Consider the following 56,523-nt stretch of genomic DNA (forward strand, 5'->3'; position numbering starts at 1 on the left):
GGATCGGCGCCGGCCTTGGCGGCGAGCAGCAGGGCCTCGCCGACCGCCTCGATGGTGAGCGCGACGATGATCTGGTTGGCGACCTTGGTGGTCTGGCCGTCGCCATTGCCGCCGACCAGGGTGATGTTCTTGCCCATCAGTTCGAACAGCGGCCTGACGGTGTCGAAGGCCTTTTCCGGCCCGCCGACCATGATGGTGAGCGAGGCTGCCTTGGCGCCGACCTCGCCGCCCGACACGGGGGCGTCGAGATAGTCGCAGCCGAGTTCGTTGACGCGGCGGGCGAAATCCTTGGTGGCGACCGGGGAGATGGAGGACATGTCGACGACGATCTTGCCGGCGCTGAGCCCCTCGGCGACGCCGCCGGCGCTGAACAGGACCTTCTCCACGTCGGGGGTGTCGGGGACCATGATGAAGACGATCCCGGCCTGTTCCGCCACCTCCTTGCCGGAGCCGCAGACGACAGCGCCGCCGGCGGTCAGCGTGTCGGGCACCGGGCCGACGGTGTGGACGAACAGCGCATGGCCCGCCGCCTGAAGGTGGCCCGCCATCGGCGCCCCCATGATCCCCAATCCGATAAAGCCGATCTTGCTCATGATGTCTCCAATCCTATGTATTTGCGATTGAACGTGTTTTTCAGGTGACGATGCCCGGGTCAGGCCGCCTGGAGCAGGGCCTGCGTGTATCCCAGGCAGAAGGAGAAGAAGCGCTCGCGGTCCGGATCCACGTCGGAGAAGGGGACGTGGTCCGGACAGAGGACGCCCTTGTACCCGACCTCGCGGTAGGCACGGATGCAGGCCGCCATGTCGACCGACCCCTCGTCCGGCATCGCCTCGCGGAAGTCGAGGTAGCCGCCCCGGATGTTGCGGAAATGGACCATGAAGATGCGGTTCTGCGGTCCGAAGGTTCTGATCGCTTCGAGCACCGTCCCGGTCGGGTCCCGCGACATCTCGGCGATGGTGCCCTGGCAGAAGTTGAAGCCGAGCGACTTGCTTTCCGGTGCCAGGGCGACGAAGCGCTTGAGGCCGTCGAGCGAGCCCAGCACATGGTGCACGCCGTTCAGGCCGCCCGGCGGATAGGCCGGGTCATGCGGGTGGCAAGCGAGCCTGACGCCCGCCTTCTCGGCGGTGGGAAGCAACGCTTCGACCAGATATTCGATGGCCCGCCAGCCGTCCGCTTCGGAGATGCCGCCGGCCTGCGAGGCCATCACCTGACCGCAGGTTTCGGCCGCGCCGCCGGCACGCGCATCCTCGTCGTCCGGCAGCACGGTGCCCCAGTAGGAGAAGCGGGCGTCGTTCTCCGCCCTGTACTCGTCGGCCTTGAAGGTCGAGCAGCGCATGCCGCCGCGTCCCTCCACCTCGCCGGTGCGGGTGATGCCGACCATGGCGACGGTGTATTTCACCATGTCCACGCCGCCGTCCGCGGCGGCCTGGATGTTGCGGCGAAGCTCCTTCGCCTTGGCCGCCGCCTTTTCCGGCGCGCGCAGGCTGTCGAGCAGGATGGAGCCGACATCCAGCGCCATGCCTTCCAGACGCATGCCATGGCTTTCGATCCACTGGCGCTGCGCCGCAACCTTGCCGGCATCCCACAACCCGTCCTCGCCGATCACCGCAGTGTTGGGGCGGGTGTCGATGACGATGCCCTTGCAGCCGAGCTGGGTGGACAGGCGCAGGCGGCGGTCGGTCGGGTTGATCAGCTGTTCGCCGATATACATCGGGAAATCCTCTCGAATGCGTCTTCAGCGTGGGATGACGGAGCCGGTCACGTCCTGAGTTCCATGCGCTTGATCTCGCCGACCACGACCAGATAGCTGACCGCGGCGACCAAGGCGTTGGCGCCGACGAACAGCAGGGCGCCGTTGAACGAACCCGACGTCTGGATGATGTAGCCGATGATGATCGGCGTGCTGATCGACGAGATGTTGCCGCACATGTTGAAGACGCCGCCCGACAGGCCGGTGATCTCCTTGGGCGCGCAGTCCGACATGACGGCCCAGCCCAGCGCGCCGATGCCCTTGCCGAAGAAGGCCAGCGCCATGAAGCCGACCACGATCCACTGCACGTCGGTGTAGTTGCAGGCGATCATGCTCATCGACAGCAGCATGCCGAGCACGATCGGCGTCTTGCGCGCCGCGGTCAGCGAGAAGCCCTTGCGCAGCATGGCGTCCGACAGCACGCCGCCCAGGATACCGCCGGCAAAGCCGCAGATGGCGGGGATCGAGGCGACGAAGCCGGCGCTCAGCACCGACATGCCGCGGGCCTGCACCAGATAGACCGGGAACCAGGTGATGAAGAAATAGGTGATTGCGTTGATGCAGAACTGGCCGAGGAAGATGCCGACCATCATCCGGCTGGCGAACAGCTGGCGGATGTAATCCCACTTGGCGCCGCCAGCCGCATCGGTCTTCTTCTTCGCGGCGTCGTCCATGTTGACCAGACCGCCGCCCGCGGCGATGTAGTCGATCTCCGCCTGATTGATCTTCGGGTGGTCGATCGGGCTGTAGACGGTCTTCAGCCAGATGCCGGAGACGACCAGCCCCAGGGCGCCCATGAAGCCGAAGGCCCAGGGCCAGCCGAAGGAGTGGGTGAGCCAGCCCATCAGCGGGGCGAAGATCACCGTGGCGAAATACTGCGCCGAATTGAAGATCGCCGAGGCCGTGGCGCGCTCATGGCCGGGGAACCAGGCGGCGACCACGCGGCTGTTGCCGGGGAAGGACGGAGCCTCTGCAAGGCCGACGGCAAAGCGCAGCGCGAACAGAGCCGTCACCGCCGCGGCGCCGGTCAGGAAGCCGACGAAGCCCTGGAACAGGGTGAACACCGACCATGTGAAGATGCTCGCCGCATACACCCACTTGGAGCCGAAGCGGTCGAGCAGCCAGCCGCCCGGCAACTGGCCGATGACGTAGGACCAGCCGAAGGCGGAGAAGATGAAGCCCATCTGCGCGGCATTGATGCCGAGATCCTTCGACAGAACCGGGCCGGCGATGGCCAGAACGGCGCGGTCGGCGTAGTTGATTGCTGTCACGACGAACAGCATAACAACGATTGTCCAGCGGATACGCGTTTTTGTTGCCGCTGCCGCGCCTGCGACAGAGCTGTGATCCATTAATGTGTTGACACTCACGTGGCGCCTCCATTCCCGATGCTGCGCTGCCGCTTGTTATTTTCTAAGGCGCGCTTATCGGGACAAAGATTCTGATGTGAGCGCTCTCTTATGGTTGGAAGAGCGCTTGATGTCTCTTGTTACCGCTCACAATAGCGCTGTGACTCCTAAACTCAACATCGGGCCGACGCAAGAGCCTGCGGCGCTTTGCCACGATTTTTTCCGTTGGCCCAACCATCGAGGTAGCCGCCGGGGGATCGGCCGAGGCAGGTGCCGGCACGTCCGCCGGACGTCCTTGCGTCGAACCGTCGCAAGCCGTATCTAACTTCTACATCCTGGGGTTTACGCCGTGTCCGACACACCAGTTATTCGCCCGCGTCAGGGTGCAGCCAAGAAAGACGCCATGCCGGCGAAGACGGCCGGAAGCCGGGGCACTCGTCCGACCAGCGGCAAGGCGACGCTGGAAACCGTGGCGAAGCTGGCCGGCGTTTCCAGGATGACGGTCTCCCGCGTGATCAATCATCCCGAATCGGTGACCCCGGACCTGCGGGAGATCGTTCTCAAGGCCATTTCCGAAACCGGCTATGTTCCCAACCTGCTGGCCGGCGGGCTGGCATCGAGCCGGACCAAGCTGGTCGCCGCGGTCGTGCCGACGCTGACGCATGTGCTGTTCTCCGGAGCGATTCAGGCCTTTACCGACCGGCTGGCTTTGGACGGCTACCAGATGCTGCTGGGGCTGTCCGGCTATCCGACCGAGCGGGAGGGCGACCTGCTGCAGGCCATCCTCAGCCGCCGTCCGGACGCCCTGTATCTCACCGGCACCAGCCATTTGGCCCAGACGCGCCGGCAACTGCGCGCGGCCAACATTCCGATCGTCGAAACCTGGGATCTGTCGCACAAGGCAGTGGACATGGCCGTGGGCTTCTCCCATGAGGCGGTCGGCCGCGGAGTGGCGGAGTATTTTTATTCCAAGGGGTACCGGGAGTTCGCCGCGTTCAGCGCCGACGACGAGCGCGCCCTGCTGCGCAGCAGGGAGTACGTCGCGACCCTGGCAGCGCACGGGATCGGCGACGTCACCTGCATCACCACGCCGGCCCCCAGCACGATGGCGATGGGACGCGAGGCCTTGGGCCGACTGCTCGCCAACGGGAGTTGGCGGGGGGCCATACAATGCAGCTCCGATGCAATGGCGCATGGCGTGGTGCTCGAGGCGCAAGCCCGTGGCTTGTCGGTGCCGGGGGACATCGCCGTGATCGGCTTCGGTGATTTGGATTTCGCCGCCTACATGTCGCCTCCGTTGAGCACCGTGCGCATCGACCGCTTCGCAATCGGCCGCTTGGCCGCCGAGGCTCTGTTGACCCGCTTGGCGGGCGGTCGCGTCGCCCGGAAGGTGGTGGACGTCGGCTTTGAGATCGTCGAACGGGCGACCTCCTGACCCGGCGGACCTGCCGCGGGGGCCGGATCGATCGTCCGGCACGGGCCCCGGTGCCCGTCAGTCCCTGAACTTCCTGGCGATCGCCTCGGTGGTGCGGGCGAGCAGGCCGGTGTCGATGCCGACGGCGGTGTAGACGCAGCCGGCGGCCATGTAACGGCGTGCCAGCGTCTCGTCCGCGGTGAGGATGCCGGCCCGGCTGCCGGCGGCGACGATCCGGCCGATGGTCTTCTCGATCAGTTCGACGATCTCCGGGTTGCCCTGGTCGCCGAGATGGCCGAGATCGGACGACAGGTCGCCCGGACCGATGAACAGCCCGTCGATGCCCGGCACCGCGGCGATGGCCTCCAGATTGTCGAGGCCCTTGCGCGTCTCGATCTGCACCAGGATGCAGATCTCCTCGTGGGCGCGGCGGTGATAGTCCTTCACCCGGCCGAAGCGCGAGGCCCGGCTGGCCCCGGCGAAGCCGCGGATGCCGTCGGGGGGAAAGCGCGTGGCGGCGACCGCGGCCTCTGCCTCCTCGGCCGTCTCCATCATCGGGATCAGGAAGGACTGCACGCCGATGTCGAGATGGCGCTTGATGACGATCGGATCGTTGTCCGGAATGCGCACGACCGGATGCGTCGTGTTTTCCATCATCGCCTGCAGCTGCGCCAGGATGCCCGGCACGTCGTTGGGAGCGTGTTCGGCATCGAGCAGCAGCCAGTCGAAGCCGGAGCCTGCCAGGATCTCGGTGGCGGTCGGGCTCGCCATGCTGTTCCAGAAGCCGATCTGCTTTTGGCCGGCCTGGATGGCGCGCTTGAAGGAATTGGTGCGGAGGTCCACGGGACGGCGTGCCTTTCGATGGGGGTTGACGGGTTTGCCTGCCTATTCCGCCAGCGCTTCCGTGCGTTTGCGCAGGACGGCGGGGGACAGCATGGCGAGCAGAAGGATCGCGACGACCGCGAGCAGGACGGCGCTGATCGGGCGGGTGAGGAAGACCGACGGGTCGCCGTCGGACAGCTGCATGGCGCGGCGGAAATTCTCTTCCAACTGCGGGCCGAGCACGAGGCCGAGCAGCAGCGGCGCGGGCTCCACGCCGACCTTGATGAAGAAGTAGCCCACCACGGCGCAGCCCAGCATGAGCCAGACGTTGAAGACGCTGTTGGAAATGCCGTAGGTGCCGATGCAGCAGAACAGCACGATGGCCGGGAACAGCAGGCGGTAGGGGATCTTCAGCATCGAGACCCACAGCCCGACCAGCGGCAGGTTGATGATCAGCAGCATCAGGTTGCCGGTCCACATGCTGGCGATGACGCCCCAGACCAGGGCCGGCTGTTCGGTCATCACCTGCGGGCCGGGCTGGATGCCCTGCATCATCAAGGCACCGATCATCAGCGCCATCAGCGCGTTGGCGGGAATGCCGAGGGTCAGCAGCGGGATGAAACTGGTCTGCGCCCCGGCGTTGTTCGCCGCCTCCGGCCCGGCGACGCCTTCGATGGCGCCCTTGCCGAAACGTTGAGGATCGCGGGCGATCTTCTTCTCCAGCGCATAGGCGGTGAAAGGTGGCAGCGCCGCACCCCCGCCCGGCAGCACGCCCAGCGCCGAGCCGATGGCGGTGCCGCGCAGCATGGCGGGGAAGGCCGCCTTGAGGTCGGCGCGCGTCGGCACGAGGTCGCGCAGCTTCTGGCTGACAACCTGCCGGACCTCGTTGCGCTCCAGGTTCGCCATGATCTCAGCCAGCCCGAACATGCCCATCGCCACCGGGACGAAATCGAGTCCGTCGGACAGGGCTGGGATGCCGAAGGTCATGCGCGCGGCACCGGAATTCACGTCGATCCCGATGGTTCCCAGCAGCAGCCCGAGGAACACCATCGCCAGCGACTTCGACACCGAGCCATGCGCCAGAATGACGGCGGCAAGCAGGCCGAGAACCAGCAGGCTGAAATACTCCACCGCGGTGAATTTCAGGGCCAGCGCTGCCAGCGGCAGGCTGAGCAGCGCGATGACGACCGTCGCCACGGTGCCGGCGAAGAAGGACGACACGGCGGCGATTGCCAGCGCCGGACCCGCCCGTCCCTGCCGGGCCATCGCATGCCCGTCCAGGCAGGTGACGACCGAGGACGTCTCTCCCGGCACATTCACCAGGATGGCGGTGGTGGAGCCGCCATACTGCGCGCCGTAGAAGATGCCGGCGAGCATGATCAGCGCCGATTCCGGCGGCAGCCCGAAGGTGAAGGGCAGAAGCAGCGCCACCGTCGGGATGGGGCCGATGCCCGGCAGCACGCCGATGGCCGTGCCGATGACGACGCCGATCAGGCAATAGAGCAGGTTGTTGAATTGCAGGGCCGTGGACAGGCCGAGCAGGAGATTGTCGAACAACTCCATGGCGTGCCTACCCGAGCTAGATGGACCAGGGCCAGATGGGGACCGGCAGGGCGAGCGCCTTCACGAACAGAAGGACCGCCCCGGCGGTGACGGACAGGCCGAACAGGATGACTTCGAACAGGCGGCTTTCGCGGCTGGCGGCGGCGGCCAGCAGGACCGCCGAGAAGGAGGCCGCAACCAGACCGGCCCCCTCGATCAGGAGCGCGAAGGCGCCCACGGCGACGGCGATCCCCAGCATCGGCCGCATCTGCACCCGCTCGATGCCGGCATGTCCCCGCGCCAGCCCGCGGCCGGCGAAGAACAGGCCGAAGCCGAGCAGGATCAGCGCGATGGCGCGCGGCATGTAGCCGGGCCCCATATCAGCCGCGGAGCCGCCGGAGAGCCGAGACGTCGCGGCGAAGGCGCCTGCCGACACCGCGATCAGGAAAACGCCGAACAGAAGGTCGGGCCAGTCGAGCCGCCGCCCCTGCGGCCGGAGCTGGGACATGTCGAAATGGGGCATGGCGAATGTCCGGTGACGCTGGTCAGTTGGTCTTGATGTCGGCGGCGCGGACGATGCCGCCCCAGGACTCGATGTTGGCGGCGAGCCACGCCTTCACCTCGTCCGGCGTGCCGGGGCGCACCATGCCGCCCTGTTCCGCGACCTTCTCCTTGATCTCCGGCATCGCCAGGATCTTCTGAAGCTCGGCGTTCAGACGGGCGATCACCTCCGGTGGCGCCTTGCCGGTGGTCAGGATGGCCTGCCAAGTCCCGGCATCGGCCAGCGGGAGCTTGGCCTCCTTGAAGGTCTGCGCCTCCGGCAGGGTGGGCAGCCGGCCATCGCCGGTCACGGCGATCCCGACGAGCTGCTTGGAGGTCACGAAGGGCAGCGTCGCGGTGGCGCCGTTGATGATCACCGTGCTTTCGCCCGACACGACCGCGCGCGACGCCGCGGCGCCGCCCTTGTAGGGCACGGCCTTCCACTCGATGCCGAGATCGCGGGCCAGCGCCACCGACGTGATGTGGTTGAGCGCGCCGACGCCGGAATTGGCGACGGCCAGCTTCCCCGGATTGGCCTTGGCGTAGGCGACCAGTTCGGGAACGGTCTTGGCCGGCACGGACGGATGCACCGCCAGCACATAGGGGCCGAACATCACCATTCCGACCGGCGCCAGATCCTTCTGCACATCGTAGGACAGGTCCGGGAACAGGCTGGGGGCGACCGCCAGCGAGCCGATGTCCATCAGCAGAAGCGTGTGCCCGTCCGGCCGGGCCTTCGCCACGGCATCGGCGCCGATGTTGCCCGCGGCACCCGGCTTGTTCTCCACCACCACCGGCTGGCCGACCGCTTCGGACAGCTTGGGGCCGATGAGGCGGGCGAGAATGTCGGACGTGCCGCCGGGGGCGAAGGGGACGACGATGCGCACCGGGCGGTCGAACGATTGTGCCTGCACGAGGGTGGGAATGAGGGCGCCGCACAGCGCCAGGGCGGCGACGGCCGCCCCCAGTCGACGAAACTTCATCGGCATTTCCTCCACTTGGCGGTTTCGCGCGTGTCGTGCCTGTGATGGGCGGCACATTTTTGTTCGCAGCGTTAATGGTATGTTACACGGACTGTCGTTGCTTAATGAGTTGTTCTGCGCATCGATCGATGCCATTTTTGGATCGATGTTCGAGCTCAGCCATCTCCGATGCTTCGTCGCGGTCGCCGAGGAACTGCATTTCGGCCGCGCCGCCGCGCGCCTGAATCTCACGCAATCGCCGCTGAGCCGTCAGATACAGCTGCTGGAACATGCGCTGGATGTCCGGCTTCTCGACCGCACCAGCCGGTCCGTCACCCTGACGCGGGCGGGGCACAACTTCCTGCCGGAAGCGCGCCGGCTTCTTCGGCTGGCGGAGGGCGCCGCCCTGGCCGCCCGGCGGACGGCCATCGGCGAGGAGGGGACGGTGACGCTCGGCTTCACGGCGGCCTCCGGATATGAATTCCTGCCGCGGCTGATCCAGACGCTTCGGGAGACGGCGCCGGGCATCGACCTGGATCTGAAGGAGATGGTGTCGGCCGACCAGCTGGACTCGCTGACGGCCGGGCGGATCGACATCGGCCTGATCCGTCCGTCCTATAACCGCCGTGAATTCGATTCGCTGTGCGTGGTGCGCGAACCGCTGGTTCTGGCCGCACCGGAAGGCCATCCTCTGGCCACGCTTCCAGAGGTTTCGATCACCGACCTCGACCAGCAGCCGATGGTGGCCTATTCGCCGTACGAGGCGCGTTACTTCTACGACCTGCTCGCCACCCTCTTCACCAGCGCTGGGGTCCGCCCGCGCTATGCGCAGCACATCAGCCAGATCCACACGATCCTGGGGCTGGTGAAAGCGGGCATTGGGCTGGCGCTGGTGCCGCGCGCGGCGCTCAATCTGGGTTTCCAGGGGGTGGTGCTGCGGCCGCTTGCGGGCGGTGCGCATCCGATCGTGGAACTGCACGCGGTCTGGCGCCCGAGAAACGCCAATCCCGCGATGGCGACGGTGCAGACGGTCCTGCGCGAGATCGCCGGCGAACGCCGGACGCGCGGACAATCGCCCGTTTGCTCACCATCGGCCGCCGGATGAGGTCCCCAGTTCAAATTCCCGTCTAACCGTCCTGGCGTCCATAGCCGATCGGCGGCGGGGCCAAGTCCAGAATGCGCTGATACAGCCGCTCCGCCTCATCCTTCGGCTTGATGCCGAACAGCGGATTGTCGTTCTCGCGGAAGGCGGCGTCGATCTCTCGCCAATCCTCCTTCGTCAGGACCTGTTCGGCCAGGGGCAGAAGCTGTTCCTCCTCGGTCTGGAGATGGGTGTATTCCAGGGTGGCGTAGCGTTCGGCGGTGGCGAAGAAATCCTCCGCCGCGCCGTCGTCACCGGCCTCGAAGCAGACCAGCTGGCGCTTCAGCGTCTCGATCATCGGGTAGCCCAGCGCGTGTTCGCGCTCCAGCTTGCCGAGCAGGGCTTCGGCCTCCGGCGCGCGGCGGCGGACGGCGGCGAAGAGGAAGCGGTCCTCCTTCGGGTGGTGCCAGTGATCGGGATAGCTGACGATGTAGTCGAGGATGGCGCGCAGCAGGGGGAAGTCGGGGGATGCCCCGCCGCGGATGGCGCGGATCTGGTGGCGCAGGGCGTGCAGCACCGCGGCGATGGCGAAATGCTCGTCCTTGATGATGCGGATGGCGTCCATGCTGGGTCGGTCTCCCCCGATCTGGGTGGTGAGGATCAGGGCAGCGCGCGCGAGGCGTCGCCCAGCCGGTGGTAGGCGCGGTTGAAGTAGACGAGGCCGAGATGTTCGTCCGGGCCGGCCTCGCGCTGGCGGATGTCGACGACCTGACAATAGAAGACGCTGTGGGTGCCGACACTGTGGGTTTCGACGATACGGCAGTCGAAATTGACCAGCGCGCCGGCCAGCGCCGGGCTGCCGGTTTCCAGGCTGGTCCAGTCGGCATGGGCGAAGCGTTCGTCGGCCGACAGGCTGCGGTTGGAGAAGACCTCCGACAGCGACTGCTGCGCCCCGCACAGCGGGTTGACGCACAGCACGCCATTCTCCGTGAAAGCCCGATGCACGAAGGAGGACTGGTTCAGGCAGACCAGCAGGGTCGGCGGCTGGTCGGTCACGCTGCACACTGCCGTGGCGGTGAAGCCGGCCCGGCCGCCGGGACCGGCGGTGGTGATGATGTTCACGGCACCGGTCAGCATCGACATGCCGTTGCGGAAGCGGGAAACCTCAACCATGGCGGAAGTCCTTAAAGTCTCAGATGTCGAGGACGAGGGTGTCGGTGCGGGCGCGCGAACAGCAGAGCAGGATCTGGTCGTTGTCGGCCTTCTCCTCGTCGGTCAGGAAGACGTCGCGGTGGTCGGGCGTGCCTTCCAGCACGGTGCACAGGCAGGTGCCGCAGACGCCCTGTTCGCAGGACATCTGCACCTTGATGCCGATGCGGCCGAGCGCCTGGACGATGGTCTCGTCCTCCGCCACACGCACGGACTTGCCGCTGCGCTTCGCCACCACCTCGAAGGCGCCGCCGCCGGTGGCGACCTCCGCCTGGAAGTACTCTCGGTGGATGCGGTCGGCGGGCAGGCCGAGGCGCATCGCCTCGCCGATCACCCAGTCCATGAAGCCGGTCGGGCCGCAGACATAGAGGTGCGTGCCGGCGGGCGCGCTGCCGAGCAGGGCGGGCAGGTCGAGGTGCTGGCCGGCCGGGCCGTCGTCCAGATGCAGCGCGCTGCGGTCGCGGAACGCGGCCTCGGCCAACTCGCCCAGGAAGGCGCAGGCATCGCGGCTGCGGCCGCAGTAATGCAGCTCGAAACTGCCGCCCGCCGCCGCCAGGGCGTGGGCCATGGCGATCATCGGGGTAATGCCGATGCCGCCGCCGATCAGGATGGAATGGGAGGCATCGGCCACCAGCGGGAACAGGTTGCGCGGCAGGCCGACCGCGACCTCCGTCCCCTCCTGCAACCGGTCATGCGCCACGACCGAGCCGCCGCGGGAGGCGGGATCGCGCAGGATGCCCAGCCGGTAGCGGTTGCGGTCGGCCGGGTCGCCGCACAGCGAATATTGCCGGACCAGCCCCGGCGCCAGATGCAGGTCGACATGCGCACCGGCCTCGAAGGGCGGCAGCGCCCGGCCGGTCCTGTCGATGAGGTCGAGCAGCAGAACCCCATTCCCTTCGACCCTGCGGCGGGCCACCGTCAGCGTCAGCGTGTCTTGCGTCGTCATGACCGTCTTTCCTCAGCGCATGAAGATGCCGCCGTTGATGTCCCAGGCCGCACCGGTGGTGAAATCCGCATCCGGCGAGGCCAGTTCCACCGCCATCCGGGCGACGAAGGCGGGGTTGCCCAGCCGCTTCACCGGGATCATGCCGATCAGCGTTTCCAGCCGTTCCGGCGGGACCGACACGCGGACGGAGGGAAGCTCCATCGGGCCGGGGGCGATGGCGTTGACGGTGACGTTGGAGGCAGCCAGTTCGCGGGCGAAGATCTTGGTCAGCGTCAGGATGCCGGCCTTGGATGACGCGTAATGCGCGCCCGACGCCGTGCCGCCATTCTGCCCGGCGAGCGAGGCGATGTTGACGATGCGGCCATAGCCGGCCTTCGCCAGATGCGCACCGAACACCTGACAGCCGAGGAAGGTGCCGCGCAGGTTGACGGTCAGCACCGCGTCGAATTCCTCCGGCGTGATCTGCATGACCGGGGTCATCGGCGTCATCGCCGCGTTGTTGACCGCCACATGCAGCGCCCCCCAGCGGGCCAGCACGGCGTCGAGCGCCGTAGCGAAATCCGCCTTGCGGGTGACGTCGAGCACCAGCGGCAGCACCGCCTTGCCCAACGGATCCAGGCTTGCCGCCGCATCATTCACCGCGTCCTCGGCAACGTCGGTCAGGGCGACGCGGTAGCCGGCGGCGAGGAACTGTTCGGCGATGACCCGGCCCAATCCCTGGGCCGCGCCGGTGACGAGAGCGACCTGTGCCATCCCGTGGGCTCCTTGTCAGAGGATGTAGCCGATGCTGTGCAGCGCGTCGGTGGAGTTCACCAGCCGGACGATCTTGCTCTTCAGCCGGAAGCCGTCGCCGCTGCGGGCCAGCTCGTAGGTGACGTCGGCGGTGTAGTCGCGCAGCGTCTCCTTGCGGAACTCGCGCAGATGCTGGGCGGCGCGCACGGTGATCGCGGCGCCGTCGTCGGCCAGGATACGGAAGCGCGACAGAGAGCGAACGGTGCGGGACGCCGGCTGCGTCGAGACGGACTCGCCGCTGGTCAGGCGGGCGACGCGCTTGGCCCGCATGTCGGCGTCGTCATAGGCGTAGTTCAGCCGGTCGGCGAGGTCCGTTGCCTCCGGGTCGATCGGCACGATGTAGAGGCCGTCGGCGGTCCATTGCGCCAGCCAGTCCTGATAGTCGCGGTGGTCGAGCATGTCGGCCTCCTGCCAGAGGAAGGCGCTGACCTCGGTGAGGAGTTGGGTGTTCATGGGGGTGTCTCCGGGGGGTGTCGGGGGGTGGCGAAGTTTTGCCCCCACCCCGACCCTCCCCCGCTGGGCGGGGGAGGGAGTAGGTGCTGATGATGGAGAGTGGCGGCGGTTCCCTCCCCTGCGAAGCGGGGGAGGGTTAGGGTGGGGGCATCACCCCCGCCCCCCCTTCACGCCGTCATCAGCTTCTTCCACTGCTGATAGGCCGCGCGCATGCCGGTCTCGGCGCTAACGTCGCCGGCGCGGCCGTCCTCGGTGATGCGCTCGCCGGGCAGGCCGCGGTTCAGCAGGATCCACAGGTCGGTGCCGGCCTGGGCGCCCTTCTGCACGCGCTCCCAGGCTTCGGAGTCATCGGGCGTGCCGAAGCCCATCGGGCCCTGGAAGTGCTCGTGCAGGCGCAGGCGGGCGCGGTTGGCGGCGGCGGGACCGCCGTCCATGGTGATGACGGCATGGTGGATCTCCGTCTCGTTCACCGACACCGGGCGAAGCACGCGGAAGAAGGCCATCGAACAGGCGATGTTGGGGAACAGGTTTAGGTTGAAGCCCGACCCGCCGACGGCGCGGACGATGCGGCGCACCTTGGCCTCGTCATGCCCCTCCTTGCGCAGTTCCCCGGCCAGTTCCTCGAAGCGGGCGGGGATGGGGGCGTCGAGGTTATCCTCCAGATCCACCAGCTCGGGGATCATCACCATGACGCTGTGGCCGTTGCCGAGATCCTCGACGAAGCCGGGGCCGTTGACGAAGTCCAGCATGCGTTCGGTCTGCTCGTCGACCGAGGACAGGAACGATTTGTGGACGACCGGGAAGTGATAGCCGTCGGTGGTGTTCTCCAGTTGGATCTTCCAGTTGCCGGGGAAGCGGAAGCGGTGTTCGCCGGCCACCTTGATCGGATAGCCGCCGCCCTGCTTCATGAACAGGTCCATCCACTTCTTCGCAGGTCCGAGCCAGTCGGCCAAAGGCTCGATGTCCTCGCGGAAGGTCGCGAAGACCATGCCGGCATATTCCTCGACCCGCAGGCTCTTCAGCGGATATTCGCCCTTGTCGAGGCACTGGCCATAGCTTTCCGGATGCGGCACGCCGCGCAGACTGCCGTCCAGGCCGTAGCTCCAGCCGTGGTAGGGGCAGACGAAGCTGTTGGTCCGGCCCTTCTTCTCCTCGCAGACCGTGGCGGCGCGGTGGCGGCAGCGGTTCAGCAGGACATGGATCTTCTGCTTGCGGTCGCGCACCACCACCACCGGCTGGCGGCCGACATAGGTGGACTTGTAGTCGCCCGCCTCCTTGACCTCGCTGACATGGGCGACCCAGACCCAGCAGTTGGCGAAGATGCGGTCCATCTCCTGCTCGAAGATCGCCGGGTCGGTGTAGAGGGAGGTGTGGGCGCGGTCGGCGCGGACGAGGTCGGCAAGGTCGCGCGACGCTGCCGTAGGGGAGGCGGGCGGAGCTTTGAGGTCAATGGCCATCGCTATGGTCTTTCCGTCTTGGGGGCGGAGAGGAAGGGGGATCACTCCGGGACCGGAACCGGGTCGGGGCGGTTCCAGCCGTCGACCGGGCGGCTGAACAGGTTTTCGGTGCGGAAATGGCTCATGCGCCAGGCACTCTCCTCCAGGCGGAAATCCACCGTCAGCCGGGCTGCGTTCAGGTGCGATCCGCCGGCGGCGAAGGTGGAGGTCTGCAGCATGATCCAACTGCCCGCCGCCGTTTCCGGACCGGTGGTCCGGATCAGCTCGGAGGTCAGGAAATGGACGTTCAGCGCGAAGTGGGAGGGTTCGACCATGTATTTGGCGAACATCTCCCGCAGGGCCGCGCGGCCGGTGATCCGGCCGAAGGTCTTCGCGTATTTTTCGCCGATGCCCTCCCACACCGCGTCGCGCGTGAACAGGCCGGCAAGCTCGTCCAGCGGCGTCGCTGGGGTCAGCGCGTCGCACAGCGCCATGTAGCGGACCATGCACGCGCGGACGGCGGCCTCCGCCTCGAAGCGGGCGAGGCGTGAAGCCAGTTCACCGGGATCGGCAGGGAGGGCGGCGGTCATTGCGGGATCACCAGCTCGCGGCCGACGCGGGCCTCGACGCGGCAGTATTTCCACAGCTTGAAGGTTCCGTCGCCCACGGGTGTGACGCGGAACAGGTTGCAGGCGGCGGTCACCGTCTCGATGTCCGGCACGTCGGCCAGCACATAGGTGGTCCAGGGCCAGTTGGTGGAGGGGCCGACCATGATCTGGTCGTCGTCCAGGTTGCCCAGAACCGTCACGCCCGGCAGTTCGCCGATGCCGCGCATCATGGTGGAGAAGGCGCCCCAGACCTGCTTGGCCTCTTCCGCCGTCGCGTCGAAGAAGTTCTGGTTGACGCCGATGCAGAACAGGACGCGCAGGGGCTTCTTGTCGTTCATGGAAGGTCTCCGGGGTGGGGGTCAGAGATAGCCGGGCAGGGGGGACAGGCCGAACAGCATGGCGCCGGCGTTCTGGTAGGTGACGTCGCCGAGGAAGGCGTGCTGGGTGATCATCTGCACATCGCGGACCTGCCGCGCGATCGGGCAACGCTCGTAGACGCCGGCCATGCCGGTCAGCATCTGCGCCCGGCGCGTCACGTCGGCGGCGGTGCGGGTGGCATGGGTGGCTGACAGGCGCAGCATGCTGACCTGATCCGGCGCCGGATCGTCGCCGGCCAGCAGGCACTGCCAGACATCGTCGATGGCGCCGTAGAACCAAGAACGGGCGGCGCGCAGCTCGGCCTCCAGCTTCGCGGTTTCCAGTTGGGAGGCGACGCGCTCGCCCAGCTTCGGCGCGCCGGTGACTGACGCGCGGGAACCCATCGAACGCAGTTCGTCCAAGGCCGCGCGGGCGATGCCGAGGGAGACGACTGACAGCACCTGCGCCGCGAAGGCCAGCGTGGGATAGCGGTAGAGCGGCTCGTCGAGCGCCGACTTGCCGCCGCGCACGAAGGTCCATTCCTCCGGCACCACCACGTCGTCGACCACGAGGTCGTGGCTTCCGGTGCCGAGCAGTCCGACGACGTCCCAGTTGCGTTCGATCTTGACCGCACTGCGCGGCATCACCGCCATGCGCGGCAGGGCGCCGGTGCCGTCGCTGTTCTTCGGCGCGATGCCGACACCGACGACGTCGGCGCCCATGCAGCCGCTGGCCCAGCTCCAGCGGCCCTTCACCCTCAGGCCTCCATCGACGAAGACGGCCGGCTGCGGCGGGAAGATGCCGCCGGCGAAGACGAGGTCGGGGCCGCGGGCATAGAGGCTGCGCAGCGTGTCGAGCGGCAGCGCCGACAGATAGACCGCCCCGATGCCGAAGCTGGCGACCCAGCCGGCGGACCCGTCCGCCTCGGCGATGCGCTCCACCAGCCGGCAGAACTCGGCCGGGGAGCGTTCGTCGCCGCCGAAGCGCCGGGCGACCAGGGCACGGTAGACGCCGAGCGCCCGGTAGCGCTCGACGATGTCCTGGGAGATGAACTGCTGCTGTTCGAATTCGGCGCGTCGGCCGCGGATCTCGGTCAGAAGCTCCGCAAGCAGAGCGTCGTCGAAGCTCCGGCCGCCGTCCTGTGTCTGCGCGGGCAGAGTCACCAACATCGGGATCTCCATGGCGGGTGATGGAGGGAAGGCGCGCGTCCGAATTCGGAGAGCGGCTCCGTCCATGGCGTTGGGGAATGAAGTGTTGATCCTGAAGCGGCTTAGGCTGGACTGGGCAGTCGCTTGGCGATGTGGGCCGCGACGGCGCACAGCAGCTCATCCTCGCCCTTGGCGGCGACCAGCTGCAGGCTGGCCGGCGCGCCGCCGACGGGGGGAAGCGGGATTGCGATGGCCGGGTGGCCGGACAGGTTGAAGGGGCGGACCAGCGTGGTCATGCGGACCAGCCGGCTGGTGTCGCCGGCAGCCGCCACCAAGGGCGGCGGGCCGGCCATGGTCGGCAGCGCGATGACCGCAACCCGCGCCAGCAGTGCATCGACCTCCGCGGTGAAGGCGGCGCGCACAGCCTCGGCGCGTGCCACATCCTCGACCGTGGTGCGGGCGGCGTTGCGCAGGCGGATCGCCACGTCCTCGCCGACCAGACCGGTTTCCACCAGGGCGGCACAGGCGGCCCAGGTCTCGACATTGATGACCGAAAGCCCGGCCTCGAAGGCGGCGCGCATGCCGTTCAGGGCGACGGGTTCCACCGGCAGGCCGGCGGCTTCGACCGCGGCATGCACGGCGGCGGTGATGCCGTCGTCGGCGTCCGTTTCCAATAGGCCGATGATAACGCCATCAATGGCCGGCAGCGGTCCGAAGGTCGGGTCGATGGCCGCCATGCAGGCGATCAGCCGGTTCATGTCCGCGGCGAAGGGGCCGACGCAGTCCAGCGTGCTCCGGGCCGGCATCGCGCCCCGGCGGCTGACGCGTCCGAAGGTCGGCTTCAGCCCGAACACGCCGCAGCAGGCGGCGGGAATGCGCACGGAGCCGCCGGTGTCGGTGCCGATTGCTGCATCGGCCAAGCCCGCGGCGACCACGGCGGCCGACCCGCTGGATGAACCGCCGGGCACGAAATCGGGGAATTTCGGGTTGGGCGCGGTGCCGGCCCAGCGGTTGATGCCGGTGGTGCCGAAGGCCAGCTCGTGCATCGTGGTCTTACCGGTGATCCGCCAGCCAGCGGCAAGCAGGTTGTCCACGATTTCAGCGTGTTCCGCGGCTGGCGGGGCATCGTCCAGCGACCGGCTGCCGGCACGCGTCGGCGTGCCGGCGATGTCGATGCTGTCCTTGATGGCGACCAGGGGGGCGGTGTCGCGGTCGGTACCGCTCCCAACGAGGTCGAGCGTTTGAACGAAGATCGTGCTGGGCACAGTGGTGGGCAATGTCATGGGCAATGCCTTCCCCGGTCTGACCGGTTTCCCCACGGATTCGGACGACACCGGGCTTGTCTTTCGCCGCCGGGATCGGAGCCGTTCGGGGTGGATGGGATGCCCAAAGCCTAACGGCGAGAAACGTGAATAGTCAATTGACTTTGGAAAAATAATTTTTGGCAGCGAAGCACAAAATCCGAGCAGTGCTTTGGCGGCGACGCGGGCGGGCAAGCAGAACGGGATCGACGGAAGGCTTTCTTCATCACACTGATAAGAAAGGAGTTTTCCGAAACTTCGTACTTTCCGGATAAGGTCTCATTCCAAAGTACCTGATCGCCGCGCTTGGTGGGAGTTCGCCTGTAAAGCATGCATTCGGGTGCTAAAAAATGGGCAGTTTTTTGTGAAAATTCGATTGCGGATTCACGGAACTCTGGCTTAATGGTCGGCAAGAGCGACCGGCACCGGACGTGACCACCACAGGATTTCACCGGTGGTTCGTGGTGTCGCCGCCATCGAACTCCCAAAGAACAAAGCTGCCGGGCGATATTGGCCGGTGTGATGCGGAAGCGTCGTTGTTTCCTCATGCGCTTCCAGTTTTGGTCCCGGCGGGTTACCCGATAAATGTTCGCGTCTTCTATTGTTGCTGTATTGGGTGATTGACGCGGCGGCGGCGCCGCTTTCATTGGCGCGGTCTTTGCTTTGTTCCTTTCGACAGAACAAGAGGTTGGGCGGCAGGGGGCTCCTTCGGGGGCCGGCCGCACCGGCCCGACGGTTCCGGCGGCGGAAAGCCCATCGGACCGGGACAGACGGCAACACGAAATGGCGGCAACACGAAATGGAGGGTGTGGTGATTGCAAGGAAATTGGCGGTCTCGTTGCTGTTCGGGGCGTTCGCGGTGGGCACCGCCCTGCCGGCCGATGCGCAGGTGAAGGTCGGCGTGGTGACCTCCTCGACCGGCCCCATCGCGCTGGTCGGCATTCCGCAGAAGAACAGCGTGCCGCTGCTGCCGGCCAGCGTCGGCGGCCAGACGGTGCAGTACATCACGCTCGACGACGGCAGTGACCCGACGGCCACCGTCGCCGCCTTCAAGAAGCTCATCACCGAGGAGAAGGTCGACGCCATCATCGGCCCGTCCGGCTCGCCCAACGCCATGGGCGTGATCCAGTTCGCGGCTGAGGCCGGCGTGCCGATGCTGGCCCCGGTCGGCACCGCCGCCGTGGTCCTGCCGATGACCGAGCAGAAGAAATGGGTGTTCAAGACCACCCAGAACGACGACCTGATCGCCGAGGCGCTGCTGGCCCATATGGAAAAGGCCGGCATCAAGTCGGTCGGCTTCATCGGCACCGCCGATCCCTATGGCGACAACTGGCAGAAGGTGTTCGGCGAGGGTGCGGCCAAGCGCGGCATCAAGCTGCTGGCGAGCGAGCGCTTCCAGCGGCAGGACACCTCGCTGACGGCGCAGGGGCTGAAGATCCTGTCGGCCTCGCCCGACGCGGTGCTGATCGCCGCCCCCGGCAGTTCCTCGGTGCTGCCGCAGACGACGCTCTATGACCAGGGCTATCGCGGCAAGATCTATCAGACGCACGGCGCGGCGCTGCCCGACTTCCTGAAGCTGGGCGGCAAGAAGGTGGAGGGCACGATCCTGGCCGCCAGCCTGATGCTGGTGCTGGACCAGGTGTCGGACAGCCATCCGTCGAAGAAGATCGCCAGCGACTATGTCGCCGCCTACGAGAAGCAGAACGGCTCCAAGCCCGCCACCTTCGGCGCCAACGTCTATGACGCCGGCCTGCTGCTGGAGCGCGCCATCCCCGTCGCCCTGAAGGGCGGGGAGCCGGGATCGGCTGCCTTCCGCACCGCGCTTCGCGACGCGCTGGAACAGGTGAAGGAGCTGCCGGCGACGCAGGGCGTCTACAATCTGACCGCCGCCGACCACAGCGGCTTCGACGAGCGCGGCCGCGAACTGATCACCGTGACCGGCGGCAAGTGGACGCTGGTGAAGTGAGCCGTACGGCGCACCGCCCGTGAAATGACCTCGTGAAGTGATCCGGCGGCGGTCCCGGCCCAGAGCCCATGTCCGGGGCCGCCGCCGGAGCGAAGGGATACCGGTCATGAACCTCCAGATCGTCATGCTGCTGGGCCAGGACGGGATCACCAACGGCGCCATTTATGCACTGTTGGCGCTGTCGATCCTGCTGGTCTTCACGGTGACCCGCATCCTTCTGATTCCGCAGGGCGAATTCGTCGCCTTCGCCGCCCTGACCATGGCGGCGATGCAGGGCGGAACCCCGGTTCGGCTGGGCTGGCTGCTGCTGGCGCTGGCCGCCGCCGCCCTGGTCATGGACAGCCACGCCGCATGGCGGCGCGACGGCCGCATCGCGGTGCGACGCGGGCCGGCGCTGGGCCTCGCCTATGCCGCGGGACTGACCGCGCTGACGACGCTGGTGCCGCTGGCCGAGGCCGGCGTCGCCTTGCAGGCGCTGGTGACCATGGCGCTGATCGTGCCGCTGGGCCTTGCGCTCTACCGCGTCTTCTACCAGCCGATCGCCGCGGCGCACCCGCTTGTTCTGCTGATCGTGTCCATCGCCGTGCATGTCGTGCTGGTCGGCGTCGGCCTGCTGATGTTCGGGCCGGAAGGCGCGCGGACGGAGCCGTTTTCCGAGGGTGGCCTCAGGCTGGGCATGGTGATGCTGAACAGCCAGACCATCTGGGTGGTGGCGGTATCGCTGGGCCTGATCCTGGGCCTCTACCTGTTCTTCGAACGCAGCCTGTACGGCAAGGCGCTGCGCGCCGCAGCGGTCAACCGGTTGGGGGCCGAGCTGGTCGGCATCTCGCCGGAACTGGCGGGCAAGGCCAGCTTCGCGCTGGCGGCGCTGATCGGTAGCCTGTCCGGCATCCTGATCGCCCCGATCACCACGATCTATTACGACAGCGGCTTCATCATCAGCCTGAAAGGCTTCGTCGGCGCCATCATCGGCGGGTTGGCGAGCTACCCGGTCGCCGCGCTGGGCGCCTTGCTGATCGGGCAGGCCGAATCCTTCTCCACCTTCTGGGCCAGCAGCTACAAGGAGGTGATCGTCTTCACGCTGATCCTTCCGGTGCTGGTCTGGCGCTCCCTCTCCCACCATGGCGCGGAGGACGAGGAATGAAGCCCGGCGTGCTGTCGAAAACTCCTGCTGATAGGCCAACCGTTTCGATGCCCAGACTGTCGCCGTCCGGCTGGATCGTGCTGGCCCTGCTGCCGGTGCTGGCGGCCGCTCCGCTGGTTCTGCCCACATATCAGGTCACGCTGGCCAACAACATCGGCATCTTCGCGCTGGCGACGCTGGGTCTCGTCCTGCTGACCGGCGTCGCCGGGATGACCAGCTTCGGACAGGCCGCCTTCATCGGCGTCAGCGCCTATGCCACCGCCTATCTCGCCACCGTGTCCGCCGCCGACCTGCCGGCGCCGCTCGCCTGGATGGCCGGGTCGCCGCTGGCCGGGCTGGCGGTCGGGCTGGTGCTGACGCTCGCCATCGCGACGGTGCTGGGGGCGGTGACGCTGCGGCTGTCGGGGCATTACCTGCCGCTCGGCACCATCGCCTGGGGGCTGTCGCTGTTCTATTTGTTCGGCAATCTGGAATTCCTCGGCGGCCACACCGGCCTGTCGGGCATCCCGGCGCTGAGCCTGTTCGGCATCGCTTTCGACAATGCTGAGACGCTGTTCTACCTGATCTGGGCGATCCTGCTGCTGGCGGTGGTGGCGACGCTGAACCTGCTGGACTCCCGCGTCGGACGCGCCATCCGGGCGCTGCGCGGCGGGCAGCGCATGTCCGAATCCATGGGTGTCGACAGCTTCCGCGCCAAGATGACCGCTTTCCTGGTCGCGGCGCTCTATGCCGGGCTGGCCGGCTGGCTCTATGCCTACACCCAGCGCTTCGTCAGCCCGGCTCCCTTCAGCCTGCAGGCGGGCATCGACTTCCTGTTCATGGGGCTGATCGGCGGGGTCGGGCAGGTCTGGGGCGCGGTGATCGGGGCGGCCGGCGTCACCTTCGCCAAGCAATGGCTGCAGGATTTGCTGCCGCACCTGCTGGGCCGCACCGGCAACTTCGAAGCCATCGTCTTTGGCCTGCTGATCGTGCTGCTGATGCAGCGCCTGCCCGGCGGCATCGCCGGCTGGATCGCCAAGGCGTTCGAGCGGCGGCGCCGGCCAACGGGTATAGCGGACCGCGTTGAGCTGTCGACTGCCGAACCGCTGCCCCGCCGGCCGATGCCGCAAAAGGGCGAGGTGGTGCTGGAGGCCAAGGGCGTGACGCGCCGCTTCGGCGGGCTGGTCGCCAACCGCGACATCAGCTTCACCGTGCGGGCCGGCGAAATCCTTGCGGTGATCGGCCCGAACGGCGCCGGCAAGAGCACGCTGTTCAACCAGCTCTCCTGCGTCGACCACCCGACCTCCGGCGAGATTCTGTTCCGCGGCGAGCGCATCGACGGCCGCACCGCCCGCGCCATGGCCGGCGCCGGTCTCAGCCGCAGCTTCCAGCACGTCAAGCTGCTCCCCACCATGAGCGTGCTGGAGAATGTCGCTATCGGCGCCCATCTGCGCGGCTCCAAGGGCGTCGCTGCCGCCGCACTGCGGCTGGACCGGGCGGAGGAGGCGCGGCTGCTGGACGAGGCGCGCCGCCAGCTGGTCCGGGTCGGGCTTGGCCAACATCTCCATGTGGAGGCGGGCAGCCTGGCGCTCGGCCAGCAGCGCATCTTGGAGATCGCCCGCGCGCTGTGCGCCGATCCCTGCCTGCTGCTGCTGGACGAGCCGGCCGCCGGCCTGCGCTTCCTCGAAAAGCAGGCGCTGGCCGAACTGCTGGTCAAGTTGCGGTCCGAAGGGATGGCGATCCTGCTGGTCGAACATGACATGGACTTCGTCATGGGGCTGGTCGACCGCGTCTATGTGATGGAATTCGGCGAGCGCATCGCCGAGGGGCCGCCCGAGACGATCCAGACCAACACGGCCGTTCTCGAAGCCTATCTGGGAGGTGTCGAATGAGCGCGCCGCTGCTGGAGGTCACCGACCTCTGCGTCTCCTACGGCAAGATCGAGGCGCTGAGCAACGCCAGCCTGCGGGTGGGCGAGGGACAGATCGTCACCGTGATCGGCCCGAACGGCGCCGGCAAGACGACGCTGCTGTCCGCCATCATGGGCGTGCTGCCTTCGCGCGGCCGGGTCAGCTTCCTCGGCCACGACGGGCAGTCGCCGGCCATCCAGGACATGGTGGCGCGCGGCATGAGCCTTGTCCCGGAAAAACGCGCCTTGTTCGCCACCATGAGCGTGGAGGACAATCTGCGGCTCGGCGGCTTCCGTTTCCATTCGCGGTCGAAGCGTGAGCAGGACGCGGCGATGGAGGAACTCTACCTCCTGTTCCCCCGGCTGAAGGAGCGGCGCGGCCAGATGGCGGCGACGCTGTCGGGCGGCGAGCGGCAGATGCTGGCGCTGGCCCGCGCCCTGATGGGCGGGCCGAAGCTGCTGATGCTGGACGAGCCGTCGCTGGGGCTGGCGCCGCTGATCGTGCGCGAGGTCTTCCGCATCATTTCGGAGTTGCGGAGCAAGGGCGTGTCGATCCTGCTGATCGAGCAGAACGCCCGCGCCGCCCTGCGCGTTGCCGACTATGCCTATGTGCTTGAACTGGGGCGCATCGCCATGGAGGGGCCGGCATCGCAGTTGGCGCACGACCCCCGCGTGGTGGCGGCCTATCTCGGCATGGCCGGCAAGCATCAGGAGTTGCTTGCCTCATGACGGAGCCCGACTGGCGAACGCATCCGGAGGCCGGGCACGAACATGTGGGGCACTGGCATGTCGGGATCGCCGGGGCGGGGGCCATCGGCACCACGCTGGCGGTGCGCATCGCACGGGCCGGGCACCGGGTCGGCGTGCTGGCCCGCGGCGCGACGCTGGACGTCATCCGGCAGGACGGGCTGCACCTGACCGACCGCGAGGGCGAGCATCATGTGCGGGTCGAAGCCGGGCCGGCGGAGGAACTCGGGCAGCCGGACCTGCTGTTCCTCTGCGCCAAGGCGCAGGATTTGCTGCCGCTGGTGCGTGCCGCCCGGCCGATGATCGGGCCGGACACGCTGGTCGTCCCGGTGGTGAACGGCATCCCCTGGTGGTATTTCGAGGGAGAGGGCGGGCGTCATCAGGGCCGCGCCGTCCGCGCTGTCGATCCCGACGGGGCGCTGAAGGATCTGGTGCCGCTCGACCGCGTGATCGGCGCCATCGCCTACATCACGGCGGAGCGGATGGCCCCCGGCGTCGCCCGCAGCTTCAACCCGCTGAAGCTGATCCTGGGCGAAATCGACCACCGCCCCAGCGACCGGCTGGCCCGCACCGCCGCCATGCTGACCGCCTGCGGCATCCACACCCAGGCGAGCGGGCGGGTGCGCGATCCCCTGTGGACCAAGGTGATCGCCAACCTCAGCTCCAACCCGCTGTCGGTGGTGTCGGGGGCGACGCTGCAGGACATCTACGGCGACCCGTCGCTGTCGCAGATCGCCCGCCAGATGCTGTCCGAAGCGCTGCTGACCGCCGCCGCCTATGGCGCGCGGATCGAGTTGGACCCGGCGTCGCTGCTGGCGATGGGGGCCGGGATGGGGCCGGTGAAGACCTCCATGCTCCAGGATTTCGAAAAGGGGTTGCCGCTGGAGCTGTCGGCCATCTGCGAGGCCGTCATCGAACTGGCCGAACTGCAGGGGCTGTCCATGCCGCTGACCCGCAACATCGCCATCCTCGCCCGCTTCAAGAGCGACAGCGCGCTGCGCGCCGCCGCGGGCCTGTAACCTCCATCCGAAGAGGACCGTAAATCATGATGACCGCGACTGCAACGGCGCCGAAGCTCGGCCATAACAGCATCGTCAGGCCCGCCCATATCGGCGAGGAGGAGTGGGCGCTACGCTGCCAGCTGGCCGACTGCTACCACCTTGTCGACTTCATGGGCTGGACGGAGACGATCTTCAACCACATCTCCGCCCGGCTGCCGGGGCCGGCGCACCATTATCTGGTGAACCCCTTCGGGCTGAACTACACCGAGGTGACGCCGGCCAACCTGCTGAAGGTCGGGCTGGACGGCGAGAAGCTGGAGCCGTCGCCCTACGACGCCAATCCCGCCGGCTTCGCCCTGCACAGCGCCATCCACGAGGCGCGCGCCGACATCCATTGCGTGATCCATACCCACACCACCGAGGTGTCGGCCATCGTGCAGAAGAAGCAGGCCTTCTCGCACAACGATTTCTACGGTGCCCAGCTCTATGGCCGCGTCGGCTACCATGCCTTCGAGGGCATCACCCTGTTCGCCGACGAGAAGCCGCGCATGCTGGAGAGCCTTGGCGACAAGCACATCCTGGTGCTGCGCAACCACGGCATCGCGGTGGGCGAATCCAGCATCGCCAAGACCTTCTTCCTGCTGTGGACGGTGCAGCGCGCCGCCGAGATCCAGACGCTGGCCGACAGCATGCGTGGCGAGGATGTGGAGCTGTCGATGGAGGTCCGGCAGAAATGCAGCGACCTGACCGCCATGCTGATCCGCGACAGCGGATTCGCCGTGAAGTTCTTCGACGCCATGGTTCGCAAGATGCGGGCGGAACGCGGGCCGGGCTGGTGAGCGGTCGCGGCGCCGCAAGGCGTTTGGCAAGCCAACCGCTGATTGGTACAACAGGGCCCCGGCCTCGCCAAACGCTGGACAGACATTGGGCATCATGGCCATCACCAAGAAGCTTCGCCGCTACATCCCGTCGGATCCCGAATTCAAGGTCGAGGAATTCCCCTTCTACTGGCTTGCCCGCGTCCAGGGCATCTACACGCAGAAGATGGAAACGGCGCTGAAACGGATCGGCACCGACATCCCGACCTGGCGGGTGCTGTTCATCTTGAAGACGCACGGCACGTCGAGCATTTCGGAGATCTCGACCCACGCCATCGTCAAGCTGTCGACGATGACCCGCATCGTCTACCGCATGAAGGCGGAAGGGCTGGTGGACACCGGCACCAACGCCGACGACGGCCGCGTCACCGAGGTGACGATGACGCCGGCCGGCCATGCGCTGGTCGAACGCATCCAGGAGGCGACGGAAAGGCTGTTCGCCCGCAGCTTCGACGGGATGTCGGAATCGCAGATCGGCAAGCTGAACGCGACCCTGCAGCAGCTTTACGGCAATCTGGCGGAGGATTGACCGCCCGGTCGCGAGGATGTGGCGGGCGGGGCCGTCCAGCGGCCAAAGGGGGGGGACGGGTGCCGCGCGCCTACGCCGTCCTGTCCTGGGAGAGGTCGAGTTCCTCGATCATCGTCTGGCGCATCACGAACTTCTGGATCTTGCCGGTCACCGTCATCGGGAACTCGTCGACGAAGCGGATGTATTTCGGGATCTTGTAGTGGGCGATGGCGCCCTGGCAGAAGGCGGTGACCTGCTGTTCGGTCAGCGCCGCCCCCGGTTTCGGCCGGATCCAGGCGCAGAGCTGTTCGCCGAACTGCTGGTCCGGCACGCCGAACACCTGCACGTCGGCGATGTCGGGGTGGGTGTAGAGGAATTCCTCGACCTCGCGCGGATAGATGTTCTCGCCGCCGCGGATCACCATGTCCTTCAGCCGGCCGACGATGTTGCAATAGCCCTCGGCGTCAATGGTGGCGAGGTCGCCGGTGTGCATCCAGCCGGCCTCGTCGATGGCTCGCGCCGTCTGCTCCGCGTCGCCCCAATAGCCGCGCATCACCGAATAGCCGCGGGTCAGCAACTCCCCCGGCGTGCCCGGCGGGACGATGCGCCCTTCGGCATCGACGACCTTCACCTCCAGATGCGGCTGGATGCGCCCCACCGTGGACACGCGCCGTTCCAGCGGATCGTCGGTGGAGCTTTGGAAGCTGACCGGGCTGGTCTCGGTCATGCCGTAGGCGATGGTGATCTCGCGCTGGTTCATTTCCGAGACCACGCGCTTCATCACCTCGATCGGGCAGGGCGAGCCCGCCATGATGCCGGTGCGCAGGCTCGACAGGTCGTAGCGGGCGAAGTCGGGGTGGTCGAGCAGGGCGATGAACATGGTCGGCACGCCGTGCAGGCCGGTGCAGCACTCCTCCTGTACCGCGGACAGCACGGCGACGGGGTCGAAGCCCTCGCCCGGAATCACCATGTATGCGCGGTGGGTGACGCAGGCGAGATTGCCCAGCACCATGCCGAAGCAGTGATAGAAGGGCACGGGGATGCACAGCCTGTCCTCCTCCGTCAGGCGCATCGCCTCGCCGACGAAGAAGCCGTTGTTCAGGATGTTGTGGTGGGTCAGCGTGGCGCCCTTCGGGCTGCCGGTGGTGCCGCTGGTGAACTGGATGTTCACGGGATCGTCGAACTGCAGGATGCCGGACAGCCGCCCCAGCTCCGCCACGTCGGCCGGACGGGCCAGCGCCGGCAGGTCGTCGAAATTCAGCATGCCCGGCGTCTTTTCCATGCCCAGCCGGATCAGGTGGCGCAAAGTGGGCAACCGTTGCAGCGAGAGTGGCCGGTCGGCGGATGCACGGTCCAGTTCAGGCGCCAGCTTGGCGATCATGCCGAGATAATCGCTCGACTTGAAGGACGGCGACAGGATCAGGGCGGCGCAGCCGACCTTGTTGATGGCGTATTCCAACTCGTGCAGGCGGTAGGCCGGGTTGATGTTGACGAGGATCAGGCCGGCCTTGGCGGTGGCGAACTGCGTCACCACCCATTCGGCGTTGTTCTGCGACCAGATGCCGATGCGCTCGCCCGGCTTCAGCCCCAGCGCCACCAGCCCCGCCGCCACCCGGTCGACCGTGCGCTTGAACTCCGCATAGGTCCAGCGGACGTTCTGGTGCCGGACGATCAGGGCGGGCCGGTCGGGCGACAGCGCCGCCATGCGGTCGAGATGCGCGCCGATGGTCTCGCCCAGCAGCGGGGTGCGGCTGGCTCCGTGAACATAGCTCTGGGTCAGCGACGTGGTGTCGGTATGCAAAGCTGCTTTCCTTCCCCGGATGACTTATCGGCCGTTGGCCGTTCATGGGCACCGCCCCGCGGGCGGGACGGCGCAGTGCCCTAATGAACCCGCAAGTGGAGCGGTCTGTCGATCCCCCGTTCGGTTAATGGCCCCTGCCGATAAGGAACGGTCGGTTGGATTGCGTGCGGATGGGCGCGGTTACAAAGCCACCGCCGGCTCGGAATGGAGTGTGGATCGGGGTGCCGCCTTGCGCACCGTATGGGCGACGATGCGGCGCGCTACGCCGTACCGTGCCGGGTTCCGGCGACACGGCGGGGCAGGGAACCCGCCATCGGGGCCAGGGCCGCCTCGACGCCGTCGCGGTCGCGGCGCAGCACCGCGTAGCAATCGTCGCCGAACCACTCCAGCGAGCCTTCCGCCGCCGGATCGTCCGCCAGTTCGGCGAGGAAGCGGCGATAGTCCACCACCCCGTCGAACAGCGGTACCATGCCGTCGCGCCGCCCGGCCGCGGCATAGACGTTGGCCGGTTCGAACACCGACAGGTCCTCGCGCGCCCAGATGTTCTTCAGGTGATAATGGCCTATGTGCGGACGCAGCACCCGCCGGGCCGCCACCGGATCGTCGCCGCCCTCCCAGACATGCAGCACGTCGAAATTGATCTTCAGCGCCGGATGGCCGACAGCGGCGATCAGCGCGCGGGTGGCTGGCAGGCTGTCGGCCAGCGTGCCGGGGTGGGTCTCCACCAGCAGCGACAGCCCATGGTCGGCGGCCAGCCCGCACAGTGTGCGCAGCCGCTCCGCGATGAAGAGCTTCCGCTCCGGCGAGGTCTCGGCACTGCCGGTGCTGCCGGCGAAGCTGCGGATCTTGGGCGCGCCCCAGCGCTGCGCCAGCCGGCAGAGGTCCAGCGTCTTGCGGACCAGCGCGTCGGGATCGCCGTCCAGCGGCAGGTAATCGCTGACCATCGGCACCGACAGGCCGAACTGCGCCAGCCAATCGCCGCCGCGGTCGGACACCGCCGCCATGTTGCGGGCATGCGCGCCCCACAGCTCGATCCCCTGGAAGCCGTTGCCGGCAGCCCAGACGGCCAGATCCTCCAGCGACACCAGATGGTGGCGGAAGCTGATGGTGCAGAGCGACAGTCTCATCATGCCACCTTGGAAGAAAGGGGGGCGGAAAGGGCGTGGGTAACGGCGGCGCGCCATTGCCGGAAGGCGGCGGCAAGCTCGCCCTTCAAGGCCGTCTCCTGCCGGTCCAGCAGGTCGAGCCGCGCGAACAGGTCGGGAGCGAGCCCCGTGTCGCCGGTCTGGGCGAGGCGGAGGATTCCGTAATGCAGCGACTTGAAGCCTTGGAACAGCTCCTCGATGTCGTCGCAGCGGGCGAGGAAGCTTTCGTCGGGCAGGCGCAGCGCCCGCCAGAAGAAGGCGAAGCCGTGCTCGTAGGCGTATTTGCGGATGGCGAACACCGGTAGTTCGCGTAGCGCATGCGAAAGGCCGGCCGGCGACAGCCCGTCGGTTCCATCCAGATGCGCCGTCAGGATGCTGCGCACCGCGGCGGTCAGCGGGTTGGCGTCGGGCAGGAAGCAGGCTTCGAAATAGGCGGCGATGTCGGCGGGCCGGGCGGGGTGCAGCTCGCGCCGGTCGAACAGATAACCGCCGGCGACGCTGGGCTGGAGGAAGGCGGTGGCGATCCGCTCCCGCGCGATCTCGCCTTCCCAGCGGAAATCGGGGTCGCGGACCATGAAGACCGCCGGATCGCTGCCGGTCTCCAGCATCAGGTAATGCGGGAAGGGGTTCTGGTTGAACTTGTTTTCCCGCTCCGGCAGGTGGAACAGATCGATCATCGCCATGATGGAAAGGCTGTCCGACCGCCGCTCCACCAGATCGACCAGCAGGGCGAGGTTGTCCGCCTTGCTGCGGCCATGGTCGTACCATTGCCGCACCTCCGCCCCGTAGAGGCGGCGGTACCAGTCGCGGAAGAAATCGTGGCTGACGGTCGGCCCGTGATAGCGCAGCACCCGGTCGGCCCCGACTTCGAACCCCGCGTCCCAGACCCCGAAATAGAAGGGGCGATGGTCGATCCCCGCCCGCTTCAGCGCATCGCAGACGCAGCTGACGAAGCAATGAATCTTGAGGTCCTGATACTCCTCGCCATGGACGCTGCCGGGGGGAAGCGCCTCATCCGCGGCGGCCGGGCGGGTGCCGGCGAACAGGCCGGCGACGTCGGCCACCGTCGCCAGATCACGCGAGGTGATCAACTCGTCCGGCGCCTCCAGCCCGAAGGACAGCTCCAACTGCAGGAACAACTCCATCATCAGCACGGAGTCGAGGTAGAGATCCTCGTTCAGCCGCGCGTCCGGGCCGAAGCGGTCGAGATGCCGGTTCTGCAGATGGTCGCGCAGGACGGTATGAATCGCTTCGACAACCTCATGCTCGGTCATGGCCGATGTCATTCCGCAGCCTCCGCGAAGCGGGCGGCGACATCGCGCCGGCTGATCTTGCCGTTGGCCATGCGCGGCAGGGCGTCGGTGCGGATCAGTTCGCCCGGCTGCTGGTGGGCGGCCAGATTCTCCCGGCACCAGTCGCGCAGCGCGTTGTCCGTCACCTCCGCGGCGGCGGTGAACAGCAGGGCGACCCGTTCGCCGGCGAAGCGGTCGGTGCGGCGGAAGGCGACGGCATCGGTGACGCCGGGCAGCGCCATCGCCACGTCTTCCACCTCCTGCGGATAGACGTTGAGGCCGGCGACGTTGATGGTGTCGTCCAGCCGCGACACGAACATCAGCATGCCGTCGTCGCGCAGATAGCCCAGGTCGCGGGTGCGGATCTCGCCGTCCGGAACAGACAGCACGATCTCCGCCGGGGCGTCCGCGGTGCCGGTGGACAGGCTGTGATGCGGCAGCACGCGGCCCAGTTCGGCGCTGCCCGCCATGTCGGGATTGATCGCGATGCAGCCGGCTTCCGAGCAGCCATATTGCTGGAACATGTGGGTGGTCTTGCCGCGGATCCGTTCGAACCAGGGTTCCGGCAGCAGCGTGCCGGAGGTAATCGCCGCATGGATGCGCTCACCCTCCGGCAGCAACCGGGCCAGCGTGTGCAGGATGACGGGGGAGGAGTAGAGCAGCGGCTTCTCGATCTGCCGCAGCGCCTTCAGCAGGAATTTCGGGTTGGTGGTGTCGAGGATCACCGGCTCCGCTCCGCGCCGCAGCCCGACCAGCAGGCCGCAGATCAGGCCGTAGGAATGGGTGGTCGGGCAGGCGATCACCGGGGTCATCCCGGCCGGCTCGGTGAAGAAGCCGACATAACTCTCGATCTCGCGGTCGATCTCCGCCCAGCTCCGCGCGATGCGCTTGGGTGCGCCGGTGGTGCCGGAACTCATCTGCAGGAGTTGCCCCGGCCCAGGGTCCGCCGGCAGGGGGGCGATCTCCTCCGCCATCAGGCTGTTGTGGTAGAGCGCATGGCAGCCGGCCTCGCGCGCCAGCCGACGCGCCGCCTCCAGCGGGGTGGAGGGGTGCAGCGGCAGCAGGCTGCCGCCCGCCGCGCGGATGGCGAAGAACAGGGCGAGCCAGTCGATGGTGTCGGTGAAGCAGACGGCGAAGCGGGCGCCGGGCCGGTCGGACAGGCGGGCCCGCTCGGCATGGGCGGCGGTCAGCGATTCCAGCTCGGCCGGCGAATAGGATCGGTCGTCGATGCGGATCATCGGGAGCCCTCAGGCGCGAAGCGCGCGAAGATGTTGGGAACGGTGTGGTGAATCTCCTCCCGCGCGCGCAGCAGCTTTCCGCGCAGCAGGGATTCGGTGAGGATCTCGGGTGCGGCGTGGCCGACGCGGCGGTGCCGCTCCTCCAGCCCGTGGCGGCGGGCATGGGCCTCCAGCAGATCGTGGACACGCCGCCAGAACTCCGGCTCGGGCAGCCCGTGCTTCAGGGCCAGCAGGTCGGACACGTCGGTCAGGTTGAAGACGAACAGCGTGTCCATCGCCAGTTCGCGCAGCGCATCGACGCCGCCGGCCCAGTAATAGCGGTCTGGCGGCGCGTCGCGGTAGGCCGGGTGCAAGTTGGGAAAATCGGGCAGCAGGGCCGGATCGGCCACGAAGTCCGGGGCGTATTCCACGCTGTCGTGGAAGTCGCGCAGGATCAGCCGCACCGGCCAGCCGTCGCGGTGGACCAGCACCATGTTCTGGCCGTGCGCCTCCACCGCGATGCCGTGGCGGACCAGCAGATGCCAGACCGGCAGCACCGCCACCTCCAGCATCCGGTCCAGCCAGGGCAGCAGCCCGTACCGTTCGATCCAGGGCGCGGCGAAGGCGGAGCCGTCGGCCTCCGTCACCATCAACATGTTGAAGGGGATGGCGGATTCGCCCTCACCCAGGGTGGACTGAACGCTGCGCCGCCACAGCGCCGCCATCTGTCCGGCCAGCGGGCCGTGGCGGTCTGCGATGATCCCCGCATATTCCGGCAGCAGGGTCAGCGGATAGCGGTCGCGGAAATCGGCATCGCCCGCCACCACCGCCCCCAGCCATTCGGAGATGGCCGGGCCGGTGCAGACCGAATGCGGGGCGATGATGCGGCGGGAGGCGGTGTTGACGATGTTCAACGCCAGCTTGACGTCGGCCTTGCGCGGGTCGTCGGCATTCATCACCGTGCGGACCGACTGGCTCGCCCGGTAATGGTCGCCCAGCGGTCCCAGGCAGACCGCGCGGCCGTCGGCCAGCCAGGGCCTTAGCCAGGGCGCCCCCTCCCCCTCGCGCAGATCCCACCATTGCCAGGGGTGCAGCGGCAGCAGGCAGTAATCGGTCGCCGGCAGGTTCAGTTCCTCCCGGCGCCGTTGGACCTCCGCCCAGGCGGCGGGGCCGAGTTCTGACTGCCAAAACTCCTCCTCCTCGCCCGGGATCGCCCGATGCAGGCAGGAGCGGGCGACCAGCAGCCAGACCAGTTGGAAGCGCTGACCGACCTCCGGCCCGAAGGCGGCATGGTCGGCCTCGTCGAAGCCCAGCCGCGCCTTGAAGCAGGGATGGTAGGGATGCCCCTCCTCCAGCCGGCCTTCCAGGTCGGGGAAGGGCAGGCCGCGGCGCGGGGTGGCCGGCAGGTTGGCGGCGTTCCAGCGGCAGAGCGACACCGTGCGCTCCAGCTCGGCCAGCAGGCCGGCCAGATGCGGCTCGGGGGCGTCCAGCCCGGCGACCATCCGGCCGAGGGTGGCGGCGCGCCACATGCCGTCGTCGCCCCGCATCTCGACCGATCCCGACCGGATGCGCGGGCGGCCGAACGGCCCGGCGGAGGCGAGGCAACGGAACTCCCGCCCGCCGGACCGCCAGACGAGCCGGCGGTCATCTCCATCCACTCCGTCGGCGGCCGGTTCGACGATCCCCTCGAACAGCAGGGCGGCGGCAAGCTGGCGCACCACACGTTCCGCTGGCCGTTCCTCCGGGCGGCCGGGCAGGTCACGCGGAAAGGGCATGGCGTCCCCGCTCGGCTGCCGCGGCGCCGGTTCGGCACAGCGGGTTGGGCCATTGGGCGTACAGGTCGGCCTCGTTGGCGGCCTGAAGCTCGTCGATGTTCAGCAGGCGGGTCGTCAGGTTCAGCTTGGCCCCGATGGTCGGGCTGTCCAGCACCCCTTCGGCGAAGCGCCGGCCGGCCCGGGTCAGCGACAGGGCCAGCCGCTCCAGCCGGGCGCGCAGGATGCGCAGCAGGTCCTCCTCCGCCGCCAGCCGGTCCTTGCCCATGCGGGCGATCACCGAGAAGATCTGGTTGACGATGACGTAGTAGGAGAAGCGCCGGTTGATCTCCCCCTCCTCGTAATAGAGCGAGCGGATGTTGTCGGCCTCCGGGATCAGCCGGCGCAGCCGGTCGCGATAGGCGGCCGACAGATAGAAGCCCTGGTTGTCGCGGTAGAGGAAGCGGGCGGGCATCCCGTCCCGCAGTTCGAGCAGCCCGTTCTGCTGGTGCGCCTCCAGCGCCACGCCATGCGCGTCGTACAGCCGCAGCACCGGGTCCAGCGCGCAGTCGAGATAGGCGTCGAACCAGCGCCGCGCCGCCTCCGGCACGCCGCCGTTCCGTTCCATCGCGACGCGGCGGACGATCCGCTCCAGCCGGGATGGACGGCCGGGAAGCGGATCGGCGGCCAGCGCCGCGATGGTGGCGACGCCGCGCTGGCGCCCTCCGGCGAAGGGGTTCTCGCGCAGGATCACCTCGAACCCGCTCTCGCCGCCATCCGGCGACTCGAGCGTGATGTAGGCGGGGTCGAGCACGAAGCCGAAGCGCGGGCCCATGTCGCGGCCAATCGCGCCGATCAGCTTGGCCATGATGACGCCGGCGTCCAGTTCGTGCCGCCGGTTGACGCGGATGGAATTGGTGATGCGCACCGGCAGCGAGAATTTCAGCATCCACGGACTGTCCGGGCTGTAGACCGTCCGCACCGACGAGGTGGCGGTGAATTCCGGCCCGGCGTCGCCCAGCGCGCGCAGCGTGCCGCGCTCCAGCATCGCCTGCACCGCCGGGTCCAACACCAGAGCCTCGGCCTGGAGCGGATGCATCGGGATCAGCAACTCGTCCTCGCGGGGGGCGAGCCGGGCGACGGCGTCGCCCAGAATGGCGGCGATCATCTCCGGCGCCGACTGGCGGATTGCGGAGCGGTGGCTGACCCGCGCCGCCGGGGCGGCGAACCAGCGCAGCCGGAACCGCCCGCCCAGTTCCGGCGCATAGACCGGCTGCTGCCACGGCGTCATGCCCTGGAGGCTCTTGGGCGTGGGGTGCAGCCAATGGCCGAAGACCAGCGACTGTTCGGCGGCGATGAACTCGTCCTCGTCGCCGTCCGTGGCCGGGGTTGCGTCGAGGTAGCGCTGGACCGACTGGTAGCTTTGCAGGACGCGCAGCAGCAGCTCCAACTCGCTGCCGCGCAGGTCGGCCCCGGCGCCTTTGCCCTCCATCCGGCGATAGCTCTCGCCGGCCAGACAGCAGAGCGCGGTGAAGGGCTCGGTCTGTTGCCAGGAGGTATCCGGGGACGCATCGGGCAAGGCGCGCTTCCAAATCCTGCCGAAGCCGCAGGGGCCGCACAGCGAGCGCGAGACGATCTCCGCCCGCAGTGCTGTCCGCTGCGACGGCAGCAGCCATTCGACGCACTCGACGCCGGGTTCGGCCTCCGTGCCGTGCCGGGTGGTCCGGCCGGCGTCGATCTCCCGCCAATAGCAGTTGGCGAAATTCTGGAAGGTCGCGTGCTCGGCGATCTGTTGGGTGGAACGCATGGTTTGCCGATCCTGAAGGGCTTCGGGCAAGGCGTGTGCTGGCGGCGGCGTCACGCCGCCCAGTCGAGCGGCCGCTCGCCCTCGCGGAAGGCGAAGCGCAGCAGGTGCCTTTCCATCACCGACTGAAGCTCCGCCAGTTCCGCGGCTGTGGGGGCGCTGGCCTCGATGGTCAGCCGGTCGGGAGCCGCCCGCAGCCGGGCGGTGCCGATCGAGAACCGGCATTCCCCGCCGTCTTCGGTCTCCTCCGTTTCGATCTTGTGGGCGAAGTGGCGGCAGAGCTGGGCGGCATAGCGCTTGCCATGCTCCGTCTCGAAATGGGCGGTCGAATGCAGCATGCGGGGAGGCTCCCGGTTGCGGTGGAGACGGTCAGAACGTCGCCGAGGCGGTCAGCAGGAAGGTCCGGCCCGGCTGGTAGAGCGGGGTGACGGTGCCGAATTCCTGCCCGTAGGTGGCGCGGTCGGCATAGGTCTCGTCGAACAGGTTGCGGACGTCGGCGCGCAGGGTCAGGTTGGAGTATTGCGGGATCTTGTGCTCGACGAAGAGGTTGACGGTCTCGTACCCCTTCAGCGGGCGCTGGCCGGCCTGGACCTTGTTGTAGTCCAGCACGATCTCGACATCGGCGCCGAAGGTCAGCTCCCATTTCGGGATCGTGTGGGCGCCGCCGAGGGTGTAGACGCGGCCCATCGGGGTGGCGATGTAGGTGCCGGTGTCGGAATCGGCGGGCAGCCCGTCGATGGTCACATCGATGTCGGCATATTTGGCGCGGACGAAGCCGGTATCCCAGGCATAGCCGACGCCGAGTTCGTAGCCCTTCGACCGCACGTCGCGCGTCAGCGTGCCGCTGCCGGCGGCGAAGCGCGCGGCGCGGACGTCGTCCAGGTCGGTGCGGAAGACGCGGCCCTCGGCGGTGAAGCCCTGGTAGCGGCCGACCAGACCGGCGGTCAGGTTTTTGGCGGTCACAGGCTGCGGACCGGCGCCATAGCGCCAGGCCGGATTCATGATGAAGTTCTCGGCCAGCTGGACGCCGCCCCAGCTGCGCGACCAGCCGGCCTTGGCGGTCAGATATTCGGGCAGGATGTCGACCTCGCCCGAAACATTGTGGCTGACGCCGCCGTTCGTCCAATCCTGGCCGGTGGTGCCCTCGAACCATTGCCGGTCGGCGCGCATGCCGAAGGACAGGCGGACCCGTTCGACCGGGGACAGCCGCGCCTGTCCATAGACGCCGATGTTGCGGGCCTTCTCAAGCGCCGTCATCGTCTGGTCTTCATAGTGGGCACGGTCGACGTAGAAGTCGGTGCCGGCGGTGACGGTGCCCATGCCGACGTTGAATGCGTTCTCCAGCTTGCCGTTCAGCGAGCTGGTGGCTCCCTTGCCGGGATAGCTGCCGGGGACCGTGCTGCTCCCCACCGGACGGGTGTAGATCGGGGTTTCCACGTCGGTTCGGCCGTAGGCGACCACCAGCTTGGGGTTCCACAGGTCGGTCGGCAGGCTGTCGGTGTAGGTGAAGACGAGGTTCTGGCGGTCCAGCGTATAGTCGCGCACCCGCGGCTCCCACGCCGGGCGGCCGGAAATCGAACCGACATTGGCGCGGAACGGGCGCGGGGCGTCGTCATAGACCCGCTCGTAGCTGACCTGGAAGCGGTGGCCGGCGTCGGTCTCATAGGCGACCTTGCCGAGCCCGCTCCTCAGGTCGGTCTTGGTCCCCTCGACCTTGCGGCCGTCGCCGGATTCGAAGCGGGCGCCCTTGCCGTAGGTGAAATAGCCCAGCCCCTCCAGCCCCTTGTGGCGGCCGTAGCCGGCGGCGCTGTTGGTGAAGACGGAGCCGTTGGTGCCGAAGCTGGACTTGACGAAGGCGCCGATGCCGTCGCCGCTCAGGAAGTCGCGGGCATCCTTGGTTTCGTAGGCGATGGAGCCGGCCAGCGCCCCCGGCCCGGCATCGGCCGGCGCCACGCCGGCATCGACGCGGGCGGTCTTCAGGAAGACGGGGTCGATCAGGGTGGTGCCGTTGTGGTGGAAGACCTTGTTGTTCTGCCGGCTGCCGTCGATGCTGACGGACAGGTTGGTCTCCTCAACGCCGTTGACATAGACCTTCTGCGACATCGGCACCGAACTGCCGACGCGGATGCCCGGCTCCCCGGCGAAGACGTCGCGGATGTCGCTGGGGTTCTTGCGGTCCAGCTCCTCCCTGCCGATCACGATCTGCGCCGGGCCGCCCAGTGCCGGGGCGGCGGCGGAGACCGAAACCGGACCCAGCGCCATCGTGTCGCCGGAAGAGGCGACGGGGGCCGGGGCCAGCGTGGCGGTGGCCGGGCCGGTCAGGCGATAGGTGACGCCGGTGCCGGCCAGCAGGGTTTCGAGCGCCTTTGCCGGCGGCATGGAGCCGCTGACCGGGCGGGAGGTGCGGCCATCGGTCAGCGTGCCGGGATAGCCGATCTGCCAGCCGGTCTGCCGGCTGAAGGCGTCCAGCGCGCTGCGCAGCGGCTGCGCCGGCAGCGAGAAGGCCGCGGCGGCATCGGCCGGCGCTGTCTGCTGCGCTGCGGCGGGAAGCGCCGTCAGCGTGGCGCCGAGCGCCGTGGAGGTCATCAATGCGGCAAACAAATGCCCGGCGATCCGGGAACGGTTGAAATCTGCAACTTTGACTATCGATGCCGTGCGGCGGACCATGTCCTGCAACTCCCGTCTCAAGCTGGCGCGGGGGGCTCAATCGCAGGCAGACAAGCCTAACCCCCTGTTCGCCAGACGTGTGGGATCGCGGACCCTCACAAAAAAAGTTGCGAGCGATTCTCAAATTTATCCGCTGTCACCGCAGGACGAGGATGCCGCCCGGCAGGCTGGTGATGCGGGCGCCGACCATCCCGGCCAGCGCCGTCAGCGCGCCGGCCGGATCGTCAAGCCGGTAGTTTCCGCTGACGCGCGTCATGGCGATGCGGTCGTCCAGCAGCAGGATCGGCGCGGCGTGGTAGCGCCGCAGGGTCTCCACCACGGTGTCGAAGCGCTCGTTGTGGAAGGCATAGCGGCCTTCGCGCCAGGACACCGCCTCGGCCGGATCGGGGCGGGGTTGCATGGTCAGGCCGCGCGCCGTCGCGGTCAACCGGTCGCCGGGGGCGAGGGTCACCGGCCGGCCGGGATCGTCCAGCCGGCTGACCGCCACCCGCCCGCGCTCCAGGAAGACGGAGTCCCCGCGGTCGTCCGACTGCACGCTGAAGGCGGTCCCCGTCACCTCGACGGTGCTGAAGCCGGCGACGACGCGGAAGGGGCGGGCGGTGTCCCGCACCACGTCGAACCACGCCCGCCCGCGCAGCAGCGCCACCCGGCGCTCCTCTCCGCCGAAGGCCAGCGCCACCGCGCTGTCGCTGTCCAGTATCAGCCGGGATCCGTCCGGCAGCGCCACCTCCCGCCGTTCGCCGACGGCGGTGCGGTGGTCGGCGCTCCAGCGGGTCTTCAGATCGGGATAGAGGTGGGTGCCCACCACGGCCAGCAGTCCCGTCGCCGCGATCGCGCCCATCCATGCGCGGCGCGAATGCCGCGCCTGCCGGATCGGCACGGGCACCGGATTCGCCGGGAGATGCGCCGCCAGCAGATGCGCCAAGGTGGCGCTGTGCAGTTCCGCCATGCCACCGACCTCGGTCAGCCGGTCGAACGCCCGGGCATGGCGCGGGTCGCTCTGCCGCCACGCCCGATAGGCGGCCAATGTCGCCGGATCGGCCGGAGCGTCTAGCAGCCGGACGAACCAGTCGAGCGCCGCATCGGTCACCGGATCGGCATGGCGGTAGCCGGGTTCCGCCTTTTCTCCGTTGGACCTGTCCTGCCTCACCCGCGTTGCCCGTCCTCTGTCAGCATGCCCCCGCATCTTAGACGTTCGAAGCGCGGGACGGCCACAAATTGCACCGGCACAAATTGCACCGGGTGGATATACGCGGGAACCGCCCGATGCCATTCGGAGGCAAAGCCCGGAGCATCGAACCATTCCGCTGGCGATCTGCGGCCCGGCTTGACAGCAGCAACTGCGAATCATTATCAATCTCTGACGACCCCCGGAGAAGCGCCCCGTGCGACGGATAGGCCGACCATGCCCGCAAGTCTGACCGCCATCTATCTGGATCACCGCCAGTCCCTGCTCGGCCGGGCCCTGCGCATCGTCCGCGACGTGCCGACGGCGGAGGACGTGATCCAGGAAAGCTATCTCAGGGCATGCAACGCGGTGCAGAAGGGCCCGATCGACAATATCGGTGCCTTCCTTCACCGCACCGTCCACAACCTCGCCCTCGACCAGATCCGCCGCCGCCGCACCCAGGAGCGGTTCGAGGCGCCGGCTTCCGACACCGCCGATCCGCTGGAGGTGGCCTGCGGCACCCCGTCGGTGGAGGACAGGCTTCTGCACCGCGAGCGGCTTGCCCAGTTCATGGGCGCGATGGAGGCTCTGCCGGAGCGCGCCCGCCGCGTCTGGGTGCTGAACCGGGTGGAGGGGATGTCCTATCCGCAGATCGCCGCCCATCTCGGCGTGTCCCAGGGAACGGTTTTCAACGACATGAAGTTGGCGATGGGCCATTTCGTGGACGCCCTGTCGCGTGCCGACCGCGGCTGAGCCCGAAAGGATCGCGGGGCGACGGGGGCGCATCGCGTTCGACGGGCGGCAATGACCCGCCCGGCGTTCTTCTAGACCTAGGTGTGGTATCCCGCTTCCACCCCGTCCGGATAGGATGCACATGGCGCCAGGGACCGGCGCCCTTCATTCGGTCGAGGCATCACGACGTGTCCAATGCACCCCTGATAGCGGTGGTCGACGACGACGAGGCGATCCGCGAGGCGTTGGACGACCTGCTGCGGTCCGTCGGCTTCCGCTGCCGGCCCTTCGTCTCCGCCGAGGATTTCCTGGCCCATGCGGACCGGGCGGACATCGCCTGCATCATCCTGGACGTGCGCATGCCCGGCCTGTCCGGCCTGGATCTGCAGGAGCGGCTGAACGCCGATGGCGGCGGGCACCCGCCGATCCTCTTCATGACCTCCTATGCCGACGACAGCACGCGGGTCAGGGCGCTGGGCGGCGGCGCCCGCGACGTGCTGGGCAAGCCGGTCGACGGCCACGTTCTGATTGCTTCCCTGAACAGCGCCATGGCGGCAGGATAGGGACGGCGGGCGGGGAAAGACCGGTACCATGGAGCTCAGTTTCGATCATCTGGCGGCGACCGGCTCCGGCGGCCATGTCCTGGGCAGCGACGGGGAAAGCCGGCTGCTGCGGGTGATGCGGCCGGGCCAGCCCTTCCCGATCCTGGTCCGCATGGCGCTGACGCTTGGGACGGATCCGGGCGGCCGGTCCGATGCGGCGCTCGACCGGCTGCGGCGAGAGCATGAACTGTCGCGCCGGCTGGGCCCGGCCTGGGCGGTCAAGCCGCTCGACCTGCTGCAGCATGACATGGTTCCGGTGCTGACCCTCGCCGATCCGGGTGGACAGCCGCTGTCGGCCCTGCCGGTGCCGGCGATGCCCTTCCGCCAGCGGCTTTTGCTGGCGATCCGCATCGCCGGGGCGGTGGCGCAGCTGCATCGCCGCGGACTGCTGCACGGCGACCTGCGGCCCTTCAACCTGCTGGTCGGTGATGACGGATCGGTGCGCCTGACCGGTTTCGGACGGGCCAGCCCCTTGCCGGTCCCCGCACCCGACGCCGGCGCCGAGCGGCCTGACGCGCTGCTGCCCTACATGGCGCCGGAGCAGTCGGGGCGGATGAACCGTCCGGTCGACCGCCGCAGCGACCTCTATGCCCTGGGTGTCACGCTCTACGAGCTGTTCACCGGCGAATTGCCCTTCGCCGCGCGCGATGCGATGGAGTGGGTCCACAGCCATCTGGCGCGCGCGCCGATCCCGCCGGCCCAACACGCCCCCGACCTGCCGGCGGCCATCGGCGACATCCTGCTGCGTCTGCTCGCCAAGACGGCGGAGGACCGCTACCAGACCGCCGACGGCCTCATTCGCGACCTCACCCATGCCCTTCGGTCCTGGGATGTCGAAGGCAGCATCCCCGCCTTTCCGGTCTGCCGGCGCGACATGCCGGAGGGGCTGGTCGCGCCGCCGGACCTCTATGGGCGGGACGAGCCGGCCGCCGCCCTTCGGGCCGCCTTCGAGCGGGTTGCCGCCCGCGGGCGGATGGGCGTCGTCCTGATCGCCGGACGGTCCGGCGTCGGCAAGTCGGCGGTCGTCCGGTCGCTGGAGGACCAGCTGGTGCCGCCTTATGGCCTGTTCGCCGCCGGCAAGTTCGACCAGGGCAAGCGCGACCTGCCCTATGCCAGCCTGGCGGAGGCCTTCCGCGCGCTGGTCACCCGCATCCTGGCGCTGCCGGCCCCGCATCGCGACCAGTGGCGCCGCGGTCTGGCGGAGGCGGTGGGCGACGGCGGCGCGCTGATGACCGCGCTGATCCCCAATCTGGCCCTGCTGATCGGCGAACAGACCGCCGTGCCGCCCCTGCCACCGCGGGAGGCGCAGAACCGCTTCGACCTGCTGTTCCGGCGCGTTCTGCAGAGCTTCGCCCGCCCCGACCATCCGCTGGTCCTGTTCCTGGACGACCTGCAGTGGCTGGATCGCGCGACGCTGGACCTGCTGGACCGGCTGGTTGCCGATGGCGGCATCGGCCATCTGCTGCTGGTCGGCGCCTACCGCAGCGACGAGGTCGGTGCCGGCCATCCGCTGGAGGCGCTGATGCGCCGCATCCGGGATGCGTGCGAGGGTGCCGCCGGCGATGCGATCGATTGCGAGGAGATCGCGCTGGGCCCGCTGTCCCCGGACGATCTGCGCCACATGGTCGCCGACAGCCTGGACCGCAAGCCGGAGGAGGTGGCGGCGCTCGCCGCCCTGCTGCAGGAGCGCACCGGCGGCAACGCCTTCTTCGCGGTGCAGCTGCTGACCGCGCTGGAACGCTCCGGCCCCCTGTGGTTCGACCGCGAGGCCAAACGCTGGGACTGGGATCTGGCGGCGGTGGAGCGGGCGCCGTCGGGCGCCGGCATCGCCACGCTGATGACCGAACGGCTCGGCCGCTTCCCGGCGCAGGCGCGCGACCTGCTGGCCCGCCATGCCGCGCTGGGCGCCGCCGTCCGGCTGCCCACCCTGGCCATCGCCGCCGGCCTGACGGAGCAGGAGACGGAGCGCCATCTGGAACCGGTGCTGGCCGAGGGGCTGATCCTGCGCAGCGAGGACGGTTTCCGCTTCCTCCACGACCGGGTGCAGGAAGGGGCCTATGCCCTGGTGCCGGCGGAATCGCGCGGGGCGCTCCACCTCGACATCGCCCGCGCGCTGCACCGCGGCCATAAAGCCGACCTGACGGGGGAGCGGCTGTTCACGCTGGTCGGCCAGTATGACCGCTGCCTGCCCCTGGTCCAGGACGGGCCGGAGCGGGCGGAGGTGGCGACGCTCCATCTCGCCGCCGGCCATCAGGCCAAGGCTGCCAGCGCCCACGGCTCGGCGCTGGCCTATGCGCTGGGCGGCCTGCGCCTGCTGGAGGGTGGCGGGATCGAGCGGGGGCACCGGCTGGCCTTCGCGCTGGAGCATCTGCAGGCCGAATGCGAGTTCCTCTGCGGCGACCTGCAGCAGGCGGAGCGGCGCCTGCTCGGCCTTGCCGGACGGGCCGAATGCCCGGCGGACCGTGCCGCCATCACGGCGCTGCTCGTCACCGTCTACACTGCCATTGACCGCAGCGACCGCGCCATCGACGCCTGTCTGGCCTATCTGCGGGGCGTCGGCATCGACTGGGCGGCCCATCCGCCGGCAGCCTTGGCTCACGAGGAATACGCGCGGCTGCAGGCGGCCATCGGCGACCGGCCCATCGCGTCGCTGGCGTCCTCCTCCGCCGTCGCCGACCCCGACAGCCGGGCGACGCTGGACGTGCTGGCCGCGGCCTTGCCGCCAGCCTTCTTCAGCGACCGCAACCTCGTCTGCCTGATCCTGTGCCGGATGGCGAACCTGACCCTGCGGAACGGGCGCAGCGACGCGTCCGCCCTGGGATTCGCCTATCTCGGCATGATGGCCGGTCCCTATTTCGGCGATTATGCCGCCGGCTACGAGTTCGGCCGGCTCGGCTACGATCTGGCGGAGCGGCAGGGGCCGACGCGCTACCGGGCGCGGGTGCTGATGACCTTCGCCTATCACGTCGTCCCCTGGACCCGCGACATCCGCAGCGAGCGCGCCCTGCTGCTGCGCGCCTTCGAGGAGGCGCGGGAGGCCGGCGACGTCACCTATGGCGGCTTCACCAGCGTCACCCTGGTCACCAGCATGCTGGCCTCCGGCGATCCGCTGACGACGGTGCAGCGCACGGCGGAGGCGCGGCTGGCCTATGTCCGGCAGGTGAAGTTCGGGCTGTGCGCCGACATCCTGACGACCCAGCTGCAATTGCTGCGCGCCCTGCGCGGACAGACCGACGCCATCGGCTGCTTCGACGGGCAGGGCTTCGACAATGCCGCCTTCGAGGCGCGGCTGCTGGCCAATCCAAGCCTGGACATCGCCACCTGCTGGCACTGGATCCGTACCCTTCAGCTCCGCTGCATCGCCGGCGAGATGGCGGCGGCGGTCGAGGCGGCGGAGCGGGCGGAAGGGCTTCTGTGGACCACGTCCGGCCATTGGGAGATGGCGGAGTTCCATTTCCACGCGGCATTGGCGCGGGCCGGGGCGATGGACGACGTCCGGCCGGACCACCGCGCCCGCCACGCCACAGCGCTCGCCCGCCATCTCGACCAGCTGCGCGACTGGGCGGGCCACAGCCCCGACAGTTTCGACGCCCGCTTCGCCCTGGCCGAGGCGGAGGCTGCACGGACGCAAGGGCGGACGGAGGATGCGATGCGCGGCTATGACCGCGCGGTCCAGGCGGCGCGGCGCACCGCCCTGCCACATGTGGAGGCGCTGGCCCATGAATGCGCCGCCGGCCTCTATCGCCGGCTGGGCGTGCCGACGCTGGAACTCGCCTGCATCCGCGACGCGGCCGACGGGTATGCGCGCTGGGGGGCCACGGCCAAGGTCGGGCAGCTCGCCCGCCGTTATCCCTCGCTTGGCCTTGACGCGGCGGAGCCGGCCCTGCCGGAGGCGCCGCGCGGCTTCGATGGCATCGATCTGGCCGCCCTTCTCGGCACGCTGCGCACGGTCTCCGACCAGGCGAGCCTGGAGCAGCTGACCACCACGCTGCTGACCCTGGTGCTGGAACATGCCGGGGCCAGCCGCGGCATGCTGATCCTCGCCCGCGGCGAACGGCTGCGGGTGGAGGCGGAGGCGACGACCGGGCTCTACGGCGTGTCGGTCCGGCTGGTGCAGGAGGATGCCGACCGCATCCCGCTGCCCCACGCCATCGTCCATGGCGCGATCCGCGACCAGGAGGCGGTGATCGTCGACGACACCCGCGCCCCCGGCCCCTTTTCCGCCGATCCCTATCTGCGCGAGACGGAGGCGCGCTCCATCCTGTGCATGCCGCTGGTCCGCCGCCGGCGCGTCGTCGGGCTTCTGCATCTGGAGAACGCGCTGGCGACCCATGCCTTCACGCCGCGGCGGGTCGACATCCTGACGCTGCTCGGCGCCCAGGCGGCGGCGTCATTGGAAACCGCGACGCTGGAGGAGAAGGAGGCGCTGCTGAAGGAAATCCACCACCGGGTGAAGAACAACCTTCAGCTTGTCACCAGCCTCCTCAACCTCCAGGCCCGCCGCATCGAGGACGAGGCGGTCGCAGCCCTGTTCGCCGACAGCCGCGACCGAGTGCGGTCGATGGCGCTGGTGCACGAGAACCTCTACCGGCTCGGCAACTTCGCCCGCGTGCCGATGCGCGAGCATCTGGAGTCGGTGTGCGCACATCTGCTGCGCGCCTATTCCCGGCAGGCCGGCGCGGTGCGGCTGGACACCGACATGGACGACCTGAAGCTCGACCTCGACCGGGCGGTGCCCTGCGGCCTGATCGTCAACGAACTGGTCTCCAACGCGCTGAAGCACGCCTTTCCGGGCGGACGGGGAGGGGTGCTCAGCGTGGGGCTGGCGTCGGACGGGCGGGACTGCCGGCTATCCGTCCGTGATGACGGCGTGGGCTTGCCCGAAGGGTACGATCCCGATAGGATGGACACGGTCGGTTTTCAGCTGATTGCTGACCTGACCAGCCAATTGCACGGCTCGTTGAAATACAGTTCCAGCACAGGGACGGAGTTCATCGTCACCTTTCCTTTGAAGGGGCGCAACCGGGGAAGTGAATGATCGCGGCACGGATCCTGATCGTCGAAGACGACCGCATCGTTGCGCGCGATATTCAGCATCAACTCTCCCGGATGGGTCATGTCGTGGTCGGCATGTCGGCCAGCGGCGAGGAGGCGGTCCGGCTGGCCTGCAGCCATCAGCCCGATCTGGTCCTGATGGACATCCGCCTGGAAGGGGAGATGGACGGGATCGAGGCGGCGCGCCGGATCCGCGACGCCCAGCGCATCCCCGTCGTCTTCCTCACGGCCTACGCCAATGACGAGGTGGTTCAGCGCGCCAGCCTGACGGAGCCCTTCGGCTATCTGCTGAAGCCCTTCGAAGAGCCGCAGATGCGCACCGTCATCCAGATGGCGCTCTACAAGCACGCCAGCGATGCCAGACTGCGGATGAGCGAGCGGCGCTATGCCGCCACGCTCGCTAGCATCCGCGACGGCGTCATCCTGTGCGATCCCCAGGGCCGCGTCGACTTCATGAACCGGGTGGCGGAGACGATGACCGGCTGGACGGCGGCGGAGGCGGCCGGGCAGCCGCTCGCCTCCGTCTTCGTCGCGGTGGACGAGGAAACGCACGAGCCGCTGGAGGATTTCTCCGCCCTCGTCCTGCGCAGCGGCGCCTACGCCCCGCCGGAACGGCTGTCGCGGCTGCTGCCCCGCGGGGAGACCGCTTCGGCCGGGGTGGTGGTGCCGGCTGGAATCGTGGTGGAGGAGCGCTGTTCCGCCATCATCGACGACCGCGGGGACATGGTCGGCTCCATCCTGGTGTTCAGCGACCTGACCCAGCGCCGCCAGATCGCGGAGGCCCTGCGCAAGGCCCAGGCCGACCTCGCCCATATCGGCCGGCTGACCATGATGGGGGAACTGGCCGCCGCCGTCGCGCATGAGGTCAACCAGCCGCTGATGGCGATCATCACCAACGCCGGCACTTGCCTTCAGCACCTGTCGCAGTCGCACCCCGACTTGGCCAAGACCCGCGTCGTGGTGGAGCGGATCGTGCGCGACGCCCAGCGGGCCGGTGACGTGGTCCGCAGCATCCATGCGCTGGCGCGCCGGACCCCGGCCGATCCCGGATGGGTCGACATGAGCGCGCTGGTCGCCGACACGCTGGCGTTGGTGCGGGGTGAACTGCGCCGCGCCCGCATCGTGGTGGAAACCGACCTGCAGGCCGGATCGCCCTGGGTCCACGGCGACCGGGTGCAGTTGCAGCAGCTGGTCCTCAATCTGGTGATGAACGCGGTCGAGGCGATGGCGGACCCCGATCTGCCGGAACGGCGCCTGCGCATCGTCACCGCCAGCGAGGACGGCCGGTTCCATGTCCGGGTCGAGGACAGCGGGACGGGCATCGCGGACGCCGATGTCGACGCCATCTTCCGGGCCCTGTACACCACCAAGCCGGACGGGCTGGGGATGGGCCTGTCGATCAGCCGGTCGATCGTGGAACTGCATGGCGGACGGCTGACCGCGACGCCGGGGAGCCCTTCGGGGAGCGTTTTCGAATTCGTGCTGCCGGTGTCGTCCGGAGGGTTGCGATGAGGGGCAAGGCCGAAACCGCCGCGGCCGTTGCGACCGTGGTGATCATCGACGACGACGAGGCCGTCCGCGAAGCGCTGGAAGGGCTGCTCGAGTCCGTCGGGCTGCAGGTGAAGAGCTTCGGATCGGTCCAGCAATACATCGACCGGCGCCCGGTCATCGATGTCGGCTGCATGGTGCTGGACGTGCGGCTGCCGGGGCGCAGCGGGCTGGATTTCCAGGCGGAACTGGCGCGCTGCGGCAACAGCCTGCCGGTGATCTTCATCAGTGGGCATGCCGACGTGCCGATGTCGGTGCGCGCGATGAAGGCGGGGGCCTTCGAATTCCTGACCAAGCCGGTGCACCACCAGGAACTGCTGGACGCCATCCACGCCGCGATCGCCCGGCATGGCGAGCAGCGCGACCAGGAGCGCGGCCTCGTCACCCAGCGCGCCCGCTTCGACACGCTGACCGCGCGCGAGCGCGAGATCACGATGATGGTGGTGTCCGGCCTGCGCAACAAGCAGATCGCCGACGATCTCGGTCTCAGCGAGGCGACGGTGAAGCTGCACCGCGGTCAGGCCATGCGCAAGATGGAAGCCCGGTCGGTGGTGGAACTGGTGCGCATCGTCGACAGCCTGGTGCCCGGCCGCGTCTACTGAGCGGGCGGGCCGCCTTCAAAGGCGCCGGGAGGTTCGGCGCAGCCGCGACAGCATGGCGGCCAGCGCGAAGCCGCCGACCAGCCCTAGATGCTCGAAGAAGGCGTTGGTCGCCATGAAGCGCTCCTGTCCGGCCATCGTCCAGAAATCGTTGGCGATCAGCGCGGCCAGCACGGTGAATACGCCGAGCGCCCCGGCGCCCAGCCACAGCGCCCGGTCCAGCAGGATCAGCAGCGGCCCGACCAGCTCGACCAGGATGGTCAGCGCCGCCCACAGCGCCGGCGGGTGCAGGCCGAAATGCGCCTGTTCGGCCACCGCGCCCGGCCAGTCGGCCAGCTTCACCAGCCCGCCCAGCAGATAGGCGCCGACCAGCGCCAGCCGGGCCAGAAACCATGTGCCGTCCCAGTCGAGGATACGGTCGATGGGGTGTTCCCGATCACGGAAGGTCATGGCAGGAACCGTTTCTTATTGTGGGGGAGGCGAAAATCCCCCTCTCCCCCCGGGGAGAGGGTCGGGGTGAGGGGGATGCATCGAGTGGATTTGAGGGAGCGGAGAGCGCGCGATTCTTGAAGATCCTCGCCGCGCGCCCCCCTCACCCTAACCCTCTCCCCGGGGGGAGAGGGGATTTTCCAGGTAGAGAAGCGGTCAAACAGCCCAGCAGCCGCAGCCGAGCGCGCCCCAGAAGGACTGCACGTCGGCGGCCGGGACGTCGGCGGCATAGGCGGCGGCATGGTCGTGGCCATGGACGCCGCAGCCGGTGGCGCAGCCGCAGGCGGATGCCAGCGCCTTGCGCTGGTCGCCCGCGCCGCCGTCCGCCGCCTTGTAATAGCCGCCGAAGGTGCGCACCGGCGACCAGTCCGGCATGGGCTTCGGCAATTGCGGCGCCAGCGGGCCGTAATCGCCTTCGCCATGCACCACGGCGCCGCCGAGCATGGTCAGGACGGAGCCGAGATGGGCGATGCGGTCCTCGGAAACCGAGAAGAAGTCGTCGGACAGCACGGCGAGGTCGGCCAACTGCCCGGCCTTGATCTGGCCCTTTTTGCCCTGCTCGTTGGAGAACCAGGTGTTGGCTTCCGTCCACAGCCGCAGCGCCGTCTCGCGGTCCATCCGGTTGGCCTGGGGGTAGAGGCCGAGACCGCCCACCGTCCTGCCCGTGACCAGCCAGGACAGCGAGACCCACGGGTTGTAGCTGGCGACGCGGGTGGCGTCGGTGCCGGCGCCGACCGGCAGGCCGGCCGCCATCATTCTGGCGATGGGCGGGGTCCGTTCCGCCGCTTTCGCGCCGTAGCGCTCGACGAAATATTCGCCCTGATAGGCCATGCGGTGCTGGACGGCGATGCCGCCGCCGAGTGCCGCGATGCGGTCGATGTTGCGGTCGCTGATCGTCTCGGCATGGTCGAAGAACCAGTGCAGCCCGTCGAAGGGGATGTCGCGGTTGACCTTCTCGAACACGTCAAGCGCCCGGCTGATGGTCTGGTCGTAGGTGGCGTGCAGACGCCAGGGCCAGCGGTTCTCGGCCAGCAGGCGGATCACCGGCTCCAGATCGCCTTCCATGTTGGGCGGCATGTCGGGGCGGGCGACGCGGAAATCCTCGAAATCGGCGGCGGAATAGACCAGCATCTCGCCGGCGCCGTTGTGGCGGTAGCTGTCGTCGCCGTCGCCGGGCTTGACCTTGGAGGCCCAGCCCGCGAAGTCGGACAGCTCCTCCTTCGGCTTTTGGGTGAACAGGTTGTAGCTGATGCGCAGGGTCAGCTCGCCGTCGGCATGCAGCTTTTCGATGATGGCGTAATCGTCGGGATAGTTCTGGTAGCCGCCGCCGGCGTCGATCACCCCGGTCACGCCCAGGCGGTTCATCTCGCGCATGAAATGGCGGGTCGAGTTCAGCTGGTACTCGGGCGGCAGCTTCGGTCCCTTCGCCAGCGTCGAATAGAGGATGGTCGCGTTGGGCTGGGCCAGCAGCAGGCCGGTCGGGTTGCCGGCGGCGTCGCGGACGATCTCGCCGCCCGGCGGGTTCGGCGTGTCCCTGGTATAGCCCACGGCGCGCAGGGCCGCGGCGTTCAGCAGGGCGCGGTCGTAGAGGTGCAGGATGAAGACCGGCGTGTCGGGGGCGGCGGCGTTCAGCTCCTCGATGGTCGGCAGGCGCTTTTCGGCGAACTGGTGCTCGGTGAAGCCGCCGACCACCCGGACCCATTGCGGCGGCGGCGTGATCGCCGCCTGCCGCTTCAGCATCGCCATGGCGTCGGCAAGGCTCGGCACGCCGTCCCAGCGCAGCTCCATGTTGTAGTTCAGGCCGCCGCGGATGATGTGCATGTGGCTGTCGATCAGCCCGGGGATTACCCGCCGGCCCTTGGCGTCGATCACCGTCGCTTGCGGCGCCGCGGCGCGCACCTCGGCCTCGGTGCCGACCGCGAGGAAGCGGCCGTCGCGGATGGCGATGGCGCTGGCCTGCGGGTTGGCGCGGTCCAGCGTGGTGACCTTGGCGTTGACGAGGATCACGTCACCAGTGGTGGCGGTGTTGGGCATGGCGGCATTCCCGGTTCTGGACGCGAGGGTGGACATCAGCGGCGAGGCGAGCAGGGTCGCGGCGGCGGTTCCCGCCATTGCCTTGCGGCGGCCGATCGCGGGAGGGGCGGGGGGCGTCACGCTTTCCCTCCATCCGGTGTCGTAACGGCTGGCGGCTGGTCGGCTCCGGCCTGCTGACCCAGCACATGGCGGGCGCAGTCGGTCTGGATGAAGGCGACGACCGGTTCGCCGGCGATCAGGCGCTTGACGACCGGCACCACCTGTTCGCCGACCAGCATGCCGAGCAATCCGATCAGGGCGATGGTCGGCGGTGCCGGCGAACGGACGCCGATCAACGCATAGATGACGCCGACCAGGATGCCGGCGCCGGCCGAAAGGAGATATGGCATCATGGATCCGGGCTCCCGGTCTGGAAAGCTGGTCTGCAAATGAGGATCGGTACCCGGCCGGAACCGGGCACCGGGTAGCGGGATCAGGCGTGCCGGTTACGCATGTTCGTGCGCGGCGGCGCCGGTCACCTTATGCGCGTACTCGCCACGCTGCGGGGCCTTGTGGACCATGGTGTAGGCGTAATCGACGCCCATGCCGTAGGCGCCGAAATGCTCGCGGACGATGTTCATCACGCCGTCATAGGTGCCGCGCTTGGCCCAGTCGCGCTGCAGTTCCAGCAGGACGTTGACCGAAGTGATGGAATGGGCGCCGGCCTGCTCCATGCGGCGGATGGCAGCGTCGTGGGCTTCCTGCGAGGTGCCGCCCGAGGCGTCGGTGACGATGTAGACCTCGAAGCCTTCCTCGATGGCGCACAGCGTCGGGAACAGCAGGCAGGCCTCGGTCCACAGGGCTGCGATCACCAGCTTCTTCTTGCCGGTCGCCTTGACGGCGGCCACCAGATCCTCCGAATCCCAGCTGTTCATCGAGGTGCGCTCGATGGGATCCTGCTTCAGCACGTCCATCAGCTCCGGCCAGATGTAGCCGGAGAAGCTCTCGGTCTCCACCGCGGTCACGATGGTCGAGGCGCCGAACAGCTTGGCGGTCTTCGCCAGCGCGATGGTGTTGTTCTTCACCTGCTGGCGGTCGATGTTGACGACGCCGAAGGACATCTGCGGCTGGTGATCGATGAAGATGAAGACGGTGTCGTCGGCGTTGATGAGCGACTTGGCCGGGAAGGTCATGATCGTTTCCTGTTCCGTGTGGGTTTTTAGGGGTTGGCTGCCGTTTTCGTTGGCGCCGCCGTCTGAAAGGACAATGGCACGAGCCATCATTGCGGAACAATTCCGCTGTTCAGAACATTATTGTTGCTGAAACCAGGACGAAGCGCCGCTGCTCGGTCAGGCGCGGATGAAGGCCAGCAGTTCCTCGTTCACGATATCCTTGTGCGTGGTGCAGATACCGTGCGGTGCTCCGGCCACGACCTTGAGCGTGCCCTTCGGCAGAAGCTTGACGGCGGCCATGGCGGAGGTGGCGATCGGGACGATCTGGTCGTCGTCACCGTGCAGGACGAGCGTCGGGACGATCATCTTCTTCAGGTCTTCGCGCTGGTCGGTCTCGGAGAAGGCCTTGACGCACTCGTACTCGGCCAACAGGCCGCCCATCATGCCCTGCATCCAGAAGCTGTCGATCGCGCCCTGTGAAACCTTGGCGCCTGGACGGTTGAAGCCGTAGAAGGGGAGGGCCAGGTCCTTGAAGAATTGCGAGCGGTCGGCCTTCACGCCGGCGCGGATGCCGTCGAACACCTCCATCGGCACGCCGTCGGGGTTCCAGTCGGTCTTCACCATGATCGGCGGGATGGCGCCGATCAGCGCCGCCTTGGCGACACGCGACACGCCGTGGCGGCCGATGTAGCGCGCGACCTCGCCGCCACCCGTGGAATGGCCGACATGGACGGCGTTCTTCAGGTCCAGCGCCTCGGTCACCGCGGCCAGATCGTCGGCGTAATGGTCGAGATCGTTGCCGAAGCCCGGCTGCGACGAGCGCCCATGGCCGCGGCGGTCATGGGCGATGGTGCGATAGCCGTGCTGGGCCAGATACATCATCTGGTCTTCGAAGGCGTCGCCGGTCAGCGGCCAGCCATGGCTGAACACCACCGGCTGGCCGGTCTGCGGTCCCCACTGCTTGACGTAGATCTGGACGCCGTCCTTGGTGGTGACGTAGCTGCCCTGGAGCATGGGTTTCGTTCCTTTGGTCGGGTCTTGACGGTTGGCCGTCTTTTCGGCCGCGGCGGCGGTGCCGGCGATCGTGGGCAGCAGACCGCCGCCCGCAACGGCGAGCGCGGCGCTGCCGGAGAGGACTGTCCGGCGGGACGGGTGGAAATCCTGGGTGGTCATGCGAAGTCCGTTCGGGGCCGGGCTGGTGGGAACCGCGCCGGCTGTCTTGATGAACGGATGGTACGGAAAGGGCGGAGAGGGTGATTGCCTCTTCGGAACGGCTTTTGCCGGTTCTGCGCATTGCGCCGTCGGGAACGCAAAAAGCCTTGAATCCCCTCTCCCCCCGGGGAGAGGGTTAGGGTGAGGGGGGCCCATTGGGAGGATCAGGGGGATATGCGGCGCCTTGCCGTCCTTGCAAAGATTCGCGGTGCGTCCTCCTCACCCCGACCCTCTCCCCAGGGGGGAGAGGGGGATTTGGTGCGGGGTTTGGGTAACTAACCAGCCAACGAAACCCACGCAGCATCACGCCGGCTGGACTCGACCGCGCCGTGGATGAAGCGCACGCCGCGCAGCCCGTCCTCCACCGTCGGCAGGGGCACGTCGGCAGGGGCCGGGCGGCCGTCCAACCGGGCGGCGATGCGGTCGGCAGCGTCGCGGTAGATCTGGGCGAAACCTTCCAGATAGCCTTCCGGATGGCCGGCGGGGGTGCGCGAGATGGTGGTCGCGGCCGGCAGGCTGCCAGCGCCGGCGCGCAGCAGGGTGCGGGTCGGCTCGCCCAGCGGGGTGAAACGCAATTCGTTGGGCTGTTCCTGCTGCCATTCCAGCCCGCCGGCTTCGCCGAAGACGCGCAGGCGCAGGCCGTTGGTGGTGCCGGGACAGACCTGGCTCGCCCACAGCATGCCGCGGGCGCCGCCGTCGAAGCGCATCATGATGTGGGCGTTGTCGTCCAGCCGCCGGCCGGGTACGAAGGCGGTCAGATCGGCGGCGAGATCGGTGCAGCGGAGGCCGGTCACGAACTCCGCAAGATGGAAGGCGTGGGTGCCGATGTCGCCGATGCAACCGGCGATGCCGCTCCGCGCCGGATCGGTGCGCCAGGAGGCCTGCTTCTGGCCGCTGGCCTCCAGATCGGTCGCCAGCCAGTCCTGGGCATATTCGGCCTGAACCACGCGGATTTTGCCCAGCGTCCCTTCCGCGACCATGGCGCGGGCCTGCCGGATCATCGGATAGCCGCTGTAATTGTGGGTCAGCACGAAGACGAGGTCGCGGTCGCGAACCAGTCCCGCCAGTTCCTCCGCCTCCTCCACCGTATGGACCAGCGGCTTGTCGCAGATGACGTGAATGCCGGCCTCGAGGAAGGCCTTGGCGGCAGGGTAATGCAGGTGGTTGGGCGTGACGATGGCGACCGCGTCGATGCCGTCGGACCGCGCCGCCTCAACTTCAGCCATCCTGCGGAAGTTGTCGTAGCAGCGGTCGGGCGCCAGGAACAGCTCCGCCCCGCTGGCCCGCGCCCGTTCCGGGTTGGAGGACAGGGCGCCGGCGACCAGTTCATAGCGGTCGTCGATACGGGCGGCGATGCGATGGACGGCGCCGATGAAGGCCCCCTGACCGCCGCCGACCATGCCCAGCCTCAAGCGTCTGGAGGCCGCGGGTGCTTGATCCGCGCTCATGATGTCCCTTTCCCCAGACCCAGAATCCGGCGGTTGGCCGCCTCGTCGGTTCCGGCATCGGCGAAATCGTCGAAGGCGCGGTCGGTGACGCGGATGATGTGGTCCTGGATGAAGCGGGCGCCCTCGGCGGCTCCCTGCTCCGGATGCTTGATGCAGCATTCCCATTCCAGCACCGCCCAGCCGTCGAAACCGTACTGTGTCAGCTTGGAGAAGATGCCGCGGAAATCGACCTGCCCGTCGCCCAGCGAGCGGAAGCGTCCGGCCCGGTCCTTCCACGGCGCATAGCCGGAATAGACGCCCTGCCAAGGGGTGGGATTGAACTCCGCATCCTTGACGTGGAACATGCGGATGCGGTCGTGGAAGACGTCGATGTAGCCGAGATAGTCCAGCTGCTGCAGGACGAAATGACTGGGATCGAACAGGATGTTGCAGCGCTTGTGCCCATCCACCCGGTCGAGGAACATCTGGAAGGTGGTGCCGTCGAACAGGTCCTCGCCGGGATGGATCTCGTAGCAGAGATCGCATCCGGCCTCGTCGAAGGCATCCAGGATCGGGCGCCAGCGCCGGCCCAACTCGTCGAAGGCGGTCTCGATCAGGCCCGGCGGACGCTGCGGCCACGGGTAGAGATAGGGCCATGCCAGGGCACCGGAAAAGGTGGCGTGCGCTGTCAGGCCGAGATTGGCGGATGCCTTGGCGGCGAGGTGCAGTTGCTCCACCGCCCAGGCCTGTCGCGCGTCGGGGCGGCCATGGACCTCCGCCGGGGCGAAGCCGTCATAGAGCGCGTCGTAGGCGGGATGGACGGCGACGAGCTGGCCCTGCAGGTGGGTGGACAGCTCGGTCAACTCGACCCCGGCATCGGCGAGCGTGCCCTTGACCTCGTCGCAGTAGGTCTGGCTGGTGGCGGCCTTCTGCAGGTCGAACAGGCGGCGGTCCCAGGTCGGGATCTGCACGCCCTTGAAGCCGAGGCCGGCAGCCCAGCGGGCGATGGCGTCCAGCGAGTTGAACGGCGCGGCGTCGCCCGCGAACTGAGCGAGGAAGATCGCGGGGCCTTTGATGGTCTTCATGGGTTTGGGCTCCCCGGTTGACGGGAGGTGCGGCCACTTGCCCCCACCCTGACCCTCCCCCGCTGGGCGGGGGAGGGGACTGGCGCTTTGGCGGGAGAGTGGCGGCAGTCCCTCCCCCGCCCAGCGGGGGAGGTTAGGTGGGGGTCTAACGCCGCAAGGCTCAGTACGGCGAATCCGCGAAGTAGAACTCCTTCGCGTTCTCCTTGGTGATCAGTGCCGACGGGATGATGTGGGTCGCCGGCAGCTTGTCGCCCTTCAGGCGGGCTTCGGCGGTCATCTTGATGGCGTCGTAGATGAACTTCGGCGAATAGGACACGTCGGCGTGGAGCAGCGGGTTGGAGCCGTCCATGATGGTCTTCACCATCGTCTTGGAACCCGCACCGCCGAACACCTCCTTGATGTCGGTACGCTTGGCCTGCTCGATCGCCTTCAGCACGCCGAAGGCCATGTCGTCGTCGGCGGCCCAGACGACGTCGATCTCCTTGAAGCGGGTCAGGAAATCCTGCGTCACCTTGAAGGCGTCGTCACGGTTCCAGTTGGCATATTTGGCGTCCAGGATCTTGATGCCGGGATGCTGCTTCATCACGGCGGTGAAGGCCTCCCACCGCTCGTTGTCGAGCGTGGTCGGGATGCCGCGCAGCGCCACGATGTTGGCCTTGCCGTTGTATTTCTTCGCGATGTATTCGGCCGGGATGCGGCCGAAGGCGGTGTTGTCGCCGGCGATGTAGGCGTCCTGCGCGCTCGGGTCGGTCAGGCCGCGGTCGACGACGGTGACGTAGACGTTCTTCTTCTTCGCCTGCATCACCGGCTGGGTCAGGGCGGCGGACTCGAAGGGGAAGATGACCAGCGAGTCGATCTTGGTCACTGTCACCAGATCCTGAAGCTGGTTCGCCTGTTCGGGCGCGCCGCTGGCGGTCTTGACGGTGATCTTCAGGTTGGGATGGGCCTTTTCAAGCTCCGCCTTCGCCTGATTGGCCCACCAAACGATGCCGCCGGTGAAGCCGTGGGTGGCGGCCGGGATGCTGACGCCCAGTTTCACCGCATCCGCCGCGAAGGCGCCGCTGCCGAGGGCGACCGTCGCCGCCATGGCCAGACCGGTGCCCAAGACAAGACGGCCCAACATTGAACGGCGGGTGTAACGCGCAACTTCCGACATGACGTTTCTCCTCCTTATCGTTTTTAAGGGCGCCGGCGCTGCAGGAAGGCGACGGCGATGATGACGCAGCCCTGGACCGCTGCGTTCAGGTAGACGCTGATGATGCTGGTCAAGTTCAGGATGTTGCTGATGACCGACAGCAGCACCGCACCGATCACCGTGCCGGCGATCCGCCCCTCACCCCCCTTGAAGGAGGTGCCGCCGACGATCACCGCGGCGATCGCTTCAAGCTCCCACAGCAGGCCAGTGGTGGGGGAGGCGGACCCCAGGCGCGGCACATACAGCACCGTGGCGATGCCGACGCAGACGCCGAGAAGGCCGTAGGTCAGCAGCTTCACCCGGTCGACATCCACCGCGGCGAAGCGCGCCACCTGCTCGTTGGAGCCGATGGCCTGGACATAGCGGCCGAAGGCGGTCCGGTTCAGCAGGACGGCACCCGCGACAGACACGGCCAGGAAGACCCAGACCGGCACCGGAATGCCGAGCAGGCTGCCGTAATAGACCGGGCCGTAAGCCTCCGACAGATCGTTGTCCAGCGTGATGGCGCCGCCGTCGGCCAGCCATGTCAGCACGGCGCGGAAGATGCCGAGCGTGCCCAGCGTGACGATGAAGGGCTCGATCCGGCCGCGCGTGTTCAGATAGCCGTGCGCCAGCCCGAACCCGCCGCCCAGCAGCAGCGCGAACAGCATGCCGAGCCCCACCACCGCGACCGGCGAGGCGACCGATGCGGCCAGCGCGTTCATCAG

General features: G+C 68.3%; 50 protein-coding genes (1 of these 50 only partly in view). 14 read left to right on the top strand and 36 right to left on the bottom strand.

Features of this window, described 5'->3' with window-relative positions:
• The 3 genes from J2Y49_RS17405 to J2Y49_RS17415 all read right to left on the bottom strand — a co-directional run.
• Positions 1-593: NAD(P)-binding domain-containing protein (locus J2Y49_RS17405; protein WP_310116118.1), on the bottom strand; the 593-nt coding region annotated here is incomplete at its 3' end.
• A gap of 59 nt (positions 594-652) precedes the next feature.
• A complete protein-coding gene (locus J2Y49_RS17410) occupies positions 653-1,711 on the bottom strand; it encodes a mannonate dehydratase (protein WP_310116119.1) in 1,059 nt (352 codons plus the stop codon).
• Between the two features lie 47 nt (positions 1,712-1,758).
• The gene (locus J2Y49_RS17415) at positions 1,759-3,033 is read right to left on the bottom strand and encodes an MFS transporter (RefSeq protein WP_310116120.1); all 1,275 of its coding nucleotides are present in this window, start codon (positions 3,031-3,033) and stop codon (positions 1,759-1,761) included.
• 469 nt (positions 3,034-3,502) lie between these two features.
• Between J2Y49_RS17415 and J2Y49_RS17420 the strand changes: the two genes are divergently transcribed.
• The gene (locus J2Y49_RS17420) at positions 3,503-4,534 is read left to right on the top strand and encodes a LacI family DNA-binding transcriptional regulator (RefSeq protein ID WP_310116121.1); all 1,032 of its coding nucleotides are present in this window, start codon (positions 3,503-3,505) and stop codon (positions 4,532-4,534) included.
• Positions 4,535-4,591: 57 nt separating this feature from the next.
• On the opposite strand, the gene J2Y49_RS17425 is transcribed toward J2Y49_RS17420, so the two are convergent.
• Genes J2Y49_RS17425 through J2Y49_RS17440 form a run of 4 tightly spaced genes read right to left on the bottom strand, consistent with a single transcriptional unit; the run spans position 4,592 to position 8,400 of the window.
• Positions 4,592-5,356: an aldolase/citrate lyase family protein gene (locus J2Y49_RS17425; RefSeq protein WP_310116122.1), complete on the bottom strand. Its 765-nt coding sequence runs from the start codon at positions 5,354-5,356 to the stop codon at positions 4,592-4,594.
• A 42-nt stretch (positions 5,357-5,398) separates the two neighbouring features.
• Entirely contained in the window at positions 5,399-6,898 is a 1,500-nt protein-coding gene (locus J2Y49_RS17430) for a tripartite tricarboxylate transporter permease (RefSeq protein WP_310116123.1), read from the bottom strand.
• Between the two features lie 16 nt (positions 6,899-6,914).
• Positions 6,915-7,400 carry a tripartite tricarboxylate transporter TctB family protein gene (locus J2Y49_RS17435; RefSeq protein WP_310116124.1) on the bottom strand — a complete coding sequence of 162 codons (486 nt, stop codon included), beginning with the start codon at positions 7,398-7,400 and terminating at the stop codon, positions 6,915-6,917.
• 22 nt (positions 7,401-7,422) lie between these two features.
• A complete protein-coding gene (locus J2Y49_RS17440) occupies positions 7,423-8,400 on the bottom strand; it encodes a tripartite tricarboxylate transporter substrate-binding protein (RefSeq protein ID WP_310116125.1) in 978 nt (325 codons plus the stop codon).
• A gap of 79 nt (positions 8,401-8,479) precedes the next feature.
• Here J2Y49_RS17440 and J2Y49_RS17445 point away from each other — a divergent pair, with 79 nt between their 5' ends.
• Positions 8,480-9,484: a LysR substrate-binding domain-containing protein gene (locus J2Y49_RS17445; protein ID WP_310116126.1), complete on the top strand. Its 1,005-nt coding sequence runs from the start codon at positions 8,480-8,482 to the stop codon at positions 9,482-9,484.
• 22 nt (positions 9,485-9,506) lie between these two features.
• Here J2Y49_RS17445 and J2Y49_RS17450 read toward each other — a convergent pair whose 3' ends face one another.
• The 11 genes from J2Y49_RS17450 to J2Y49_RS17500 all read right to left on the bottom strand — a co-directional run bounded on the left by J2Y49_RS17450 (position 9,507) and on the right by J2Y49_RS17500 (position 18,357).
• Positions 9,507-10,085: a hemerythrin domain-containing protein gene (locus tag J2Y49_RS17450; RefSeq protein ID WP_310116127.1), complete on the bottom strand. Its 579-nt coding sequence runs from the start codon at positions 10,083-10,085 to the stop codon at positions 9,507-9,509.
• 35 nt (positions 10,086-10,120) lie between these two features.
• Positions 10,121-10,633: a flavin reductase gene (locus tag J2Y49_RS17455; protein WP_310116128.1), complete on the bottom strand. Its 513-nt coding sequence runs from the start codon at positions 10,631-10,633 to the stop codon at positions 10,121-10,123.
• A gap of 19 nt (positions 10,634-10,652) precedes the next feature.
• Complete coding sequence (locus J2Y49_RS17460) at positions 10,653-11,615, bottom strand: PDR/VanB family oxidoreductase (protein WP_310116129.1); 963 nt, start codon at positions 11,613-11,615, stop codon at positions 10,653-10,655.
• A gap of 12 nt (positions 11,616-11,627) precedes the next feature.
• Complete coding sequence (locus J2Y49_RS17465) at positions 11,628-12,368, bottom strand: SDR family NAD(P)-dependent oxidoreductase (protein ID WP_310116130.1); 741 nt, start codon at positions 12,366-12,368, stop codon at positions 11,628-11,630.
• A 15-nt stretch (positions 12,369-12,383) separates the two neighbouring features.
• Entirely contained in the window at positions 12,384-12,860 is a 477-nt protein-coding gene (locus J2Y49_RS17470; RefSeq protein WP_310116131.1) for an aromatic-ring-hydroxylating dioxygenase subunit beta, read from the bottom strand.
• 167 nt (positions 12,861-13,027) lie between these two features.
• Positions 13,028-14,317 carry a Rieske 2Fe-2S domain-containing protein gene (locus J2Y49_RS17475; protein WP_310116132.1) on the bottom strand — a complete coding sequence of 430 codons (1,290 nt, stop codon included), beginning with the start codon at positions 14,315-14,317 and terminating at the stop codon, positions 13,028-13,030.
• A gap of 41 nt (positions 14,318-14,358) precedes the next feature.
• Positions 14,359-14,886: a nuclear transport factor 2 family protein gene (locus J2Y49_RS17480; protein ID WP_310116133.1), complete on the bottom strand. Its 528-nt coding sequence runs from the start codon at positions 14,884-14,886 to the stop codon at positions 14,359-14,361.
• Positions 14,883-15,242 carry a hypothetical protein gene (locus J2Y49_RS17485; RefSeq protein WP_310116134.1) on the bottom strand — a complete coding sequence of 120 codons (360 nt, stop codon included), beginning with the start codon at positions 15,240-15,242 and terminating at the stop codon, positions 14,883-14,885. The genes J2Y49_RS17480 and J2Y49_RS17485 overlap by 4 nt, the downstream gene beginning before the upstream one ends.
• Before the next feature lie 21 nt (positions 15,243-15,263).
• Entirely contained in the window at positions 15,264-16,430 is a 1,167-nt protein-coding gene (locus J2Y49_RS17490) for an acyl-CoA dehydrogenase family protein (RefSeq protein ID WP_310116135.1), read from the bottom strand.
• Between the two features lie 101 nt (positions 16,431-16,531).
• Entirely contained in the window at positions 16,532-17,692 is a 1,161-nt protein-coding gene (locus tag J2Y49_RS17495) for an amidase (RefSeq protein WP_310116136.1), read from the bottom strand.
• A gap of 110 nt (positions 17,693-17,802) precedes the next feature.
• Positions 17,803-18,357 carry a hypothetical protein gene (locus J2Y49_RS17500; RefSeq protein ID WP_310116137.1) on the bottom strand — a complete coding sequence of 185 codons (555 nt, stop codon included), beginning with the start codon at positions 18,355-18,357 and terminating at the stop codon, positions 17,803-17,805.
• Positions 18,358-18,521: 164 nt separating this feature from the next.
• Here J2Y49_RS17500 and J2Y49_RS17505 point away from each other — a divergent pair, with 164 nt between their 5' ends.
• The 7 genes from J2Y49_RS17505 (at position 18,522) to J2Y49_RS17535 (ending at position 25,863) form a co-directional block, all read left to right on the top strand.
• Entirely contained in the window at positions 18,522-19,676 is a 1,155-nt protein-coding gene (locus J2Y49_RS17505; RefSeq protein WP_310116138.1) for an ABC transporter substrate-binding protein, read from the top strand.
• A gap of 106 nt (positions 19,677-19,782) precedes the next feature.
• The gene (locus J2Y49_RS17510) at positions 19,783-20,820 is read left to right on the top strand and encodes a branched-chain amino acid ABC transporter permease (RefSeq protein ID WP_310116139.1); all 1,038 of its coding nucleotides are present in this window, start codon (positions 19,783-19,785) and stop codon (positions 20,818-20,820) included.
• 47 nt (positions 20,821-20,867) lie between these two features.
• Positions 20,868-22,691 carry a branched-chain amino acid ABC transporter ATP-binding protein/permease gene (locus J2Y49_RS17515; RefSeq protein WP_310116140.1) on the top strand — a complete coding sequence of 608 codons (1,824 nt, stop codon included), beginning with the start codon at positions 20,868-20,870 and terminating at the stop codon, positions 22,689-22,691.
• Positions 22,688-23,437, top strand: coding sequence for an ABC transporter ATP-binding protein (locus tag J2Y49_RS17520; protein ID WP_310116141.1), 750 nt, complete (start codon positions 22,688-22,690; stop codon positions 23,435-23,437). The genes J2Y49_RS17515 and J2Y49_RS17520 overlap by 4 nt, the downstream gene beginning before the upstream one ends.
• Positions 23,434-24,474, top strand: a complete 1,041-nt coding sequence (locus J2Y49_RS17525; RefSeq protein ID WP_310116142.1) for a 2-dehydropantoate 2-reductase — start codon at positions 23,434-23,436, stop codon at positions 24,472-24,474. The genes J2Y49_RS17520 and J2Y49_RS17525 overlap by 4 nt, the downstream gene beginning before the upstream one ends.
• Positions 24,475-24,500: 26 nt before the next feature.
• Positions 24,501-25,295, top strand: coding sequence for a class II aldolase/adducin family protein (locus tag J2Y49_RS17530; RefSeq protein ID WP_310116144.1), 795 nt, complete (start codon positions 24,501-24,503; stop codon positions 25,293-25,295).
• Positions 25,296-25,389: 94 nt separating this feature from the next.
• Positions 25,390-25,863 carry a MarR family winged helix-turn-helix transcriptional regulator gene (locus J2Y49_RS17535; protein ID WP_149224079.1) on the top strand — a complete coding sequence of 158 codons (474 nt, stop codon included), beginning with the start codon at positions 25,390-25,392 and terminating at the stop codon, positions 25,861-25,863.
• Positions 25,864-25,933: 70 nt separating this feature from the next.
• On the opposite strand, the gene J2Y49_RS17540 is transcribed toward J2Y49_RS17535, so the two are convergent.
• The 9 genes from J2Y49_RS17540 to J2Y49_RS17580 form a co-directional block, all read right to left on the bottom strand.
• On the bottom strand, positions 25,934-27,643 hold the full coding sequence (locus J2Y49_RS17540) for an AMP-binding protein (protein ID WP_310116145.1): 1,710 nt from the start codon (positions 27,641-27,643) through the stop codon (positions 25,934-25,936).
• A gap of 260 nt (positions 27,644-27,903) precedes the next feature.
• Positions 27,904-28,770: a sugar phosphate isomerase/epimerase family protein gene (locus J2Y49_RS17545; RefSeq protein ID WP_310116146.1), complete on the bottom strand. Its 867-nt coding sequence runs from the start codon at positions 28,768-28,770 to the stop codon at positions 27,904-27,906.
• On the bottom strand, positions 28,770-30,074 hold the full coding sequence (locus tag J2Y49_RS17550; RefSeq protein WP_310116147.1) for a DUF6005 family protein: 1,305 nt from the start codon (positions 30,072-30,074) through the stop codon (positions 28,770-28,772). The genes J2Y49_RS17545 and J2Y49_RS17550 overlap by 1 nt, the downstream gene beginning before the upstream one ends.
• Complete coding sequence (locus tag J2Y49_RS17555; RefSeq protein ID WP_310116149.1) at positions 30,071-31,318, bottom strand: AMP-binding protein; 1,248 nt, start codon at positions 31,316-31,318, stop codon at positions 30,071-30,073. The genes J2Y49_RS17550 and J2Y49_RS17555 overlap by 4 nt, the downstream gene beginning before the upstream one ends.
• On the bottom strand, positions 31,315-33,072 hold the full coding sequence (locus J2Y49_RS17560; RefSeq protein WP_310116150.1) for an IucA/IucC family protein: 1,758 nt from the start codon (positions 33,070-33,072) through the stop codon (positions 31,315-31,317). Before J2Y49_RS17560 ends, J2Y49_RS17555 begins: the two co-directional genes overlap by 4 nt.
• Positions 33,056-34,855: an IucA/IucC family protein gene (locus J2Y49_RS17565; protein WP_310116151.1), complete on the bottom strand. Its 1,800-nt coding sequence runs from the start codon at positions 34,853-34,855 to the stop codon at positions 33,056-33,058. Before J2Y49_RS17565 ends, J2Y49_RS17560 begins: the two co-directional genes overlap by 17 nt.
• A gap of 50 nt (positions 34,856-34,905) precedes the next feature.
• Positions 34,906-35,190 carry a DUF2218 domain-containing protein gene (locus J2Y49_RS17570; RefSeq protein ID WP_310116152.1) on the bottom strand — a complete coding sequence of 95 codons (285 nt, stop codon included), beginning with the start codon at positions 35,188-35,190 and terminating at the stop codon, positions 34,906-34,908.
• Positions 35,191-35,221: 31 nt separating this feature from the next.
• The gene (locus tag J2Y49_RS17575) at positions 35,222-37,453 is read right to left on the bottom strand and encodes a TonB-dependent receptor domain-containing protein (RefSeq protein ID WP_310116154.1); all 2,232 of its coding nucleotides are present in this window, start codon (positions 37,451-37,453) and stop codon (positions 35,222-35,224) included.
• A gap of 202 nt (positions 37,454-37,655) precedes the next feature.
• Positions 37,656-38,669: a FecR family protein gene (locus tag J2Y49_RS17580; protein WP_310116155.1), complete on the bottom strand. Its 1,014-nt coding sequence runs from the start codon at positions 38,667-38,669 to the stop codon at positions 37,656-37,658.
• A gap of 255 nt (positions 38,670-38,924) precedes the next feature.
• On the opposite strand from J2Y49_RS17580, the gene J2Y49_RS17585 reads away from it, so the two are divergent.
• The 5 genes from J2Y49_RS17585 (at position 38,925) to J2Y49_RS17605 (ending at position 47,226) form a co-directional block, all read left to right on the top strand.
• The gene (locus tag J2Y49_RS17585; protein WP_310116156.1) at positions 38,925-39,440 is read left to right on the top strand and encodes a sigma-70 family RNA polymerase sigma factor; all 516 of its coding nucleotides are present in this window, start codon (positions 38,925-38,927) and stop codon (positions 39,438-39,440) included.
• Between the two features lie 167 nt (positions 39,441-39,607).
• A complete protein-coding gene (locus tag J2Y49_RS17590; protein WP_310116157.1) occupies positions 39,608-39,982 on the top strand; it encodes a response regulator in 375 nt (124 codons plus the stop codon).
• A gap of 28 nt (positions 39,983-40,010) precedes the next feature.
• Positions 40,011-45,059, top strand: coding sequence for an AAA family ATPase (locus J2Y49_RS17595; RefSeq protein ID WP_310116158.1), 5,049 nt, complete (start codon positions 40,011-40,013; stop codon positions 45,057-45,059).
• Positions 45,056-46,588: a response regulator gene (locus tag J2Y49_RS17600; protein ID WP_310116159.1), complete on the top strand. Its 1,533-nt coding sequence runs from the start codon at positions 45,056-45,058 to the stop codon at positions 46,586-46,588. The genes J2Y49_RS17595 and J2Y49_RS17600 overlap by 4 nt, the downstream gene beginning before the upstream one ends.
• Positions 46,585-47,226, top strand: a complete 642-nt coding sequence (locus tag J2Y49_RS17605; protein ID WP_310116160.1) for a response regulator — start codon at positions 46,585-46,587, stop codon at positions 47,224-47,226. The genes J2Y49_RS17600 and J2Y49_RS17605 overlap by 4 nt, the downstream gene beginning before the upstream one ends.
• Positions 47,227-47,241: 15 nt before the next feature.
• Here the strand turns inward: J2Y49_RS17605 and J2Y49_RS17610 are convergent, their stop codons facing one another.
• The 9 genes from J2Y49_RS17610 to J2Y49_RS17650 all read right to left on the bottom strand — a co-directional run.
• Positions 47,242-47,673: a DoxX family protein gene (locus J2Y49_RS17610; protein ID WP_310116161.1), complete on the bottom strand. Its 432-nt coding sequence runs from the start codon at positions 47,671-47,673 to the stop codon at positions 47,242-47,244.
• Positions 47,674-47,868: 195 nt separating this feature from the next.
• Positions 47,869-49,866: an amidohydrolase gene (locus J2Y49_RS17615; RefSeq protein WP_310116162.1), complete on the bottom strand. Its 1,998-nt coding sequence runs from the start codon at positions 49,864-49,866 to the stop codon at positions 47,869-47,871.
• Positions 49,863-50,138, bottom strand: a complete 276-nt coding sequence (locus J2Y49_RS17620) for a XapX domain-containing protein (protein WP_310116163.1) — start codon at positions 50,136-50,138, stop codon at positions 49,863-49,865. Before J2Y49_RS17620 ends, J2Y49_RS17615 begins: the two co-directional genes overlap by 4 nt.
• A gap of 93 nt (positions 50,139-50,231) precedes the next feature.
• Complete coding sequence (locus J2Y49_RS17625) at positions 50,232-50,918, bottom strand: hydrolase (protein WP_310116164.1); 687 nt, start codon at positions 50,916-50,918, stop codon at positions 50,232-50,234.
• A 156-nt stretch (positions 50,919-51,074) separates the two neighbouring features.
• Positions 51,075-51,911, bottom strand: coding sequence for an alpha/beta fold hydrolase (locus tag J2Y49_RS17630; protein ID WP_409017868.1), 837 nt, complete (start codon positions 51,909-51,911; stop codon positions 51,075-51,077).
• Positions 51,912-52,384: 473 nt separating this feature from the next.
• Positions 52,385-53,557 (bottom strand): Gfo/Idh/MocA family oxidoreductase, encoded by a 1,173-nt coding sequence (locus tag J2Y49_RS17635; protein ID WP_310116166.1) that lies wholly within the window; start codon positions 53,555-53,557, stop codon positions 52,385-52,387.
• The gene (locus J2Y49_RS17640; RefSeq protein ID WP_310116167.1) at positions 53,554-54,621 is read right to left on the bottom strand and encodes a sugar phosphate isomerase/epimerase; all 1,068 of its coding nucleotides are present in this window, start codon (positions 54,619-54,621) and stop codon (positions 53,554-53,556) included. Before J2Y49_RS17640 ends, J2Y49_RS17635 begins: the two co-directional genes overlap by 4 nt.
• A gap of 160 nt (positions 54,622-54,781) precedes the next feature.
• Positions 54,782-55,777 (bottom strand): substrate-binding domain-containing protein, encoded by a 996-nt coding sequence (locus tag J2Y49_RS17645; RefSeq protein ID WP_310116168.1) that lies wholly within the window; start codon positions 55,775-55,777, stop codon positions 54,782-54,784.
• Between the two features lie 23 nt (positions 55,778-55,800).
• Positions 55,801-56,523: the 3' portion of an ABC transporter permease gene (locus J2Y49_RS17650; protein ID WP_310116170.1), read on the bottom strand. It continues 252 nt past the right edge of the window; 723 of the gene's 975 nt are visible here — the last part of the coding sequence; the start codon falls outside the window, past its right edge; the stop codon is at positions 55,801-55,803.

It is taken from the genome of Azospirillum sp. BE72 (assembly GCF_031455875.1).
Lineage (GTDB): Bacteria > Pseudomonadota > Alphaproteobacteria > Azospirillales > Azospirillaceae > Azospirillum.

What these genes read in the sequence shown, in the direction of transcription:
- J2Y49_RS17410 (WP_310116119.1), bottom strand. Translation starts at nt 1,711, where the DNA reads ATGTATATCGGCGAACAGCTGATCAACCCGACCGACCGCCGCCTGCGC.
- J2Y49_RS17415 (WP_310116120.1), bottom strand. Translation starts at nt 3,033, where the DNA reads ATGCTGTTCGTCGTGACAGCAATCAACTACGCCGACCGCGCCGTTCTG.
- J2Y49_RS17420 (WP_310116121.1), top strand. Translation starts at nt 3,503, where the DNA reads ATGCCGGCGAAGACGGCCGGAAGCCGGGGCACTCGTCCGACCAGCGGC.
- J2Y49_RS17430 (WP_310116123.1), bottom strand. Translation starts at nt 6,898, where the DNA reads ATGGAGTTGTTCGACAATCTCCTGCTCGGCCTGTCCACGGCCCTGCAA.
- J2Y49_RS17435 (WP_310116124.1), bottom strand. Translation starts at nt 7,400, where the DNA reads ATGCCCCATTTCGACATGTCCCAGCTCCGGCCGCAGGGGCGGCGGCTC.
- J2Y49_RS17440 (WP_310116125.1), bottom strand. Translation starts at nt 8,400, where the DNA reads ATGAAGTTTCGTCGACTGGGGGCGGCCGTCGCCGCCCTGGCGCTGTGC.
- J2Y49_RS17445 (WP_310116126.1), top strand. Translation starts at nt 8,480, where the DNA reads ATGTTACACGGACTGTCGTTGCTTAATGAGTTGTTCTGCGCATCGATC.
- J2Y49_RS17450 (WP_310116127.1), bottom strand. Translation starts at nt 10,085, where the DNA reads ATGGACGCCATCCGCATCATCAAGGACGAGCATTTCGCCATCGCCGCG.
- J2Y49_RS17455 (WP_310116128.1), bottom strand. Translation starts at nt 10,633, where the DNA reads ATGGTTGAGGTTTCCCGCTTCCGCAACGGCATGTCGATGCTGACCGGT.
- J2Y49_RS17460 (WP_310116129.1), bottom strand. Translation starts at nt 11,615, where the DNA reads ATGACGACGCAAGACACGCTGACGCTGACGGTGGCCCGCCGCAGGGTC.
- J2Y49_RS17465 (WP_310116130.1), bottom strand. Translation starts at nt 12,368, where the DNA reads ATGGCACAGGTCGCTCTCGTCACCGGCGCGGCCCAGGGATTGGGCCGG.
- J2Y49_RS17470 (WP_310116131.1), bottom strand. Translation starts at nt 12,860, where the DNA reads ATGAACACCCAACTCCTCACCGAGGTCAGCGCCTTCCTCTGGCAGGAG.
- J2Y49_RS17475 (WP_310116132.1), bottom strand. Translation starts at nt 14,317, where the DNA reads ATGGCCATTGACCTCAAAGCTCCGCCCGCCTCCCCTACGGCAGCGTCG.
- J2Y49_RS17480 (WP_310116133.1), bottom strand. Translation starts at nt 14,886, where the DNA reads ATGACCGCCGCCCTCCCTGCCGATCCCGGTGAACTGGCTTCACGCCTC.
- J2Y49_RS17485 (WP_310116134.1), bottom strand. Translation starts at nt 15,242, where the DNA reads ATGAACGACAAGAAGCCCCTGCGCGTCCTGTTCTGCATCGGCGTCAAC.
- J2Y49_RS17490 (WP_310116135.1), bottom strand. Translation starts at nt 16,430, where the DNA reads ATGTTGGTGACTCTGCCCGCGCAGACACAGGACGGCGGCCGGAGCTTC.
- J2Y49_RS17495 (WP_310116136.1), bottom strand. Translation starts at nt 17,692, where the DNA reads ATGACATTGCCCACCACTGTGCCCAGCACGATCTTCGTTCAAACGCTC.
- J2Y49_RS17500 (WP_310116137.1), bottom strand. Translation starts at nt 18,357, where the DNA reads ATGAAAGCGGCGCCGCCGCCGCGTCAATCACCCAATACAGCAACAATA.
- J2Y49_RS17510 (WP_310116139.1), top strand. Translation starts at nt 19,783, where the DNA reads ATGAACCTCCAGATCGTCATGCTGCTGGGCCAGGACGGGATCACCAAC.
- J2Y49_RS17515 (WP_310116140.1), top strand. Translation starts at nt 20,868, where the DNA reads ATGCCCAGACTGTCGCCGTCCGGCTGGATCGTGCTGGCCCTGCTGCCG.
- J2Y49_RS17520 (WP_310116141.1), top strand. Translation starts at nt 22,688, where the DNA reads ATGAGCGCGCCGCTGCTGGAGGTCACCGACCTCTGCGTCTCCTACGGC.
- J2Y49_RS17525 (WP_310116142.1), top strand. Translation starts at nt 23,434, where the DNA reads ATGACGGAGCCCGACTGGCGAACGCATCCGGAGGCCGGGCACGAACAT.
- J2Y49_RS17530 (WP_310116144.1), top strand. Translation starts at nt 24,501, where the DNA reads ATGATGACCGCGACTGCAACGGCGCCGAAGCTCGGCCATAACAGCATC.
- J2Y49_RS17535 (WP_149224079.1), top strand. Translation starts at nt 25,390, where the DNA reads ATGGCCATCACCAAGAAGCTTCGCCGCTACATCCCGTCGGATCCCGAA.
- J2Y49_RS17545 (WP_310116146.1), bottom strand. Translation starts at nt 28,770, where the DNA reads ATGAGACTGTCGCTCTGCACCATCAGCTTCCGCCACCATCTGGTGTCG.
- J2Y49_RS17550 (WP_310116147.1), bottom strand. Translation starts at nt 30,074, where the DNA reads ATGACATCGGCCATGACCGAGCATGAGGTTGTCGAAGCGATTCATACC.
- J2Y49_RS17555 (WP_310116149.1), bottom strand. Translation starts at nt 31,318, where the DNA reads ATGATCCGCATCGACGACCGATCCTATTCGCCGGCCGAGCTGGAATCG.
- J2Y49_RS17560 (WP_310116150.1), bottom strand. Translation starts at nt 33,072, where the DNA reads ATGCCCTTTCCGCGTGACCTGCCCGGCCGCCCGGAGGAACGGCCAGCG.
- J2Y49_RS17565 (WP_310116151.1), bottom strand. Translation starts at nt 34,855, where the DNA reads ATGCGTTCCACCCAACAGATCGCCGAGCACGCGACCTTCCAGAATTTC.
- J2Y49_RS17570 (WP_310116152.1), bottom strand. Translation starts at nt 35,190, where the DNA reads ATGCTGCATTCGACCGCCCATTTCGAGACGGAGCATGGCAAGCGCTAT.
- J2Y49_RS17585 (WP_310116156.1), top strand. Translation starts at nt 38,925, where the DNA reads ATGCCCGCAAGTCTGACCGCCATCTATCTGGATCACCGCCAGTCCCTG.
- J2Y49_RS17595 (WP_310116158.1), top strand. Translation starts at nt 40,011, where the DNA reads ATGGAGCTCAGTTTCGATCATCTGGCGGCGACCGGCTCCGGCGGCCAT.
- J2Y49_RS17600 (WP_310116159.1), top strand. Translation starts at nt 45,056, where the DNA reads ATGATCGCGGCACGGATCCTGATCGTCGAAGACGACCGCATCGTTGCG.
- J2Y49_RS17605 (WP_310116160.1), top strand. Translation starts at nt 46,585, where the DNA reads ATGAGGGGCAAGGCCGAAACCGCCGCGGCCGTTGCGACCGTGGTGATC.
- J2Y49_RS17610 (WP_310116161.1), bottom strand. Translation starts at nt 47,673, where the DNA reads ATGACCTTCCGTGATCGGGAACACCCCATCGACCGTATCCTCGACTGG.
- J2Y49_RS17620 (WP_310116163.1), bottom strand. Translation starts at nt 50,138, where the DNA reads ATGATGCCATATCTCCTTTCGGCCGGCGCCGGCATCCTGGTCGGCGTC.
- J2Y49_RS17625 (WP_310116164.1), bottom strand. Translation starts at nt 50,918, where the DNA reads ATGACCTTCCCGGCCAAGTCGCTCATCAACGCCGACGACACCGTCTTC.
- J2Y49_RS17630 (WP_409017868.1), bottom strand. Translation starts at nt 51,911, where the DNA reads ATGCTCCAGGGCAGCTACGTCACCACCAAGGACGGCGTCCAGATCTAC.
- J2Y49_RS17635 (WP_310116166.1), bottom strand. Translation starts at nt 53,557, where the DNA reads ATGAGCGCGGATCAAGCACCCGCGGCCTCCAGACGCTTGAGGCTGGGC.
- J2Y49_RS17640 (WP_310116167.1), bottom strand. Translation starts at nt 54,621, where the DNA reads ATGAAGACCATCAAAGGCCCCGCGATCTTCCTCGCTCAGTTCGCGGGC.
- J2Y49_RS17645 (WP_310116168.1), bottom strand. Translation starts at nt 55,777, where the DNA reads ATGTCGGAAGTTGCGCGTTACACCCGCCGTTCAATGTTGGGCCGTCTT.